Source organism: Pseudomonas kurunegalensis (assembly GCF_030291635.1).
In the GTDB taxonomy this organism is placed as follows: domain Bacteria; phylum Pseudomonadota; class Gammaproteobacteria; order Pseudomonadales; family Pseudomonadaceae; genus Aquipseudomonas; species Aquipseudomonas monteilii.
In genome coordinates, this window is sequence record NZ_CP127871.1 from 112,128 (window position 1) to 169,798 (window position 57,671).

15 protein-coding genes, 2 tRNA genes and 6 rRNA genes (2 of these 23 cut by a window edge) are annotated in these 57,671 nt (G+C 59.2%); 13 read left to right on the plus strand and 10 right to left on the minus strand.

Annotated features, from left to right (window positions below; genetic code table 11):
- The 4 genes from QQ992_RS00545 to QQ992_RS00560 all read right to left on the minus strand — a co-directional run.
- A protein-coding gene (locus QQ992_RS00545; protein ID WP_105947046.1) for an NAD(P)(+) transhydrogenase (Re/Si-specific) subunit beta crosses the window boundary here: on the minus strand, positions 1-743 show its 5' portion. It extends 694 nt beyond the left edge of the window; only the first 743 of its 1,437 coding nucleotides appear in the window; the start codon lies at positions 741-743; its stop codon lies beyond the left edge, outside the window.
- 2 nt (positions 744-745) lie between these two features.
- Complete coding sequence (locus QQ992_RS00550) at positions 746-1,060, minus strand: NAD(P) transhydrogenase subunit alpha part 2 (protein WP_016484308.1); 315 nt, start codon at positions 1,058-1,060, stop codon at positions 746-748.
- A gap of 11 nt (positions 1,061-1,071) precedes the next feature.
- A complete protein-coding gene (locus tag QQ992_RS00555; protein ID WP_119368418.1) occupies positions 1,072-2,193 on the minus strand; it encodes a Re/Si-specific NAD(P)(+) transhydrogenase subunit alpha in 1,122 nt (373 codons plus the stop codon).
- Between the two features lie 434 nt (positions 2,194-2,627).
- Positions 2,628-3,527 (minus strand): LysR family transcriptional regulator, encoded by a 900-nt coding sequence (locus QQ992_RS00560; RefSeq protein WP_026020486.1) that lies wholly within the window; start codon positions 3,525-3,527, stop codon positions 2,628-2,630.
- Between the two features lie 161 nt (positions 3,528-3,688).
- Here QQ992_RS00560 and QQ992_RS00565 point away from each other — a divergent pair, with 161 nt between their 5' ends.
- The 10 genes from QQ992_RS00565 (at position 3,689) to rrf (QQ992_RS00610) (ending at position 17,260) form a co-directional block, all read left to right on the plus strand.
- A complete protein-coding gene (locus QQ992_RS00565; protein ID WP_027917221.1) occupies positions 3,689-4,870 on the plus strand; it encodes an acyl-CoA dehydrogenase in 1,182 nt (393 codons plus the stop codon).
- A gap of 14 nt (positions 4,871-4,884) precedes the next feature.
- Positions 4,885-6,105, plus strand: a complete 1,221-nt coding sequence (locus QQ992_RS00570; protein ID WP_286111926.1) for a CaiB/BaiF CoA transferase family protein — start codon at positions 4,885-4,887, stop codon at positions 6,103-6,105.
- Between the two features lie 568 nt (positions 6,106-6,673).
- A 16S ribosomal RNA gene (locus QQ992_RS00575) occupies positions 6,674-8,210 on the plus strand.
- Between the two features lie 279 nt (positions 8,211-8,489).
- Positions 8,490-11,381 (plus strand): 23S ribosomal RNA (locus tag QQ992_RS00580).
- Between the two features lie 133 nt (positions 11,382-11,514).
- Positions 11,515-11,630, plus strand: a 5S ribosomal RNA gene (gene rrf, locus QQ992_RS00585).
- Between the two features lie 446 nt (positions 11,631-12,076).
- Positions 12,077-13,613: ribosomal RNA gene (locus QQ992_RS00590) — 16S ribosomal RNA — on the plus strand.
- A gap of 85 nt (positions 13,614-13,698) precedes the next feature.
- Positions 13,699-13,775: transfer RNA gene (locus QQ992_RS00595), tRNA-Ile, on the plus strand.
- 24 nt (positions 13,776-13,799) lie between these two features.
- A tRNA-Ala gene (locus tag QQ992_RS00600) sits at positions 13,800-13,875 on the plus strand.
- A gap of 243 nt (positions 13,876-14,118) precedes the next feature.
- Positions 14,119-17,010: ribosomal RNA gene (locus QQ992_RS00605) — 23S ribosomal RNA — on the plus strand.
- 134 nt (positions 17,011-17,144) lie between these two features.
- Positions 17,145-17,260, plus strand: a 5S ribosomal RNA gene (rrf, locus tag QQ992_RS00610).
- Together the 16S, 23S and 5S rRNA genes with 2 tRNA genes alongside form the textbook arrangement of a ribosomal RNA operon.
- A gap of 66 nt (positions 17,261-17,326) precedes the next feature.
- Here the strand turns inward: rrf (QQ992_RS00610) and QQ992_RS00615 are convergent.
- The 4 genes from QQ992_RS00615 to QQ992_RS00630 form a co-directional block, all read right to left on the minus strand.
- Complete coding sequence (locus QQ992_RS00615; RefSeq protein ID WP_286113880.1) at positions 17,327-19,792, minus strand: TonB-dependent siderophore receptor; 2,466 nt, start codon at positions 19,790-19,792, stop codon at positions 17,327-17,329.
- A gap of 114 nt (positions 19,793-19,906) precedes the next feature.
- Complete coding sequence (locus tag QQ992_RS00620) at positions 19,907-20,863, minus strand: FecR domain-containing protein (RefSeq protein WP_286111927.1); 957 nt, start codon at positions 20,861-20,863, stop codon at positions 19,907-19,909.
- Positions 20,864-20,867: 4 nt separating this feature from the next.
- The gene (locus QQ992_RS00625; protein ID WP_286111928.1) at positions 20,868-21,371 is read right to left on the minus strand and encodes a sigma-70 family RNA polymerase sigma factor; all 504 of its coding nucleotides are present in this window, start codon (positions 21,369-21,371) and stop codon (positions 20,868-20,870) included.
- 111 nt (positions 21,372-21,482) lie between these two features.
- A complete protein-coding gene (locus QQ992_RS00630; RefSeq protein ID WP_105948833.1) occupies positions 21,483-22,172 on the minus strand; it encodes a GntR family transcriptional regulator in 690 nt (229 codons plus the stop codon).
- Between the two features lie 280 nt (positions 22,173-22,452).
- Here QQ992_RS00630 and lapG point away from each other — a divergent pair, with 280 nt between their 5' ends.
- Together lapG and lapD are read left to right on the plus strand one after the other, a co-directional pair.
- Positions 22,453-23,139, plus strand: a complete 687-nt coding sequence (gene lapG, locus QQ992_RS00635) for a cysteine protease LapG (protein ID WP_401350707.1) — start codon at positions 22,453-22,455, stop codon at positions 23,137-23,139.
- A 10-nt stretch (positions 23,140-23,149) separates the two neighbouring features.
- Entirely contained in the window at positions 23,150-25,096 is a 1,947-nt protein-coding gene (gene lapD / locus QQ992_RS00640; protein WP_286111929.1) for a cyclic di-GMP receptor LapD, read from the plus strand.
- A gap of 163 nt (positions 25,097-25,259) precedes the next feature.
- Here lapD and QQ992_RS00645 read toward each other — a convergent pair whose 3' ends face one another.
- Positions 25,260-26,618: an HlyD family type I secretion periplasmic adaptor subunit gene (locus tag QQ992_RS00645; protein WP_156868235.1), complete on the minus strand. Its 1,359-nt coding sequence runs from the start codon at positions 26,616-26,618 to the stop codon at positions 25,260-25,262.
- A gap of 7 nt (positions 26,619-26,625) precedes the next feature.
- Complete coding sequence (locus QQ992_RS00650) at positions 26,626-28,782, minus strand: type I secretion system permease/ATPase (RefSeq protein ID WP_119368427.1); 2,157 nt, start codon at positions 28,780-28,782, stop codon at positions 26,626-26,628.
- A gap of 963 nt (positions 28,783-29,745) precedes the next feature.
- Here QQ992_RS00650 and QQ992_RS00655 point away from each other — a divergent pair.
- On the plus strand, positions 29,746-57,671 hold the 5' portion of the coding sequence (locus QQ992_RS00655; protein WP_286111931.1) for an immunoglobulin-like domain-containing protein. Its footprint extends 2,953 nt past the window's final position; only the first 27,926 of its 30,879 coding nucleotides appear in the window; its start codon is at positions 29,746-29,748; its stop codon lies off the right edge, out of view.

Sequence of the window (57,671 nt, forward strand, 5' to 3'; positions counted from 1 at the left end):
GAGAAGCCGATACCGGCCGCAGCCCAGCCCGAGTAACTGTTGAGCATCGACACCACCACCGGCATGTCGGCGCCACCGATCGGAATAATGATCAGCACACCCATGATGAAGGCCAAAACCAGCATCAGGGTGAAGGCACTGTAGTGGCCGGTGAAGGTGAACAGCAGGCCCAGGGCAATGGTGGTCAGGCCGAGGATCAGGTTCAGCTTATGCTGGCCGGCGAACTGTACCGGTGCGCCCTGGAACAGGCGGAACTTGTACTTGCCCGACAGCTTGCCAAAGGCGATTACCGAACCGGAGAAGGTAATGGCACCGATTGCAGCACCCAGGAACAGCTCCAGGCGGTTGCCGGTAGGGATCGGGTCGCTGATGGCGGCAACGATGCCCATCGACTGTGGCTCCAACACGGCGGCGATGGCAATGAACACCGCAGCCAGGCCGATCATGCTGTGCATGAAGGCGACCAGCTCCGGCATCTTGGTCATTTCGACGCGCTTGGCCATGATCGAACCGGCGGTACCACCAACCAGCAGGCCGACGATCACGTAGCCGATGCCGGCAGTAGCAAGCTCTGCCCCCAGCTTATAGATAAGGCCGACGGTCGTGAGGATGGCGATCCCCATGCCGATCATGCCGAACAGGTTGCCGCGCCGCGAAGTGGTCGGGTGCGACAGGCCCTTGAGCGCCTGGATGAAGCAGATCGACGCAACCAGGTACAGAAGTGTTACCAGATTCATGCTCATGCTTACTTCTGCCCCTCGTTCTTGGCTTTCTTCTTGAACATCTCAAGCATGCGGCGGGTGACCAGGAAGCCACCGAACACGTTGACCGCGGCCAGGGCCACGGCCAGGGTGCCCATCAGCTTGCCTGCCGGGGTAACGGTCAGGGCCGCGGCCAGCATGGCGCCGACGATAACGATTGCCGAGATGGCATTGGTGACTGCCATCAATGGGGTGTGCAGTGCCGGGGTGACGTTCCAGACCACGTGGTAGCCCACATAGATGGCCAGCACGAAGATGATCAGGTTGTAGATGCCATGGGAAATCAGCATATCTTCCATTGTCGTGCTCCTTAGCCGTTCTTGCGGACGACCTGGCCATCGCGGCACATGAGGCAGGCCGCGACGATGTCGTCTTCGAGGTTGATGACCAGTGCGCCGTCCTTGTCGAACAGCAGCTTCATGAAGTCCAGCAGGTTGCGTGCATACAGCGCCGAGGCATCGGCACCCACCTGGGCAGGCAGATTGGTCGGGCCGACAATGGTCACGCCGTTTTCCTGCACCACCTGGTCAGCAACCGTCAGCGGGCAGTTGCCGCCTTGCGCTGCAGCGAGGTCGATGACCACCGAGCCAGGCTTCATTTGCGCGACGGTTTCGGCGCTGAGCAAGGTCGGCGCCTTGCGGCCGGGGATCAGTGCGGTGGTGATGACGATATCCGCCTGCTTCGCGCGCTCATGCACGGCCTGGGCCTGGCGTTGCATCCAGCTGGCCGGCATCGGGCGGGCGTAACCACCCACCCCTTCGGCGCATTCGCGCTCCTCATCGGTCTCGTAGGGCACGTCGATGAACTTGGCGCCCAGCGACTCGATCTGCTCTTTCACGGCCGGGCGTACGTCGGACGCTTCGATCACCGCGCCCAGACGCTTGGCCGTGGCAATGGCCTGCAGGCCGGCAACGCCCGCACCCAGAATCAACACGCGTGCGGCCTTAACGGTACCGGCAGCGGTCATCAGCATGGGCATGAAGCGCGGGTAGTGATGGGCCGCCAGCAACACAGCCTTGTAACCGGCGATGTTGGCTTGCGACGACAGCACGTCCAGGCTTTGCGCCCGCGATGTACGCGGTGCGGCTTCCAGGGCGAAGGCGGTAATGCCGCGTTCGGCCATTTTGCCGATCAGCTCGCTGTTGAAGGGGTTGAGCATACCCACCAGAAGGCTGCCACTGTTGATCAGGGCCAGTTCCTGGTCGTTGGGGGCGACCACTTTGAGTACCAATTGGGCGCCGTAGGCGTCGGCGGCATTCCCGAGGGAAGCACCCACGGCCTCATAGGCACTGTCCGGAATGGCGGCGTTAAGCCCTGCCCCCCGTTGGACGGTGACCTGATGGCCCTGGCCAATCAGTTTCTTGATGGTTTCCGGGGTCGCAGCGACCCTTGTCTCACCGGTCTGCGTCTCGAGAGGAACACCAATGTGCACGACTTTTCTCCTGCGGTGACCTTTTGTCTTTGTAAAAGCCAGCACACTTCGGATGGTGCGCTGGGGCGGCTGTGGAGCGCCGACCCGCCAGTTCCCGGGCGGGCGAAGCATTTTGCAGACGAACCAAGGGGCCTTCAACCGGTTCTGGAGCGAAACGAAGTCAAAACTACAAGTCACCCTGTGACCGCTTGTCGCAGCAGTAAGGCTGTAGCCCGTCAAGCATGGGCTATTGGCAGATTAGGAGAAAAAAACAAAAATATTTCGGTGATTTCGCTTACGGCACGCTGAGTGTCGCAAAATAACCCGCAAGGCCGCGTGCTTAGCAGGGTTAAAGGGTATTTTCTGGCTTGCATAACAGTTTACGGATATGCGACAAATTCATATATCTGTAGGTGTTTAAAATAATTGACTACAGAGTCAATTTGTCGCGCTGCTCATTTTCTTGCGGTGTAGGCGTGGGCCTGGCTTACCAGCCAGTCCCGGAAGGCGCGTAGTGATGCCGATTCCACCTTGCGCTCCGGAATCATCAGATAGTAGGCCTTGTCGCTATCGAGGGCATGCCTGTTAGCGACCACCAGCCTACCCTCCTCCAGTTCGCGCTGGATCAGGAACGGCGGGATCAGCGCGATCCCCATTTCATGTATGGCTGCCTGGGCGAGCATCGAGAATAGTTCATAACGCGGGCCTGTCATGTCGCGCTCCACATTCATCCCCAGGCTGCCGAACCATTGCCGCCAGGCGTAGGGGCGCGTGCTTTGCTGCAACAGGGGTAGTTGGGCGATGCGCTGTGCTTCAAGCATGCCCTGCCCGGCCAGCAATGCCGGGCTGCAGACGGGGACCGGGTTTTCCCCCATCAGCCGGTGAGACTGGGTGCCGGACCAGTCGGCATCACCGAAATAGATCGCGGCATCGAACGAAGTGTCGGCGAACAGGAATGGCCGGGTTCGGTTGGTGAGGTTGACCGTGACCTCCGGGTGGCGTTGCTGGAAGTCTTTGAGGCGCGGAAGCAGCCATTGAGTGCCGAAGGTAGGCACCACTGCCAGTTCGATCACGCTGGCCCCCTGCTGGCCCATCACCGACAAGGTATCGCGCTCCACGGCGTCCAGTTGGGCGGCAACCTGACGGCTATAGGAAAGGCCGGCTTCGGTCAGCTTCACGCCGCGGCGCGAGCGGCGGAACAGTTCCACATTGAGAAAGGCCTCCAGGCCGCCAATCTGGCGACAAACGGCGCCCTGGGTCAGGGCCAGTTCCTGGGCGGCCTTGGTAAAGCTCTCGTTGCGTGCTGCCGCCTCGAAGCAAACCAGGGCAGCAGTACTGGGGATCTTGCGGCGCATGTACGTCAACCTCACTTGTAAGGCTGTCAATATGGCGTTTTGCCGATTTACGAAGTGACAAATTATCACTAATTGGTGCGCAATCCTCGTTTGTCCCGGCGGCCGATCAGGCCTAGGCTCAAAGGCACAAGAAACTGCCCCCTATTTCGAGGATTTCGCTCATGGCCGGTAAAGCAAGCTTCAACTGGATCGACCCGCTGCTGCTGGATCAGCAGCTCACTGAAGAAGAGCGCATGGTGCGTGACAGCGCTTATCAGTTCGCCCAGGACAAGCTGGCCCCTCGTGTACTTGAAGCGTTCCGCCACGAGCAGACTGACCCGGCGATCTTCCGCGAGATGGGTGAAGTCGGCCTGCTGGGGGCAACCATCCCTGAGCAGTACGGTGGCAGCGGCCTGAACTACGTGTGCTATGGCCTGATTGCGCGTGAAGTGGAGCGTATCGACTCGGGCTATCGCTCGATGATGAGTGTGCAGTCGTCGCTGGTCATGGTCCCGATCAATGAGTTCGGTACCGAAGCACAAAAGCAGAAATACCTGCCCAAGCTGGCCAGTGGTGAATGGATCGGTTGTTTCGGCCTGACTGAGCCTAACCACGGCTCTGACCCAGGCTCGATGATTACCCGCGCAAGGAAGGTAGATGGCGGCTACCGGCTGAGCGGCAGCAAGATGTGGATTACCAACAGCCCGATCGCTGATGTATTCGTGGTCTGGGCCAAGGACGATGCCGGTGATATCCGCGGCTTTGTGCTGGAGAAGGGCTGGGAAGGCCTGAGTGCGCCGGCTATCCATGGCAAGGTTGGCCTGCGCGCCTCCATCACCGGTGAAATCGTCATGGACAATGTGTTCGTGCCAGAAGAGAACATCTTCCCGGATGTGCGCGGCCTCAAAGGTCCGTTCACCTGCCTGAACTCAGCCCGTTATGGCATTTCCTGGGGGGCGCTGGGTGCCGCCGAAGCCTGTTGGCACACCGCACGTCAGTACACCCTTGATCGTCAGCAGTTCGGTCGCCCGCTGGCAGCTAATCAGCTGATCCAGAAGAAGCTGGCCGACATGCAGACCGAAATCACCCTGGCACTGCAGGGCTGCCTGCGCTTGGGGCGCATGAAGGACGAAGGGACGGCTGCGGTGGAGATCACTTCGATCATGAAGCGCAACTCCTGCGGCAAGGCGCTGGATATTGCCCGCATGGCGCGTGACATGCTGGGTGGTAATGGCATCTCCGACGAGTTCGGCGTTGCCCGTCACTTGGTCAACCTGGAGGTGGTCAACACCTACGAAGGCACGCACGACGTGCATGCATTGATCCTGGGGCGTGCGCAAACCGGTATCCAGGCCTTCTATTAATAAGGAGCCAGCCCATGGGCGCGTTATCACATCTGCGGGTGCTGGACCTTTCGCGCGTGTTGGCCGGCCCATGGTCTGGCCAGATTCTCGCTGACCTGGGCGCTGATGTGATCAAGGTCGAGCGCCCGGGCAGTGGTGACGATACCCGGGCGTGGGGGCCGCCCTTCCTCAAGGATGCGGCAGGAGAGAACACCAGTGAGGCGGCTTACTATCTGTCGGCCAACCGTAACAAGCGCTCGGTAACCATCGACTTCACCCAACCTGAAGGGCAGCGCCTGGTGCGTGAGCTGGCGGCGAAGTCCGATATCGTCATCGAGAACTTCAAGGTGGGTGGGCTGGCTGCTTATGGGTTGGACTACCAGAGCCTGAAGGCGGTCAATCCACAGCTTATCTATTGCTCCATCACGGGGTTTGGCCAGACCGGACCCTATGCCAAGCGTGCGGGTTACGATTTCATGATCCAGGGGCTGGGCGGGCTGATGAGCCTGACCGGCCGCCCGGAGGGCGAGGAAGGCGCAGGGCCGGTCAAGGTAGGTGTGGCGCTTACCGACATCCTTACCGGGCTTTATTCCACGGTGGCGATGCTCGCTGCCCTCGCCCACCGGGATCAGGCCGGGGTGGGGCAACATGTCGATATGGCACTGCTCGATGTGCAGGTGGCTTGCCTGGCGAACCAGGCAATGAATTACCTGACTACGGGTGCCCCGCCTCGCCGGCTAGGTAATGCGCATCCTAATATAGTGCCCTACCAGGATTTCCCGACGGCGGACGGTGACTTCATTCTTACCGTGGGCAACGACAGTCAGTTCCGCAAGTTCGCCGAAGTGGCCGGGCAGCCACAGTGGGCGGATGATCCGCGTTTCGCCACTAATAAGCTGCGGGTAGCCAACCGGGCGGAGCTGATTCCTTTGATCCGCCAGGCCACGGTGTTCAAGACCACGGCCGAGTGGGTAAGCCAGTTGGAAGCTGCGGGCGTGCCATGTGGGCCGATCAATGACCTGGCGCAGATGTTTCAGGACCCTCAGGTGCTGGCGCGGGGTTTGGCAGTGAGCATTCCCCATCCGCTGGCGGGTAGCGTTCCGCAGGTGGCAAGCCCGATACGGTTGTCGGAGACGCCAGTGGAGTATCGCCGGGCGCCGCCACTGTTGGGTGAGCACACTGAGCGGGTGCTGGGGGAAGTGTTGGGGCTGCAAGCGGGAGAGGTGCAGCGCTTGCGTGATGCGGGCGTGCTGTAGAGCTGTCCGGTGTTGCTGAAAAGCGGGGAGGCCGTCAGGCCTCCCCGCTTTGCTTTTCAGCGATGTTAAGGTTTCTTGAAATTAAGGGTTGACGCGCTTTCGAATCCCCTTATAATGCGCCCCACTTCCAGCGACATCGGAACGAAAAACTCCTTGAGATTCAACGAGTTAACTAGTTAAGGTGGAGTTGAAAGGGCTACGATCGAATGATCGCAAGCGGTTGAAATGGTGGTTGACAGCGGTTTTAAACGCTGTATGATTCGCCTCCCGCTACGAGAGATCGCAGCGAGCCAAGTGTTTGAAGCTAAACGAGTTTCTCGCAAAAAACTTCAAAATAAACGCTTGACAGGCTCTGAGGAAAGCGTAGAATGCGCGCCTCGGTTGAGACGAAAAGCTCTTAACCAAACGCTCTTTAACAAATCGAATCAAGCAATTCGTGTGGGTGCTTGTGAGTACGGACTGGTAGTCAAAAAGATTATCAGCATCACAAGTGACCATGCGAGAAATCACATAGTCATTTGAGATTGCTGAGCCAAGTTTAGGGTTTCTTAAAAACCCAAGCAGTATTGAACTGAAGAGTTTGATCATGGCTCAGATTGAACGCTGGCGGCAGGCCTAACACATGCAAGTCGAGCGGATGACGGGAGCTTGCTCCTTGATTCAGCGGCGGACGGGTGAGTAATGCCTAGGAATCTGCCTGGTAGTGGGGGACAACGTTTCGAAAGGAACGCTAATACCGCATACGTCCTACGGGAGAAAGCAGGGGACCTTCGGGCCTTGCGCTATCAGATGAGCCTAGGTCGGATTAGCTAGTTGGTGGGGTAATGGCTCACCAAGGCGACGATCCGTAACTGGTCTGAGAGGATGATCAGTCACACTGGAACTGAGACACGGTCCAGACTCCTACGGGAGGCAGCAGTGGGGAATATTGGACAATGGGCGAAAGCCTGATCCAGCCATGCCGCGTGTGTGAAGAAGGTCTTCGGATTGTAAAGCACTTTAAGTTGGGAGGAAGGGCAGTAAGCTAATACCTTGCTGTTTTGACGTTACCGACAGAATAAGCACCGGCTAACTCTGTGCCAGCAGCCGCGGTAATACAGAGGGTGCAAGCGTTAATCGGAATTACTGGGCGTAAAGCGCGCGTAGGTGGTTTGTTAAGTTGGATGTGAAAGCCCCGGGCTCAACCTGGGAACTGCATCCAAAACTGGCAAGCTAGAGTACGGTAGAGGGTGGTGGAATTTCCTGTGTAGCGGTGAAATGCGTAGATATAGGAAGGAACACCAGTGGCGAAGGCGACCACCTGGACTGATACTGACACTGAGGTGCGAAAGCGTGGGGAGCAAACAGGATTAGATACCCTGGTAGTCCACGCCGTAAACGATGTCAACTAGCCGTTGGAATCCTTGAGATTTTAGTGGCGCAGCTAACGCATTAAGTTGACCGCCTGGGGAGTACGGCCGCAAGGTTAAAACTCAAATGAATTGACGGGGGCCCGCACAAGCGGTGGAGCATGTGGTTTAATTCGAAGCAACGCGAAGAACCTTACCAGGCCTTGACATGCAGAGAACTTTCCAGAGATGGATTGGTGCCTTCGGGAACTCTGACACAGGTGCTGCATGGCTGTCGTCAGCTCGTGTCGTGAGATGTTGGGTTAAGTCCCGTAACGAGCGCAACCCTTGTCCTTAGTTACCAGCACGTTATGGTGGGCACTCTAAGGAGACTGCCGGTGACAAACCGGAGGAAGGTGGGGATGACGTCAAGTCATCATGGCCCTTACGGCCTGGGCTACACACGTGCTACAATGGTCGGTACAGAGGGTTGCCAAGCCGCGAGGTGGAGCTAATCTCACAAAACCGATCGTAGTCCGGATCGCAGTCTGCAACTCGACTGCGTGAAGTCGGAATCGCTAGTAATCGCGAATCAGAATGTCGCGGTGAATACGTTCCCGGGCCTTGTACACACCGCCCGTCACACCATGGGAGTGGGTTGCACCAGAAGTAGCTAGTCTAACCTTCGGGAGGACGGTTACCACGGTGTGATTCATGACTGGGGTGAAGTCGTAACAAGGTAGCCGTAGGGGAACCTGCGGCTGGATCACCTCCTTAATCGACGACATCAGCCTGCTGATGAGCTCCCACACGAATTGCTTGATTCATTTGCTGATGAGAATTCAGAAATGAGCATTCCCTGCGAATGTTGATTTCTGACTTTTGTCAGGCCGTTCTTTAAAAATTCGGATATGTGATAGATATAGACTGATGACCAGTTTCACTGCTGGAAATCAGGCTAAGGTAAAATTTGTGAGTTCTGCTCAGTAATGAGCGAAATGCGAATTTTCGGCGAATGTCGTCTTCACAGTATAACCAGATTGCTTGGGGTTATATGGTCAAGTGAAGAAGCGCATACGGTGGATGCCTTGGCAGTCAGAGGCGATGAAAGACGTGGTAGCCTGCGATAAGCTTTGGGGAGTCGGCAAACAGACTGTGATCCAGAGATCTCTGAATGGGGGAACCCACTCAGCATAAGCTGAGTATCTTGTACTGAATACATAGGTGCAAGAGGCGAACCAGGGGAACTGAAACATCTAAGTACCCTGAGGAAAAGAAATCAACCGAGATTCCCTTAGTAGTGGCGAGCGAACGGGGACCAGCCCTTAAGTTGATTTGAGATTAGTGGAACGCTCTGGAAAGTGCGGCCATAGTGGGTGATAGCCCCGTACACGAAAATCTCTTGTCAATGAAATCGAGTAGGACGGAGCACGAGAAACTTTGTCTGAATATGGGGGGACCATCCTCCAAGGCTAAATACTACTGACTGACCGATAGTGAACCAGTACCGTGAGGGAAAGGCGAAAAGAACCCCGGAGAGGGGAGTGAAATAGAACCTGAAACCGTATGCGTACAAGCAGTGGGAGCCTACTTGTTAGGTGACTGCGTACCTTTTGTATAATGGGTCAGCGACTTATATTCAGTGGCGAGCTTAACCGAATAGGGGAGGCGTAGCGAAAGCGAGTCTTAATAGGGCGTTTAGTCGCTGGGTATAGACCCGAAACCGGGCGATCTATCCATGGGCAGGTTGAAGGTTAGGTAACACTGACTGGAGGACCGAACCGACTACCGTTGAAAAGTTAGCGGATGACCTGTGGATCGGAGTGAAAGGCTAATCAAGCTCGGAGATAGCTGGTTCTCCTCGAAAGCTATTTAGGTAGCGCCTCATGTATCACTGTAGGGGGTAGAGCACTGTTTCGGCTAGGGGGTCATCCCGACTTACCAAACCGATGCAAACTCCGAATACCTACAAGTGCCGAGCATGGGAGACACACGGCGGGTGCTAACGTCCGTCGTGAAAAGGGAAACAACCCAGACCGTCAGCTAAGGTCCCAAAGTCATGGTTAAGTGGGAAACGATGTGGGAAGGCTTAGACAGCTAGGAGGTTGGCTTAGAAGCAGCCACCCTTTAAAGAAAGCGTAATAGCTCACTAGTCGAGTCGGCCTGCGCGGAAGATGTAACGGGGCTCAAACCATGCACCGAAGCTACGGGTATCATCTTATGATGATGCGGTAGAGGAGCGTTCTGTAAGCCTGTGAAGGTGAGTTGAGAAGCTTGCTGGAGGTATCAGAAGTGCGAATGCTGACATGAGTAACGACAATGCGAGTGAAAAACTCGCACGCCGAAAGACCAAGGTTTCCTGCGCAACGTTAATCGACGCAGGGTTAGTCGGTCCCTAAGGCGAGGCTGAAAAGCGTAGTCGATGGAAAACAGGTTAATATTCCTGTACTTCCAGTTATTGCGATGGAGGGACGGAGAAGGTTAGGCCAGCCTGGCGTTGGTTGTCCAGGTTTAAGGTGGTAGGCTGAAATCTTAGGCAAATCCGGGATTTCAAGGCCGAGAGCTGATGACGAGTTGCCTTTAGGCGACGAAGTGGTTGATACCATGCTTCCAAGAAAAGCTCCTAAGCTTCAGATAACTGGGAACCGTACCCCAAACCGACACAGGTGGTTAGGTAGAGAATACCAAGGCGCTTGAGAGAACTCGGGTGAAGGAACTAGGCAAAATGGCACCGTAACTTCGGGAGAAGGTGCGCCGGCGAGGGTGAAGGACTTGCTCCGTAAGCCCATGCCGGTCGAAGATACCAGGCCGCTGCGACTGTTTATTAAAAACACAGCACTCTGCAAACACGAAAGTGGACGTATAGGGTGTGACGCCTGCCCGGTGCCGGAAGGTTAATTGATGGGGTTAGCGCAAGCGAAGCTCTTGATCGAAGCCCCGGTAAACGGCGGCCGTAACTATAACGGTCCTAAGGTAGCGAAATTCCTTGTCGGGTAAGTTCCGACCTGCACGAATGGCGTAACGATGGCGGCGCTGTCTCCACCCGAGACTCAGTGAAATTGAAATCGCTGTGAAGATGCAGTGTATCCGCGGCTAGACGGAAAGACCCCGTGAACCTTTACTATAGCTTTGCACTGGACTTTGAATTTGCTTGTGTAGGATAGGTGGGAGGCTTTGAAGTGGGGACGCCAGTTCTCATGGAGCCATCCTTGAAATACCACCCTGGCAACTTTGAGGTTCTAACTCAGGTCCGTTATCCGGATCGAGGACAGTGTATGGTGGGTAGTTTGACTGGGGCGGTCTCCTCCCAAAGAGTAACGGAGGAGTACGAAGGTGCGCTCAGACCGGTCGGAAATCGGTCGTAGAGTATAAAGGCAAAAGCGCGCTTGACTGCGAGACAAACACGTCGAGCAGGTACGAAAGTAGGTCTTAGTGATCCGGTGGTTCTGTATGGAAGGGCCATCGCTCAACGGATAAAAGGTACTCCGGGGATAACAGGCTGATACCGCCCAAGAGTTCATATCGACGGCGGTGTTTGGCACCTCGATGTCGGCTCATCACATCCTGGGGCTGAAGCCGGTCCCAAGGGTATGGCTGTTCGCCATTTAAAGTGGTACGCGAGCTGGGTTTAGAACGTCGTGAGACAGTTCGGTCCCTATCTGCCGTGGACGTTTGAGATTTGAGAGGGGCTGCTCCTAGTACGAGAGGACCGGAGTGGACGAACCTCTGGTGTTCCGGTTGTCACGCCAGTGGCATTGCCGGGTAGCTATGTTCGGAAGAGATAACCGCTGAAAGCATCTAAGCGGGAAACTTGCCTCAAGATGAGATCTCACTGGGATCTTGAATCCCCTAAAGGGCCGTCGAAGACTACGACGTTGATAGGTTGGGTGTGTAAGCGCTGTGAGGCGTTGAGCTAACCAATACTAATTGCCCGTGAGGCTTGACCATATAACACCCAAGCAATTTGCGCGTCAGAGCCAAATTGTGGTGGTGAAGACGAAAGAACCGAAAGTTCGCAACCACAAATTCACATATCCGAATTCGCTAGAGCATCCATCTGGATCTTCTGGCAACAGAATTTCTTGACGACCATAGAGCATTGGAACCACCTGATCCCATCCCGAACTCAGCAGTGAAACGATGCATCGCCGATGGTAGTGTGGGGTTTCCCCATGTGAGAGTAGGTCATCGTCAAGATTCATTTCGCAAAACCCCTATCTGCACATGCAGGTAGGGGTTTTGTCTTTAAGTAGAAGCTATCGCTTCTCCTGGTAGGCTGAAAGCCAACCGGTGGTGGTAAAAAGGTGGTTGACAGCGTTTTTGAATGCTGTATTATTCACCTCCCGCGACGAGAGATCGAAGCGAGTTAAGTGTCTGAAGTTAAACGAGTTTCTCGAAAAAACTTCAAAATAAACGCTTGACAGGCTCTGAGGAAAGCGTAGAATGCGCGCCTCGGTTGAGACGAAAAGCTCTTAACCAAACGCTCTTTAACAAATCGAATCAAGCAATTCGTGTGGGTGCTTGTGAGTACGGACTGGTAGTCAAAAAGATTATCAGCATCACAAGTGGCCATGCGAGAAATCACATAGTCATTTGAGATTGCTGAGCCAAGTTTAGGGTTTCTTAAAAACCCAAGCAGTATTGAACTGAAGAGTTTGATCATGGCTCAGATTGAACGCTGGCGGCAGGCCTAACACATGCAAGTCGAGCGGATGACGGGAGCTTGCTCCTTGATTCAGCGGCGGACGGGTGAGTAATGCCTAGGAATCTGCCTGGTAGTGGGGGACAACGTTTCGAAAGGAACGCTAATACCGCATACGTCCTACGGGAGAAAGCAGGGGACCTTCGGGCCTTGCGCTATCAGATGAGCCTAGGTCGGATTAGCTAGTTGGTGGGGTAATGGCTCACCAAGGCGACGATCCGTAACTGGTCTGAGAGGATGATCAGTCACACTGGAACTGAGACACGGTCCAGACTCCTACGGGAGGCAGCAGTGGGGAATATTGGACAATGGGCGAAAGCCTGATCCAGCCATGCCGCGTGTGTGAAGAAGGTCTTCGGATTGTAAAGCACTTTAAGTTGGGAGGAAGGGCAGTAAGCTAATACCTTGCTGTTTTGACGTTACCGACAGAATAAGCACCGGCTAACTCTGTGCCAGCAGCCGCGGTAATACAGAGGGTGCAAGCGTTAATCGGAATTACTGGGCGTAAAGCGCGCGTAGGTGGTTTGTTAAGTTGGATGTGAAAGCCCCGGGCTCAACCTGGGAACTGCATCCAAAACTGGCAAGCTAGAGTACGGTAGAGGGTGGTGGAATTTCCTGTGTAGCGGTGAAATGCGTAGATATAGGAAGGAACACCAGTGGCGAAGGCGACCACCTGGACTGATACTGACACTGAGGTGCGAAAGCGTGGGGAGCAAACAGGATTAGATACCCTGGTAGTCCACGCCGTAAACGATGTCAACTAGCCGTTGGAATCCTTGAGATTTTAGTGGCGCAGCTAACGCATTAAGTTGACCGCCTGGGGAGTACGGCCGCAAGGTTAAAACTCAAATGAATTGACGGGGGCCCGCACAAGCGGTGGAGCATGTGGTTTAATTCGAAGCAACGCGAAGAACCTTACCAGGCCTTGACATGCAGAGAACTTTCCAGAGATGGATTGGTGCCTTCGGGAACTCTGACACAGGTGCTGCATGGCTGTCGTCAGCTCGTGTCGTGAGATGTTGGGTTAAGTCCCGTAACGAGCGCAACCCTTGTCCTTAGTTACCAGCACGTTATGGTGGGCACTCTAAGGAGACTGCCGGTGACAAACCGGAGGAAGGTGGGGATGACGTCAAGTCATCATGGCCCTTACGGCCTGGGCTACACACGTGCTACAATGGTCGGTACAGAGGGTTGCCAAGCCGCGAGGTGGAGCTAATCTCACAAAACCGATCGTAGTCCGGATCGCAGTCTGCAACTCGACTGCGTGAAGTCGGAATCGCTAGTAATCGCGAATCAGAATGTCGCGGTGAATACGTTCCCGGGCCTTGTACACACCGCCCGTCACACCATGGGAGTGGGTTGCACCAGAAGTAGCTAGTCTAACCTTCGGGAGGACGGTTACCACGGTGTGATTCATGACTGGGGTGAAGTCGTAACAAGGTAGCCGTAGGGGAACCTGCGGCTGGATCACCTCCTTAATCGACGACATCAGCCTGCTGATGAGCTCCCACACGAATTGCTTGATTCATTGTAAAAGACGATGCTGTAACGCAACCCTGTTATAGGTCTGTAGCTCAGTTGGTTAGAGCGCACCCCTGATAAGGGTGAGGTCGGCAGTTCAAATCTGCCCAGACCTACCATTACATGGTAAAGCCGTAGAATACGGGGCCATAGCTCAGCTGGGAGAGCGCCTGCCTTGCACGCAGGAGGTCAGCGGTTCGATCCCGCTTGGCTCCACCACTTACGCAGTAACAGTAGCTTGTCAGAACTTAGAAATGAGCATTCAGTTTGAATGTTGATTTCTGACTTTTGTCAGATCGTTCTTTAAAAATTCGGATATGTGATAGATATAGACTGATGACCAGTTTCACTGCTGGAAATCAGGCTAAGGTAAAATTTGTGAGTTCTGCTCAGTAATGAGCGAAATGCGAATTTTCGGCGAATGTCGTCTTCACAGTATAACCAGATTGCTTGGGGTTATATGGTCAAGTGAAGAAGCGCATACGGTGGATGCCTTGGCAGTCAGAGGCGATGAAAGACGTGGTAGCCTGCGATAAGCTTTGGGGAGTCGGCAAACAGACTGTGATCCAGAGATCTCTGAATGGGGGAACCCACTCAGCATAAGCTGAGTATCTTGTACTGAATACATAGGTGCAAGAGGCGAACCAGGGGAACTGAAACATCTAAGTACCCTGAGGAAAAGAAATCAACCGAGATTCCCTTAGTAGTGGCGAGCGAACGGGGACCAGCCCTTAAGTTGATTTGAGATTAGTGGAACGCTCTGGAAAGTGCGGCCATAGTGGGTGATAGCCCCGTACACGAAAATCTCTTGTCAATGAAATCGAGTAGGACGGAGCACGAGAAACTTTGTCTGAATATGGGGGGACCATCCTCCAAGGCTAAATACTACTGACTGACCGATAGTGAACCAGTACCGTGAGGGAAAGGCGAAAAGAACCCCGGAGAGGGGAGTGAAATAGAACCTGAAACCGTATGCGTACAAGCAGTGGGAGCCTACTTGTTAGGTGACTGCGTACCTTTTGTATAATGGGTCAGCGACTTATATTCAGTGGCGAGCTTAACCGAATAGGGGAGGCGTAGCGAAAGCGAGTCTTAATAGGGCGTTTAGTCGCTGGGTATAGACCCGAAACCGGGCGATCTATCCATGGGCAGGTTGAAGGTTAGGTAACACTGACTGGAGGACCGAACCGACTACCGTTGAAAAGTTAGCGGATGACCTGTGGATCGGAGTGAAAGGCTAATCAAGCTCGGAGATAGCTGGTTCTCCTCGAAAGCTATTTAGGTAGCGCCTCATGTATCACTGTAGGGGGTAGAGCACTGTTTCGGCTAGGGGGTCATCCCGACTTACCAAACCGATGCAAACTCCGAATACCTACAAGTGCCGAGCATGGGAGACACACGGCGGGTGCTAACGTCCGTCGTGAAAAGGGAAACAACCCAGACCGTCAGCTAAGGTCCCAAAGTCATGGTTAAGTGGGAAACGATGTGGGAAGGCTTAGACAGCTAGGAGGTTGGCTTAGAAGCAGCCACCCTTTAAAGAAAGCGTAATAGCTCACTAGTCGAGTCGGCCTGCGCGGAAGATGTAACGGGGCTCAAACCATGCACCGAAGCTACGGGTATCATCTTATGATGATGCGGTAGAGGAGCGTTCTGTAAGCCTGTGAAGGTGAGTTGAGAAGCTTGCTGGAGGTATCAGAAGTGCGAATGCTGACATGAGTAACGACAATGCGAGTGAAAAACTCGCACGCCGAAAGACCAAGGTTTCCTGCGCAACGTTAATCGACGCAGGGTTAGTCGGTCCCTAAGGCGAGGCTGAAAAGCGTAGTCGATGGAAAACAGGTTAATATTCCTGTACTTCCAGTTATTGCGATGGAGGGACGGAGAAGGTTAGGCCAGCCTGGCGTTGGTTGTCCAGGTTTAAGGTGGTAGGCTGAAATCTTAGGCAAATCCGGGATTTCAAGGCCGAGAGCTGATGACGAGTTGCCTTTAGGCGACGAAGTGGTTGATACCATGCTTCCAAGAAAAGCTCCTAAGCTTCAGATAACTGGGAACCGTACCCCAAACCGACACAGGTGGTTAGGTAGAGAATACCAAGGCGCTTGAGAGAACTCGGGTGAAGGAACTAGGCAAAATGGCACCGTAACTTCGGGAGAAGGTGCGCCGGCGAGGGTGAAGGACTTGCTCCGTAAGCCCATGCCGGTCGAAGATACCAGGCCGCTGCGACTGTTTATTAAAAACACAGCACTCTGCAAACACGAAAGTGGACGTATAGGGTGTGACGCCTGCCCGGTGCCGGAAGGTTAATTGATGGGGTTAGCGCAAGCGAAGCTCTTGATCGAAGCCCCGGTAAACGGCGGCCGTAACTATAACGGTCCTAAGGTAGCGAAATTCCTTGTCGGGTAAGTTCCGACCTGCACGAATGGCGTAACGATGGCGGCGCTGTCTCCACCCGAGACTCAGTGAAATTGAAATCGCTGTGAAGATGCAGTGTATCCGCGGCTAGACGGAAAGACCCCGTGAACCTTTACTATAGCTTTGCACTGGACTTTGAATTTGCTTGTGTAGGATAGGTGGGAGGCTTTGAAGTGGGGACGCCAGTTCTCATGGAGCCATCCTTGAAATACCACCCTGGCAACTTTGAGGTTCTAACTCAGGTCCGTTATCCGGATCGAGGACAGTGTATGGTGGGTAGTTTGACTGGGGCGGTCTCCTCCCAAAGAGTAACGGAGGAGTACGAAGGTGCGCTCAGACCGGTCGGAAATCGGTCGTAGAGTATAAAGGCAAAAGCGCGCTTGACTGCGAGACAAACACGTCGAGCAGGTACGAAAGTAGGTCTTAGTGATCCGGTGGTTCTGTATGGAAGGGCCATCGCTCAACGGATAAAAGGTACTCCGGGGATAACAGGCTGATACCGCCCAAGAGTTCATATCGACGGCGGTGTTTGGCACCTCGATGTCGGCTCATCACATCCTGGGGCTGAAGCCGGTCCCAAGGGTATGGCTGTTCGCCATTTAAAGTGGTACGCGAGCTGGGTTTAGAACGTCGTGAGACAGTTCGGTCCCTATCTGCCGTGGACGTTTGAGATTTGAGAGGGGCTGCTCCTAGTACGAGAGGACCGGAGTGGACGAACCTCTGGTGTTCCGGTTGTCACGCCAGTGGCATTGCCGGGTAGCTATGTTCGGAAGAGATAACCGCTGAAAGCATCTAAGCGGGAAACTTGCCTCAAGATGAGATCTCACTGGGATCTTGAATCCCCTAAAGGGCCGTCGAAGACTACGACGTTGATAGGTTGGGTGTGTAAGCGCTGTGAGGCGTTGAGCTAACCAATACTAATTGCCCGTGAGGCTTGACCATATAACACCCAAGCAATTTGCGCGTCAGAGCCAAATTGTGGTGGTGAAGATGATACGAACCGAAAGTTCGCAACCACAAATTCACATATCCGAATTCGCTAGAGCATCCATCTGGATCTTCTGGCAACAGAATTTCTTGACGACCATAGAGCATTGGAACCACCTGATCCCATCCCGAACTCAGCAGTGAAACGATGCATCGCCGATGGTAGTGTGGGGTTTCCCCATGTGAGAGTAGGTCATCGTCAAGATTCAAACCCAAAGCCCCTGTCTGCGCTGCAGACAGGGGCTTTGTCTTTTCCGGGTACCAATAACCGTTAGAACTGATAGCTGACCGTGGCGCTGACGTTGCGCTCTTCACCCATGTAGCAGTAGTTCAGGCTGGCACAGGAAGTGATATAGCTTTCGTTGGTAAGGTTGTTGGCGTTAAGGCGCACATCTACACCCTTGAGCCCCACCTTGCCCAGGTCATAGCCGATCGAGGCGTCGAACAAGGTGTAGGAAGGCACCTTCATGCTGTTTTCCGCATCCACCCAGCTGTACCCCACATACCGCACGCCACCGCCCAACCGCAGGCCATCCAGGGGCCCCTGGTGGATGTTGTAGTCAGCCCACAGCGAGAACATCTGCTTCGGCGCCTGGGTTGGCGAATTGCCTTTGTTGTCCAGGTTACCCGACACCAGGCTCGGCATCGCCTTGGCGTACTCGATGTCGGTAAAGGTATAGCCACCCAACAGCTTCAAGCTGTCGGTCAGTTGCACATGCGCCTCCAGCTCCAGCCCCTGGGAACGTACTTTACCTACAGGGCGATAGAAGTCTTCGTCAGGCTGCTTGGATGCCAGGTTCTCTTGCTCGATACGGAATACCGATGCGGTAAACAAGTTGTCGCTGCCAGGTGGCTGGTACTTGATGCCAGCCTCCCATTGCGTGCCCTCCGTCGGTGCCAGCGGACGGCCCTCCTGGTCGGACACGGTGTTGGGGTTGAACGACTCCGAGTAGCTGACATAGGGTGCAATGCCGTTTTCGAATAGGTAGAGCACCCCGGCCCGGGCAGTCATTTTGGAGCGCTGGTCGTTGACCTTGGTATCGCTGTCGCGATTCTCTTCAGACACCTTCACCCAGTCCTGGCGCAGCCCCAAAGAAAAGCGCCACTGGTCCAGCTCTACCAAGTCCTGCAGGTACACGCCAGTTTGCTGCAAACGCCGCAAGTAGCGGTTCTCGCCCAGTACCTGAAGGTTGCCATTGCCATACTGCGGGTTCCCGGCATCCAACGGGTCGACCGTGCCATAACGCCAAGTGACGTCAGCCTTGCGCCGCTGGTAGTCGGTGCCCAGCAGCAGGGTGTGTTTGGCAGCACCCGTGAAGAATTCCGCCTGCAGCATGTTGTCGATGATGTACGAATGCAGGCGCTCGTCGCCGCCGGTATAGGCACGGTTGAGAATGTTGCTGTCGGCGTCCGCCCAACCGGCCGAATACACCTGGTCCATGGATACGTCGGAATCCTGGTAGCGGAAGTTCTGCCGTGCGGTGAACACATCGTTGAAACGGTGCTCGAACTGGTAGCTGAAGGACTGCTGTGTGCGCTCGTAGTTGTCGATGCCCGGCTCACCCTCGAAGAAGTGATCCGACAGGCGCAAGCCGTTGCGCTTGTGCAGCATGCCGTCTGCAGGGTTGCCGCCGTGGTAACCGCCGTTAGGGTCATGCTGCAGATACGCTTGCAGCGTGAGCGACGTGTCTTCGGTGAAGTCGATGCTGATCGCCGGTGCAATGGCGTAGCGTTCTTCCTTGCTGTGGTCGAACTGTGTGTCGGAAGCATCCGCCAGGCCGGTCAGTCGATAAGCGATACGCTTGTCATCGTCCACAGGGCCGCTGAAATCAAAACCCGTCCCCCGCTGGCCCTGGGTACCAACCGTGGCCTGAACCTGATGGTAGGGGGTAAACAGCGGCTTCTTGGTGGTCAGGGCTACCAGGCCACCCGGTGAGCTTCGCCCGTACAGTACCGAAGATGGCCCCTTGAGAATGTCGATGCGCTCAAGGAAGTACGGGTCCACCTGCATGGTGCTGTAGGTGCCGTTGTCGCCCATGGACTTGAGCCCGTCGACATAGATGTTATCCACAGAGCCATCGTTGAAGCCGCGCATGGCCACATAGTCGTAACGGTGGGTCGCACCGTAAGGGTTAGTCAGTACCCCTGGTGTGTAGCGCATGGCCTGGGCAACGGTCTGCGAGCCCTGATCGTCCATCTGCTGGCGGGTAACCACCGACACCGATTGGGAGGTCTCGACCAACGGCATGCTGGTCTTGGTCGCCACCTGGCTGTGGGTGGCGTTGTAGCCCTCCATGCTGCCCAGTGCATTGCCGAGGGTGAAGCTACGGATATCAGTGTCGGGCAATGACAGTGCGGCGTCCTGGCGCTGTGCCTGCAGCACATAGCTACGTCCGTCCTGGCTGACGGCCTCCAGACCGCTGCCATTGAGCAGTTGGCGCAGCGCCTGATCGTTAGCGTACTGCCCCTGTAGGCCGTTGGACTGCAGGCCATCGGTAAGCTGAGGCGTACCCGACAGGGTAATGCCAGCCTGGCGAGCGAACTGATTGAGCACCTCGGCAAGCTGGCCGGCCGGGATTGCGTAGTGATGACTCACCTGGGCCGTTTCAGCTGCTACGGAAAGCTGCGAAGCGGTTGCCAGGCCCAAGGCGGTCCCAAACAGGGCAGCCCGGATGGCTTGGCGTAAGCGTACCGATTGCAGGGCAGGTCGAAGATCGTTTGGTTGGAACGTGTGCATTAACACCGGGTTGATAGACATGAAGGGTCCGTTGAAGGGTTGAGGGCAGAAGGGGTCGCTTACTGTCCTAGCCGGACCGGGATTCAAAACCCGCCAGAAATCGATAAGGCCTTATCAGGCCAGGCGCTCTACGCGTATCCACCAGCGTGTACGTTGACGAAGCTTTACGGGCAGCGTCTGCGGCAGCAACTGCAGCAGTTGCTCCGGGTCTTCGAGACGGAACACCCCCGACAAGCGCAGATCTGCAACCTCGTCGCTGCAGCCCAGATAACCATGACGATAACGGCTGACCTGCGCGAGGAAGTCGGCCAAGCGCATGTCCTGGGTCACGATCAGCCCTTCGGCCCATGCCATCGCATCCATGTCCATGTGTGCGAGCCGGTGCGCGCCTTGAGCATCCAGGCGCCAGTTCTGGCCGCTTTCGATCCACAGCAGCTGGCCATTCCCAGGTCGATGAATCGCGACTTTGCCGTGGCTGACGCTGACGCGCGTACAGTCGCTGTCCTGGTAGGCCACAAAGCGCCCTTCGAAGCCTTCCAGCAGCGCGTCACGTGTTTGTACCAGCAAGGAATACCGAGGGCCGCAGGTGATCATCAGCTCCCCGTGCTTCAGGCGGACCAGACGCTGTTGGTCACTGAAGGCCAGGTCCACTGCACTGTGGGTATTGAGTTGCATCAGTGAGCCATCGGGCAGCGTGAACGCGCGTCGCTCGCCCGTGCCGGTGGCATAGTCCGAGGCCCATGCACTGACGGCATCGATGTCCTTGGCCAGCCATGTTGCCGACCCCGCCATGACAACGCCGCCAAGCAGCTTCAGCGCCTGCCGCCGATGCAGGCGTTGCTGGCTGGTTTCCAGGGTTTGCAACGCCAGCCCGGCACCGGGTATGGCACGCAAGTCGAGGTCTTGATGCAGGTGTGTCAGCCGTTGCCAGGCTTGCTCGTGTTCGAGCCGAGCATTGCGCCATTGTGCGCACTCTGATTGTAGAGCCGGGTCATGCCCGCTTTCACGAAGCCGCAGCATCCACTGGATGGCCTGCTTGACCACTTTTGCATCTGGGCGTGCGGCGGTCATCGTTTCAACACTCGTCTTCGTAGCGCAGCACGTAGCAGTGGTAGAGCGCATCGGCAATGTTGCGTTCTACCGTGCGTACGGAGATTCCCATCTGTTCGGCGATGGCCTGGTGCTTCAGCCCCTCGCATTGGGCCAGCAGGAAGGCGCGTCGTACCTTGGGTTTGAGGCCGTCGAGCATGCGTGCGATGCGCTCGAGCAACTCCAGCAACAGCTCGCGGGTTTCTGCAGAGGGGGCCTGGGCTTCCGGTACATGAGCCAGCGCCTCCAGGTAGGCCCTGTGCAGCTCCTCGCGGCGCCAGTGATCGATTACCAGCCCACGCGCTACCGTGCGCAAGAAGGCTCTGGGAGCATTCAGCTGCAACTGCTCACGGCGCTGCAGCAGGCGTACGAAGGTGTCCTGGGCCAGGTCTGCGGCATCGGCGGCGTTGCCGAGCTTGCCGCGCAACCAGGTGTGCAACCAGCTGTGGTGGTCACTGTAGAGCGTTTGCACGCAGTCGTTGCTGGGCATGGAGGAGGGCGCCGGCATCAATGGACATGAATGATAATTAGTCTCATTGTTGGCGGGGCAGAATCAATTTGCAACCCATCAGCTCGCGTCGCCCCTAAAGCCGGCGACGGATTAACGCCCTAACTGCGTATCCAGGTAATTACGGATTACCCGTGCGCCATTATTGAGGTGCTGTTCCAGCACTGCTACCGCCTCATCCACCAGCTTGTCACTGGCCGCATCCACCAGTGCGTTGTGATCATCCTGGGTGAGCTTGCCCAAGCCCATGGACGAAAGATGAAAACGCAGGAAGCGTTCTTCTTCGTTCAGTTCGTTCTCGATCAGGCGCAGCAGTTTTTTATTTGGTGCCTTGCTGTACAGCGACATGTGGAACAGGCGGTTCAGGCGGCCGATTTCGGCATGGCGGGTTTCGTTTTCCAGCAGCTGGATATACCCACGGGCGCTGGCGATGTCGCTGGCATCCAGCAGCGGGATGGACTGGCGCAGCGCCTCGCTCTCAAGCAGTACACGAAGGGCATAGGTGTCCACCGCATCCTCGCCGATCAACGGCGCAACCACCGCACCTTTGTGCATTTCCACTTTCAGCAGCGATTGTGCTTCCAGCTGGCGCAGGGCCTCGCGCACGGGCATGCGGCTGACGCCGAACAAGGTGGCGAGTTCTTGCTGGCGCACGGCAGTACCTGGCGGCAAGCGGCCATCGAGAATGGCGCTACGCAGGCGTTCTTCGATCACGCCACGGGCCTGGTGCGGCAACAGCTGCTCGCTGGCCAGCACATTGCTCAATTTGATTTTCTCGGCCACGCGACGTCTGCCTCAACGATGACTAAAGTTGGATCCAATGACACTAGTTACAGCCCATGGGAATTGTCAAACCTGCACCTGTAATGGAACGGGCGCCCCAAAAGCGCGGCTATGGTGGATGAAGTCGCCTGCCAAAGGAAGCGGCCTATAGAAGGTTATAAACAGAAAGTGTAGGCGGGCTGACAAGCGGGTGCATGATTGCAGCGTGCCATTGTCTTTTGCTGTGGCAAGCCCCACCATCGCTGCTTTCGACTGATCTGAACAGGGCTTCGCAGTGGCGATATCCTGGGTGCTCAAAACCGTTGTGCGACGTGTCGGCTTTGCCGCGCTGCTGGGCAGTCTGCTGCTGGGCGGCTTGCACGCGGATTGGGATTTTTCCCAGATCAGCCGCAAGTCGCAGGCCCTGTATGGCCCTTTGGGGGCCGGGAAGGGGCGTATCGATGCCTGGCAGAACCTGATGGCTACCCAGAAGCAGGGTAGCGAGCTTGAGCGGTTGCAAGTGGTCAACCGCTTCTTCAACCAGCAATTGCGCTATGTCGAAGACATCGATCTCTGGCATGAGGTCGATTACTGGGCCACACCGGTGCAGGCCTTGATCAAGGGCGCCGGGGACTGCGAAGACTACGCCATCGCCAAATACTTCAGCCTGCGGCGCATGGGCATCCCCAGCGAAAAACTGCGCATCACCTACGTAAAGGCGTTGCGGCAGAACCGGGCGCATATGGTACTGACCTATTATTCAAGCCCACAGGCCCAGCCTTTGGTGCTCGATAGCCTGATGGATGCCATCAAGCCGGCCAGCCAGCGTACCGACCTGTTGCCGGTATACGCCTTCAATGGTGAGGGGTTGTGGCTGACGGGGGCCGCGGGCAACAAGAAGGTCGGCGATACCAAGCGGCTGTCACGCTGGCAGGATTTGCTGAAAAAAATGCAGGCCGAAGGGTTCCCGGCCGAGCCTGTTTACTGAAGGAGCACAGATGTCACTGTTCAAACAATTGCTGTTGGCCATTTGCCTGTTCCTGGTGGTCGCCTTCAGTGGCAGTTTCATGGTCAGCCTTGAAAGCTCGCGCAGCCAGTACGTCAACCAGCTGCGCTCGCATGCCCAGGATGCCGCGACCGCACTGGCGCTGTCACTGACGCCTAATATCGACGACCCGGCGATGGTCGAGCTGATGGTCAGTTCGATCTTCGACAGTGGTTACTACTCCAGCATCAAGGTCGTCGACCTGGGTTCCAATGCCGTGCTGGTGGAGCGCCACGCCGAGCCGGACCCTGGCGGTGTACCCCGCTGGTTCGTGCACCTTATCGGCCTGGAGGCTGCCGGCGGGGACGCCATCGTCAGCCGTGGCTGGCAGCAGGCCGCGCGCGTTGAAGTGATCAGCCACCCGATGTTCGCCATTGCCAAGCTCTGGCAAAGCGCCCTGGGCAGCCTGGGCTGGCTGCTGCTGTGCGGTGCCGCCAGTGCCGTGCTTGGCGCCTTGCTGCTGCGCCGCCAGTTGCGGCCGCTGGACTACATGGTCGAGCAATCCCACGCCATTGCCCGTCGCGAATTCCTCAGCCTGCCCGAGTTGCCGCGTACGCCGGAGTTGCGCCGCGTGGTGCAGGCAATGAACCAGATGGTCGAGAAGCTCAAGGCCTTGTTCACCGAGCAGGCCGAGCGCAGCGAGCGGCTGCGTGCCGAGTCGTACCAGGACAGTTTGACTGGCTTGTCCAACCGCCGCTATTTCGAGATGCAGCTGAACACCCGGGTGAGCAACCTGGAAGAAGCGCGCGCGGGCTACCTGCTGTTGCTGCGCGTTCAAGGCCTGGCGGGTTTGAATGCTCGCCTGGGTGGTCAGCGCACAGACCAGTTGCTGCAAGCGGTGGGTGAGCAGTTGCGCCGTACCTGTGCCAGTTTCCCGGAAACCAACGACCTGATTTCCCGCAGCCGTGGCGGCGAGTTTGCCGTGCTGGCGCCGGGCATGGTGCATGAGGAAGCGGTACACCTAGCCCAGGCACTGGAGGCGACGCTGCAGAGCCTGCACGAGACCGGCGCCAGTGATATCGACCCGGTTGCCTGCATCGGCCTTGCGCCGTTCAGCCCCGGTGATGCACCACAGGCGTTGCTCAAGCTTGCCGACGAAGCCCTGGCCCGTGCCGAAAACCAGCCGACGCCAGGCTGGGTGTGCCTTGAACAAGGCGTGGCTGCCGTTGCGGCGGACAGCCAGCACGACTGGCATGAGCGGCTTGACCAAGCCTTTATCAACGGGCATTTCGAACTGTTCTTCCAGCCCGTGGTGGACGCCGGCACGGCACAACGGGTGCTGCACCACAAAGTAATTTCACGCTTGAAGGATGGCCAGGGCGAGGCGTTGCCCGCGGGCCGCTTCCTGCCGTGGCTGGAACGCTTTGGCTGGATGCCACGGCTGGATGTGCTGGTGCTGGAGAAAGTGCTGGCGCACTTGCGTGGGCATGACCAGGTGCTGGCGCTGAACCTGTCGGCCGCCACGCTGGCCGACCCCAAGGCCCTGCAGCGCGTCTTCGAGCTGCTGGCCCAGAACACGGCCATGGGGCCTCGGCTGGTGTTTGAAATTGGTGAGGAGCAGTTGCCTGAGCAGGCTGCCCTGGAACACCTGACCCGGCGCCTGCACGCGCTTGGCTTTGGTCTGGCGCTACAGCGCTTCGGCGGCCGCTTCAGCATGATCGGCAACCTGGCGCATCTGGGCCTGGCGTACCTGAAAATTGATGGCAGCTATATCCGCAACATCGACCAAGAGCAGCACAAACGTCTGTTCATCGAAGCGATCCAGCGCGCGGCACACAGCATCGACCTGCCGTTGATTGCCGAGCGGGTCGAGACGGAGGGGGAGCGGCTGGTGTTGAAGGAGATGGGTGTAGGCGGGATTCAGGGGCAGTTGGTCGGCGGACCTGCGCCTTGGCGCTGACTGGCCTTGCGCGATCTGTTGTAGGAGCGGCCTTGTGTCGCGAAAGGGCCGCAGAGCGGCCCCAGGATTTCAGCAGTGATGCATAAAATGCCGGGGCTGCTGCGCAGCCCCTTCGCGACACAAGGCCGCTCCTACAGCGACCGCGAAGCCACAGGGATGGCTATCACCGCTCGCGCAGCGCTTCCGAACGCGCCTTCATGATCGGCTTGAGCAGGTAGCTCATGATGGTTTTCTTGCCGGTCATGATATCCACCGTGGCCACCATCCCCGGAATGATCAGCAGCGGTTTCTCGTCAGTCCCCAGGTGGCTGCGATCGGTGCGCAGCTTGATCAGGTAATACGTGGTCTTCTTGTCTTCATCGGTGATGGTGTCCGCACCGATCTGTTCCAGCTTGGCCTTGAGCCCACCGTAGATGGTGTAGTCATAGGCTGTGAACTTCACCGTCGCTTCCTGGCCTGGGTGCAGGAAGGCGATGTCCTTGGGCAGGATTTTCGCTTCGATGACCAGCGTGTCGTCCAGTGGCACGATCTCGATGATATCGCTGCCTGGCTGGATGACCCCGCCAATGGTGTTCACCAGCAGCTGCTTGACGATACCGCGCACCGGTGAAGTGACCATGGTGCGGTGCACCCGGTCGTCCAGTGCCTTGCTGGTGGCGGTCGCCTTGTTCAGCTCGGTGCGTGCCTCGTTCAGCTGGGTCAATGCTTCGCTGCGGAACTTGCCACGGGTTTCTTCGATCTTGCTCTGTACCTCGCGGATGGCGGCCTCGGCACGCGGGATGGCCAGTGCGGTGGAGTCAAGCTGGCCACGGTTTTCAACTTCGGCACGGCGCAGGCGCAGCACTTCTACCTGGGAAATCGCACCGGTCGCCACCAGCGGTTCGGACATGCCGATTTCCTTGCGCAGCAGCTCAAGGCTGTTGGCGTACTGGGCGCGTTTGGAGCTGTATTCACGCAGTTCCTGCTGGCGCTGGACCAGTTGCTGCTGCAGGCCGCCAATTTCGTCCTGCAGTTGCTGGCGCCGGCTCTGGTACAGCGACTCTTCACTGGCTGCCTGGCTGGGTGCGGCTTTGCGCAGTGCTTCGTCGATCTTGAGCGGGCTGTCCTGAACTTCCGCACTCAGCCGTTCGACCCGCAGGGCCATGGCCAGGCGATCTGCCTCGGTTTCACCGACGTTGGACGCGAAACGGGTTTCGTCCAGGCGCAGCAGCGGCTGGCCCACTTCGACAATCTGCCCTTCCTTGGCGAAGATCTCGGCGACGATGCCGCCTTCCAGGTTCTGGATCTTCTGCACCTTGGAAGACGGGATAGCCTTGCCTTCGCCCCGCGTAACCTCATCGATGGGCGCAACGCTGGCCCATACGATCATGAACACGAAGAACAGGATCACGCCCCAGATGGTCAGCCGTACCACCCTTGGCGCATCCTCGATCAGGGCTTTGTTCACCTCTGGCAGCGGCTGGCCGCCCAGTGAGTCGGAGCCCTTGAAATAGCGCCTCAGGCCATCCTTGAATTGCCCCATATCCAGCTTATGCAACACTGATCTGCCCCTTCTTCAGCGCATCCATGACCGCGGCTTTCGGGCCGTCGGCGACTATCTGTCCGCGATCGATCACGATCAGTCGGTCCACCAGCGACAGCAGCGAGGCGCGGTGCGTGACCAACAGCACCGTCTTGCCCTCCACCACGGCTTGCAGGCGCTGTTTGAGGCGTTCTTCGCCGGTGTTGTCCATGGCGCTGGTCGGCTCGTCCAGCAGCAGGATCTGCGGGTTCAGCAGCAGTGCACGGCCCAGGGCAACGTTCTGCCGCTGGCCACCAGACAGGTTTTGCCCGCGTTCCCCTACTTGCAGCTCGTAGCCGTCCGGGTGCAGGCGGGCGAATTCGTGCACGCCCGCCAGTTCGGCGGCCTGCAGGATCAGTTCGTCCTCGATGTAGCGGGCACCGCTGACCAGGTTGTCGCGCAGGGTGCCAGCCAGCAGCTGGATGTCCTGCGGTACATAGCCGATGTTGTGGCGCAGTTCGCTGACGTCGATCTGGCGAATGTCCACGCCATCGACCAGCAGCGAGCCACCATCGGCCTCGTACAGGCCAACGATGAGCTTGGCCAGCGAGCTCTTGCCCGAGCCGCTGCGGCCGATGATGCCTACCTTCTCGCCGGGGCGGATGGTCAGGTTGATGTTCTTCAGGGCCAGGTTCTGCTGGTTGGGATAGGTGAAATCGACCCCGCGGAACTCGACGCTACCCTGCAGTACCTTGCGGCTCAGCGGGCGCTCTTCGAAGTTGCGCTCTTGCGGCAGCTCCATCATGTGGTCGGTGGAAACCATGGTCACCTTGGCTTGCTGGTAGCGGGCAAGCAAGCCGTTGAGCGAGGCCAGTGGACCGAGCGCCCGGCCGCTAAGCATGTAGCACGCCACCAGGCCGCCCATGCTGAGGTTGCCGTCGATGATCAGGTACACGCCGACGCAGATCATCGCCACGCCAGCCAGCTGCTGGATGAGCATGGTGATGTTCATTGCCAGGCTCGACAGCACCTTCACACGCAGTTCCAGACGGCTGAGGGTGCCGAGGGTCTGTTCCCACATGTACTGGCGTTCGCTTTCGGCATTGTTGACCTTTACCGCATCCAGGCCGGCCAGGGTCTCGATCAGGCTGGACTGGCGCTCCGAGGCCAAGGCCATGGTCCGCTCCATGGTCGCCATCAGCGGCCGTTGCAGGGCATAGCCGATGCCCAGGGCCAGCGGGAAGGCGATGATCGGGATCCACACAAGATGCCCGCCAATGATGGCGATGACGATCAGGATCAGGATGGTGAAAGGCAGGTCGATCAGGCTGGTAAGCGTCAGCGAGGCGAGGAAGTCGCGCAGCCCCTGGAACTCGTGAATGTTCTGGGCAAAGCTGCCCACCCGTGCCGGCCGGTACTTCATCGACATGCCGACGATGCGTTCGAACAGCGTTGCTGAAATGATCAGGTCGGTTTTCTTGCCGGCAAGGTCCAGGCACAGGCCGCGCAGGCCTTTGAGGATCAGGTCGAAGATGTAGGCGCCGGCGATGCCGACGGCCAGCACCCAAAGTGTCGACGTAGCCTGGTTAGGTACCACGCGGTCATACACGTTCATCACGAACAACGGCGCGGCCAGGGCAATCAGGTTGATCACCAGGCTGGCGGCGATGGCATCGATATACAGCCACTTGCTGCGCAGCAGCGTGTCGCGGAACCACGACTTCGCCCGTGGGATCAGGTTGCCGTGGTTGACGTCGAACTTGTGTTGCGGCTGGGCAAAGAACACCCGGCCGCTGTAGTCGCTTTGCAGGGCTTCGCGGCTGACATGCACCTCACCGCCGTCGCTCTCGCTGAGCAGCAGGCGTGCGGTATCTTCATTTTCCCAGCCCAGCAGGACGGCGCTGCGGCCTTCCTTGAGCAGCAACATGGCCGGCATGGCGATGCTCGGGATCTGCTCCAGCTTGCGTTGCAGCAGGCGCCCTTGCAAGCCCGCCCGGGCGGCGGCGCGGGGCAGCAGCTCGGGGCTCAGGCGCTGGGCGGGCAGCGGCAGGCCCGTGGTCAGCATGACCCGGCTGGCGGGTTTCTGGTGCAGGACACACAGGCTCAGCAGACTATCCAGCAAGGGATCGTCATGCTGACTGCGTGGATCGTGGCTGAGTTGGACTCGACTGACTTCAGATTCCACGCGGCGCTCTCTTCATCCTTGTGGTGGGTGGGGTGGGTGTGCCGCCGTTCAGGTCTGTCGGCTCACCCTGACGTTCAATGGTGCTGCAAGGCAGCTGGCCAATGGTCGCCTTGAATCGATACTGAGTAAACAATTCTACGTCGTTATTGCTACTGCATAGACGCTGCCATGCGGTGACTGTTTCATTTCTGATCCTGTTGGGGATCCGTTTCATGTGCAGCATAGCCTGCCATCCAGACAACGCCGTGTGGGTGAATGATCGGCTCGCGGGCTTGTCAGTAAACAGGCGCTGATTTGTTGACGTTTTAAAGCGGGCAGATCATTAAAATTCATCGCACGAAGTGCGTTTGCACGTTGAACCGTGGTTCTGTAATCACCGATGGTTTGCCATCATTCCCATGCCAGTATTCGCGTGCGGGTTCGCTATCTGTTTGATCTGCGGTAAATCGTTTTTGGTGGCCGCGGTCAGTAGCAGGTTTTGGTTGGCAAGGGCATGAGTGCGGCCCTGATTCTGCCTGGGTTTCAAACCCTTTTCGGGGCGACTTCAGGCAAGGTTTGTGCTTGTAGACGCGCACGTGCCTGGAGCAACGGAAGTGACCAGAATGTTGACGCCAACGACCTTGACGGTAGCCGATGGACGGTGCTTCTAAAGTGTGTAATGGCATCTGCCTTTATGTGGAAAAGGCTGCTGAACTTAACGGCCAGCGCATTTTCGATGATGTACGACATTTGTCCTCGGCAAACGGTTGGCTAAGGTACAAATATCAATGTGACATTACATTGCCGATTGTTTAGGATGGCCTGTATAAGGTCAATACTTTGGCAGTATTGCGGTTTCAAAAAGTTATAGACGGAATGTTGACGCAAGAAAGCGTCAAGAGATCATCGACATAAGTTCCGCCTGAAGTGGCTTGCAGTGCCGCTCTGGCAGGGAAGTACCCATCGGGTCACACGGAGAGTCCAATGAGCAGCGTTGTAGCCATCGTCAAAAGCATTGTCGGCCAGGTTATTGCGGTATCCCCAGAGGGCATTCGCCGTGTGCTCATCGAGGGGGACCGCCTGTTGGCAGGTGAGGAAGTGCTCACTGGCCCGGGCGGTGCAGTGACTCTGGAACTGGCCGATGGCCGTCTGCTTGACCTGGGCCGTGACAGCCAGTGGAGCGCCGATACGCCTGACAGCAGCACCGACCTGAGCCAGGCGACCGCACAGGCCGCGCCGTCGGTGGAAGAGCTGCAGCAGGCGATCGCTGCGGGTGTCGACCCGACTACCGAGCTTGAAGCTACCGCAGCCGGTCCATCGGCCGCAGGCGGTGGTGGCGCGCTGGGTGGTGGTCACAGCTTCGTGATGCTCGAAGAAACGGCGGGCCGGGTTGACCCCACAGTTGGATTCCCCACTGAAGGGCTGGGCTTTGCAGCCACGCTGGACAGTGAAGAAGTCGGCCTGCTGGGTGACGCCAACAACAACCTGGTGACCACGCCGACGACGGACACCAACGTTGCTACCGACCTTATCCTTGGCGCCACTCCTTCCATCAGCGAAGCGGGTGGCGTAATCGTTTATACCGCCACGGTTGGACAGGCACCGACTACCAACCTGGTCATTACCCTGTCCAATGGCGCCGTGATCGTCATTCCGGCCGGGCAGACCAGCGGTAGTGTCAATGTCGTGGTCCCGGCGAACGATACACCGTATATCGACGGTGGGCAGATCTCGGCGACTGTCACCGGTGCCACCGGTGGCGGCGGTTTGACGGTGACATTGCCGCAAACGCCGGCGGTTACCCAAGTGACCGATACCATCGATACGACCACTGCGACACTGACTGCTTCGCCAAGCGTTACTGAAGGCGGCGTCATCACCTACACCGTGACCCTGAGCAACCCTGCCCAGACGCCGGTAACCGTGACCCTGTCCAATGGGCAGGTCATTACCATCGAGGCCGGCAAGACCCAGGGCAGCGTTGACTTCCAGACCCCGGCGAACGACGTCTACAACAACGGCTCGACTGTCAGCACCACGATTACGGGTGCCACCGGTGGCAACTTCGAGCAACTGACGCCTAATCCTGCACCGGCTGAGACGGTAATCAGTGACTCGGTGGATACCACGACTGCCACTCTGACCGCATCGCCAAGCGTGACTGAAGGGGGTGTGATCACCTACACCGTGACTTTGAGCAATCCTGCTCAAACACCGGTGACCATTACCCTGTCCAACGGCCAGACCATTACCGTTGAAGCGGGCAAGACCCAGGGCAGCGTTGATTTCCAGACTCCTGCGAACGACGTTTACAACAACGGCTCGACCGTCAGCGTCACCATTGAAGGCGCTACTGGTGGCAACTTCGAGCAGTTGACCCCGAACCCGACCCCGGCTCAAACCACGATCAACGATTCGGTCGATAACACCACCGCGACCCTGACGGCTTCGCCAAACGTCACCGAAGGCGGCGTGATCACCTACACCGTGACCCTGAGCAACCCTGCCCAGACTCCGGTGACTGTGACCCTGTCCAACGGCCAGACCATTACCGTTGAGGCCGGCAAAACCCAGGGCAGCGTTGATTTCCAGACCCCGGCGAACGACGTCTACAACAACGGCTCGACCGTCAGCGTCACCATCGAGGGCGCCACTGGTGGCAACTTCGAGCAGTTGACCCCGAATCCGACCCCGGCTCAGACCACGATCAACGATTCGGTCGACACCACCACCGCGACCCTGACGGCTTCGCCAAGCGTCACTGAAGGCGGTGTCATCACCTACACCGTGACCCTGAGCAACCCGGCCCAGACCCCGGTGACTGTGACCCTGTCCAACGGCCAGACCATTACCGTTGAAGCCGGCAAAACCCAGGGCAGCGTTGATTTCCAGACGCCGGCGAACGATGTCTACAACAACGGCTCGACCGTCAGCGTCACCATCGAAAACGCCACCGGCGGTAACTTCGAGCAACTGACCCCGAACCCGACCCCGGCTCAAACCACGATCAACGATTCGGTCGACACCACCACCGCGACCCTGACGGCGAGCCCGTCGGTGACCGAAGGCGGCGTGATCACCTATACCGTGACTTTGAGCAATCCTGCCCAGACCCCGGTGACCGTGACCCTGTCCAACGGCCAGACCATCACCGTTGAGGCCGGCAAGACCCAGGGCAGTGTCGACTTCCAGACCCCGGCGAACGATGTCTACAACAACGGCTCGACCGTCAGCGTCACCATCGAGAACGCCACTGGCGGCAATTTCGAACAACTGACGCCGAACCCGACGCCTGCTCAGACTACGATCAACGATTCGGTCGATAACACCACCGCGACCCTGACTGCTTCGCCAAGCGTCACCGAAGGCGGCGTGATCACCTACACCGTGACCCTGAGCAACCCGGCTCAGACCCCGGTGACCGTGACCCTGTCCAACGGCCAGACCATTACCGTTGAGGCCGGCAAAACCCAGGGCAGCGTCGACTTCCAGACCCCGGCGAACGATGTCTACAACAACGGTTCGACTGTCAGCGTCACCATCGAGAACGCCACTGGCGGCAACTTCGAACAACTGACCCCGAACCCGACCCCGGCTCAGACCGCGATCAACGATTCGGTCGATAACACCACCGCGACCCTGACGGCGAGCCCGTCGGTGACCGAAGGTGGCGTGATCACCTACACCGTGACCCTGAGCAACCCTGCCCAGACTCCGGTGACCGTGACCCTGTCCAACGGCCAGACCATTACCGTTGAAGCGGGCAAGACCCAGGGCAGCGTTGACTTCCAGACGCCAGCCAACGACGTTTACAACAACGGTTCGACTGTCAGCGTCACCATCGAAAACGCCACTGGCGGCAACTTCGAGCAGTTGACCCCGAATCCGACGCCGGCTCAGACCGCGATCAACGATTCGGTCGATAACACCACCGCGACCCTGACTGCTTCGCCAAGCGTCACCGAAGGCGGCGTGATCACCTACACCGTGACCCTGAGCAACCCCGCTCAGACGCCGGTGACTGTGACCCTGTCCAACGGCCAGACCATTACCGTTGAAGCGGGCAAGACCCAGGGCAGCGTTGACTTCCAGACCCCGGCGAACGACGTCTACAACAACGGCTCGACCGTTAGCGTGACCATCGAGAACGCCACTGGCGGTAACTTCGAGCAACTGACGCCGAACCCGACCCCGGCTCAGACCGCGATCAACGATTCGGTCGATAACACCACCGCGACCCTGACTGCTTCGCCAAGCGTCACCGAAGGCGGCGTGATCACCTACACCGTGACCCTGAGCAACCCTGCCCAGACCCCGGTGACCGTGACCCTGTCCAACGGCCAGACCATTACCGTTGAAGCCGGCAAAACCCAGGGCAGCGTCGACTTCCAGACCCCGGCGAACGATGTCTACAACAACGGTTCGACCGTTAGTGTGACTATCGAGAACGCCACTGGTGGCAACTTCGAGCAGCTGACCCCGAACCCGACGCCGGCTCAGACCGCGATCAATGATTCGGTCGACACCACCACCGCGACCCTGACGGCTTCGCCAAGCGTTACCGAGGGCGGCGTCATCACCTACACCGTGACCCTGAGCAATCCTGCCCAGACCCCGGTGACCGTGACCCTGTCCAACGGCCAGACCATCACCGTTGAGGCCGGCAAGACCCAGGGCAGTGTCGACTTCCAGACCCCGGCGAACGACGTCTACAACAACGGCTCGACCGTTAGCGTGACCATCGAGAACGCCACTGGCGGTAACTTCGAGCAACTGACGCCGAACCCGACCCCGGCTCAGACCGCGATCAACGATTCGGTCGACACCACCACCGCGACCCTGACGGCTTCGCCAAGTGTCACCGAAGGCGGCGTGATTACCTACACCGTGACCCTGAGCAGCCCTGCCCAGACCCCGGTAACCGTGACCCTGTCCAACGGCCAGACCATCACCGTTGAGGCCGGCAAGACCCAGGGCAGCGTCGACTTCCAGACCCCGGCGAACGATGTCTACAACAACGGTTCGACCGTTAGTGTGACTATCGAGAACGCCACTGGTGGCAACTTCGAGCAGTTGACCCCGAATCCGACTCCAGCTTCGACTGTCATCAATGACAGCATCGATACCGTCACCGTTAGCATCGTCAGCAATGGCAATGTGACCGAAGATCAGCAGCCTTCCTTCACTGTAAAAGTAAGCCAGGCGCTGGACCGTCCGTTGACCGTAACACTGTCGAACGGCGACACCGTGACCATCGAAGCGGGTAAAACCGAAGTCGAGTACAAGACCCCGATCCAGGGTGATGACGTCTACAACGACGCAGGTTCCATTACCCTCGGCGTCACCGGCGCAACAGTTGCGGGTGCCACTTTCGAGAATCTGGCTTTGGGTGGCCCGGCTACTGTTGAAATTTCGGACACCGTCAGTGAGGTGGTTGCCAAATTGACTGCGACCCCTTCGGTCACCGAAGGCGGCGAGATCACCTACACCATCACGCTGACCAACAAAGACGGTCTGCCGATCAACAACCACGGCGCCCTGACCTTCACGCTGAGCGACGGTAAAACCGTCATCACCGTACCGGCCAATGGCACAACCGGTTCGATCACCGTGACCGCTCCGGACAACGTCTACACCGGCAGCAATCCGCCTGTGGTGCAGTCGATCGCAACCGTTGCTGGCGCTGATGTCGGCAAGTTCGAGCAACTGACCCTGGATAAAACCCCGGTCAGCACCACCGTCACTGACGAGCCAGGCACGCCGGGCAACGAAGGCGACCTGGTCAAAGTCACCATCACTGCCGACCAGACCTCGGTGGCTGAGAACGTCAAACCGACGTTCACCGTGCACATCAACCAGCCGTTGGACCACGACCTGGTCGTGACCCTGAGCAACAACGCTCAGGTCACCATCAAAGCCGGCGAAACCAGCGCGCCGTACACCCACGATGCGCAGGGCGATGACGTCTACAACGACGCTGGCCAGATCAGTGTGGGCATCAAGTCCGCCGTGGACGTCACCGGTGCGACCTTCGAGAACCTGCAGCTGGGCGGTGCGGCTACCGTTCAAGTCACTGACACCACCGATGAAGTGGTTGCCAAACTGACTGCGACCCCGTCGGTCACCGAAGGCGGCGAGATCACCTACACCATCACGCTGACCAACAAAGACGGTCTGCCGATCAACAACCACGGCGCCCTGACCTTCACGCTGAGCGACGGTAAAACCGTCATCACCGTGCCGGCCAATGGCACTACCGGTTCGATCACTGTCACTGCTCCGGACAACGTCTACACCGGTGCCAACGATCCAGTGATCAAGTCGATCGCTTCGGTGGACGGCGCTGATGTCGGCAAGTTCGAGCAACTGACCCTGGACAAGACCCCGGTCAGCACCACCGTCACTGACGAGCCAGGCACTCCAGGCAACGAAGGTGACCTGGTCAAGGTCACCATCACCGCCGACCAGACCTCGGTCGCCGAGAACGTCAAGCCGACCTTCACCGTGCACATCAATCAGCCGCTGGACCACGACCTGGTCGTGACCCTGAGCAACAACGCTCAGGTCACCATCAAGGCTGGCGAAACCAGCGCACCGTACACCCACGATGCGCAGGGCGATGACGTCTACAACGACGCCGGCCAGATCAGCCTGGGCATCAACTCGGCGGTGGACGTCACCGGTGCGACCTTCGAGAACCTGCAGCTGGGCGGTGCGGCTACCGTTCAAGTCACTGACACCACCGATGAAGTGGTTGCCAAGCTGACTGCGACCCCTTCGGTCACCGAAGGCGGCGAGATCACCTACACCATCACGCTGACCAACAAAGACGGTCTGCCGATCAACAACCACGGTGCCCTGACCTTCACGCTGAGCGACGGTAAAACCGTCATCACCGTACCGGCCAACGGCACTACCGGTTCGATCACCGTCACCGCTCCGGACAACGTCTACACCGGTAGCAATCCGCCTGTGGTGCAGTCGATCGCAACCGTTGCTGGCGCTGATGTCGGCAAGTTCGAGCAACTGACCCTGGATAAAACGCCGGTCAGCACCACCGTTACCGACGAGCCAGGTACTCCAGGCAACGAAGGCGACCTGGTCAAGGTCACCATCACTGCCGACCAGACCTCGGTGGCCGAGAACGTCAAACCGACGTTCACCGTGCACATCAATCAGCCGCTGGACCACGACCTGGTCGTGACCCTGAGCAACAACGCTCAGGTCACCATCAAGGCTGGCGAAACCAGCGCACCGTACACCCACGATGCGCAGGGCGATGACGTCTACAACGACGCCGGCCAGATCAGCCTGGGCATCAACTCGGCGGTGGACGTCACCGGTGCGACCTTCGAGAACCTGCAGCTGGGCGGTGCGGCTACCGTTCAAGTCACTGACACCACCGATGAAGTGGTGGCCAAACTGACTGCGACCCCGTCGGTCACCGAAGGCGGCGAGATTACCTACACCATCACGCTGACCAACAAAGACGGTCTGCCGATCAACAACCACAGCGCCCTGACCTTCACGTTGAGCGACGGCAAGACCGTCATCACCGTGCCGGCCAACGGCACTACCGGTTCGATCACTGTCACTGCTCCGGACAACGTCTACACCGGTGCCAACGATCCAGTAATCAAGTCGATCGCTTCGGTGGACGGCGCTGATGTCGGCAAGTTCGAGCAACTGACCCTGGATAAAACGCCGGTCAGCACCACCGTTACCGACGAGCCAGGTACTCCAGGCAACGAAGGCGACCTGGTCAAAGTCACCATCACTGCCGACCAGACCTCGGTCGCTGAGAACGTCAAACCGACGTTCACTGTGCACATCAACCAGCCGCTGGACCACGACCTGGTCGTGACCCTGAGCAACAACGCGCAGGTCACCATCAAGGCCGGCGAGACCAGCGCGCCGTACACCCACGATGCGCAGGGCGATGACGTCTACAACGACGCCGGCCAGATCAGCCTGGGCATCAACTCGGCGGTGGACGTCACCGGTGCGACCTTCGAGAACCTGCAGCTGGGCGGTGCGGCTACCGTCCAAGTCACTGACACCACCGATGAAGTGGTTGCCAAACTGACTGCGACCCCGTCGGTCACCGAAGGCGGCGAGATCACCTACACCATCACGCTGACCAACAAAGACGGCCTGCCGATCAACAACCACGGCGCCCTGACCTTCACGCTGAGCGACGGTAAAACCGTCATCACCGTGCCGGCCAACGGCACGACCGGTTCGATCACCGTCACTGCCCCGGACAACGTCTACACCGGTGCCAACGATCCAGTAATCAAGTCGATCGCTTCGGTGGACGGCGCTGATGTCGGCAAGTTCGAGCAACTGACCCTGGATAAAACGCCGGTCAGCACCACCGTTACCGACGAGCCAGGTACTCCAGGCAACGAAGGCGACCTGGTCAAAGTCACCATCACCGCCGATCAGACGTCGGTGGCCGAGAACGTCAAACCGACGTTCACCGTGCACATCAACCAGCCGCTGGACCACGACCTGGTCGTGACCCTGAGCAACAACGCGCAGGTCACCATCAAGGCCGGCGAAACCAGCGCACCGTACACCCACGATGCGCAGGGCGATGACGTCTACAACGACGCCGGCCAGATCAGCCTGGGTATCAACTCGGCGGTGGACGTCACCGGTGCGACCTTCGAGAACCTGCAGCTGGGCGGTGCGGCTACCGTCCAAGTGACCGATACCACTGACGAAGTGGTGGCCAAGCTGACCGCCACCCCGTCGGTCACCGAAGGCGGCGAGATCACCTACACCATCACGCTGACCAACAAAGACGGTCTGCCGATCAACAACCACGGCGCCCTGACCTTCACGCTGAGCGACGGTAAAACCGTCATCACCGTACCGGCCAATGGCACTACCGGTTCGATCACCGTCACTGCCCCGGACAACGTCTACACCGGTGCCAACGATCCAGTAATCAAGTCGATCGCTTCGGTGGACGGCGCTGATGTCGGCAAGTTCGAGCAACTGACCCTGGATAAAACGCCGGTCAGCACCACCGTTACCGACGAGCCAGGTACTCCAGGCAACGAAGGCGACCTGGTCAAAGTCACCATCACCGCCGATCAGACGTCGGTGGCCGAGAACGTCAAACCGACGTTCACCGTGCACATCAACCAGCCGCTGGACCACGACCTGGTCGTGACCCTGAGCAACAACGCGCAGGTCACCATCAAGGCCGGCGAAACCAGCGCACCGTACACCCACGATGCGCAGGGCGATGACGTCTACAACGACGCCGGCCAGATCAGCCTGGGTATCAACTCGGCGGTGGACGTCACCGGTGCGACCTTCGAGAACCTGCAGCTGGGCGGTGCGGCTACCGTCCAAGTGACCGATACCACTGACGAAGTGGTGGCCAAGCTGACCGCCACCCCGTCGGTCACCGAAGGCGGCGAGATCACCTACACCATCACGCTGACCAACAAAGACGGTCTGCCGATCAACAACCACGGCGCCCTGACCTTCACGCTGAGCGACGGTAAAACCGTCATCACCGTACCGGCCAATGGCACTACCGGTTCGATCACCGTCACTGCCCCGGACAACGTCTACACCGGTGCCAACGATCCAGTAATCAAGTCGATCGCTTCGGTGGACGGCGCTGATGTCGGCAAGTTCGAGCAACTGACCCTGGACAAGGCGCCGGTCACCACCACCGTCACCGACGAACCGGGCTCGGGTACCCCGGGCACTGGCAACGAAGGCGACCTGGTACTGGTCACCATTACCGCCGACCAGACTTCGGTCGCCGAGAACGTCAAACCGACCTTCACCGTGCACATCAACCAGCCGCTGGATCACGACCTGGTCGTGACCCTGAGCAACGATGCGACCGTGACCATCAAGGCCGGTGACACCAGTGCGCCATACGAGCACGCAGCGCAGGGCGATGACGTTTACAACGACGCTGGCCAGATCAGCGTGGGCATCAAGTCCGCCGTGGATGTGGATGGTCGCACCTTCGAGAACCTGCAACTGGGCGGCAATGCCTCCGTTCAGGTAACCGACACCACCGACGAAGTCATCGCGAAGCTGACCGCTACGCCTTCGGTTACCGAAGGTGGCGTGATCACCTACACCGTGACGCTGACCAACAAGGACGGCCTGCCGATCAACAACCACTCGGCGCTGACCTTCACGCTGAGCGACGGCAAGACCGTCATCACCGTGCCGGCCAACGGCACTGTGGGCACTACCACCGTCACCGCACCGGACAACGTTTACACCGGCACCAACGACCCAGTGATCAAGTCGATCGCTTCGGTCAGCGGCGACGACGTCGGCAAGTTCGAGCAACTGACCCTGGACAAGGCCCCGGTGACCACCACCGTGACCGACGAACCGGGCTCGGGCACCCCGGGCACCGGCAACCAGGGCGACCTGGTGCTGGTCACCATCACCGCCGACCAGACGTCGGTCGCCGAGAATGTGAAGCCGACCTTCACCGTGCACATCAACCAGCCGCTGGATCACGACCTGGTCGTGACCCTGAGCAACGATGCTCAGGTCACCATCAAGGCCGGCGACACCAGTGCACCGTACGAGCACGCGGCGCAGGGCGATGACGTCTACAACGACGCTGGCCAGATCAGTGTGGGCATCAAGTCCGCTGTGGACGTCGATGGTCGTACCTTCGAAAACCTGCAACTGGGCGGCAACGCTTCGGTACAGGTCACCGACACTACCGACGAAGTCATCGCGAAACTGACTGCGACCCCGTCGGTCACCGAAGGCGGCGTAATCACCTACACCGTGACGCTGACCAACAAAGACGGCCTGCCAATCAACAACCACTCGGCGCTGACCTTCACGCTGAGCGACGGCAAGACCGTCATCACCGTGCCGGCCAACGGCACTGTGGGCACTACCACCGTAATTGCCCCGGACAACGTTTACACCGGCACCAACGACCCAGTGATCAAGTCGATCGCTTCGGTCAGCGGCGACGACGTCGGCAAGTTCGAGCAACTGACCCTGGACAAGGCCCCGGTGACCACCACCGTGACCGACGAACCGGGCTCGGGCACCCCGGGCACCGGCAACCAGGGCGACCTGGTGCTGGTCACCATCACCGCCGACCAGACGTCGGTCGCCGAGAATGTGAAGCCGACCTTCACCGTTCACATCAACCAGCCGCTGGATCACGACCTGGTCGTGACCCTGAGCAACGATGCTCAGGTCACCATCAAGGCCGGCGACACCAGTGCACCGTACGAGCACGCGGCGCAGGGCGATGACGTCTACAACGACGCTGGCCAGATCAGTGTGGGCATCAAGTCCGCTGTGGACGTCGATGGTCGTACCTTCGAAAACCTGCAACTGGGCGGCAACGCTTCGGTACAGGTCACCGACACTACCGACGAAGTCATCGCGAAACTGACTGCGACCCCGTCGGTCACCGAAGGCGGCGTAATCACCTACACCGTGACGCTGACCAACAAAGACGGCCTGCCAATCAACAGCCACTCGGCGCTGACCTTCACGCTGAGCGACGGCAAGACTGTCATCACCGTGCCAGCCAATGGCACCGTGGGTACTACCACCGTTACCGCACCGGACAACGTCTACACCGGTACCAACGACTCGATCGTGAAATCGATCGCTTCGGTCAGCGGCGACGACGTCGGCAAGTTCGAACAACTGACCCTGGACAAGGCGCCGGTCACCACCACCGTCACCGACGAACCGGGCTCGGGTACCCCAGGCACTGGCAACGAAGGTGATCTGGTACTGGTGACCATCACCGCCGACCAGACCTCGGTCGCCGAGAATGTGAAGCCGACCTTCACCGTGCACATCAACCAGCCGCTGGATCACGACCTGGTCGTGACCCTGAGCAACGATGCTCAGGTCACCATCAAGGCCGGCGACACCAGTGCACCGTACGAGCACGCGGCGCAGGGCGATGACGTCTACAACGACGCTGGCCAGATCAGTGTGGGCATCAAGTCCGCTGTGGACGTCGATGGTCGTACCTTCGAAAACCTGCAACTGGGCGGCAACGCTTCGGTACAGGTCACCGACACTACCGACGAAGTCATCGCGAAACTGACTGCGACCCCGTCGGTCACCGAAGGCGGCGTAATCACCTACACCGTGACGCTGACCAACAAAGACGGCCTGCCAATCAACAACCACTCGGCGCTGACCTTCACGCTGAGCGACGGCAAGACCGTCATCACCGTGCCGGCCAACGGCACTGTGGGCACTACCACCGTAATTGCCCCGGACAACGTTTACACCGGCACCAACGACCCAGTGATCAAGTCGATCGCTTCGGTCAGCGGCGACGACGTCGGCAAGTTCGAGCAACTGACCCTGGACAAGGCCCCGGTGACCACCACCGTGACCGACGAACCGGGCTCGGGCACCCCGGGCACCGGCAACCAGGGCGACCTGGTGCTGGTCACCATCACCGCCGACCAGACGTCGGTCGCCGAGAATGTGAAGCCGACCTTCACCGTTCACATCAACCAGCCGCTGGATCACGACCTGGTCGTGACCCTGAGCAACGATGCTCAGGTCACCATCAAGGCCGGCGACACCAGTGCACCGTACGAGCACGCGGCGCAGGGCGATGACGTCTACAACGACGCTGGCCAGATCAGTGTGGGCATCAAGTCCGCTGTGGACGTCGATGGTCGTACCTTCGAAAACCTGCAACTGGGCGGCAACGCTTCGGTACAGGTCACCGACACTACCGACGAAGTCATCGCGAAACTGACTGCGACCCCGTCGGTCACCGAAGGCGGCGTAATCACCTACACCGTGACGCTGACCAACAAAGACGGCCTGCCAATCAACAACCACTCGGCGCTGACCTTCACGCTGAGCGACGGCAAGACTGTCATCACCGTGCCAGCCAATGGCACCGTGGGTACTACCACCGTTACCGCACCGGACAACGTCTACACCGGTACCAACGACTCGATCGTGAAATCGATCGCTTCGGTCAGCGGCGACGACGTCGGCAAGTTCGAACAGCTGACCCTGGACAAGGCGCCGGTCACCACCACCGTCACCGACGAACCGGGCTCGGGTACCCCGGGCACTGGCAACGAAGGCGACCTGGTACTGGTCACCATTACCGCCGACCAGACTTCGGTCGCCGAGAACGTCAAACCGACCTTCACCGTGCACATCAACCAGCCGCTGGATCACGACCTGGTCGTGACCCTGAGCAACGATGCGACCGTGACCATCAAGGCCGGTGACACCAGTGCGCCATACGAGCACGCAGCGCAGGGCGATGACGTTTACAACGACGCTGGCCAGATCAGCGTGGGCATCAAGTCCGCCGTGGATGTGGATGGTCGCACCTTCGAGAACCTGCAACTGGGCGGCAATGCCTCCGTTCAGGTAACCGACACCACCGACGAAGTCATCGCGAAGCTGACCGCTACGCCTTCGGTTACCGAAGGTGGCGTGATCACCTACACCGTGACGCTGACCAACAAGGACGGCCTGCCGATCAACAACCACTCGGCGCTGACCTTCACGCTGAGCGACGGCAAGACCGTCATCACCGTACCGGCCAATGGCACCGTGGGCACCACCACCGTTACCGCGCCGGACAACGTCTACACCGGCACCAACGACTCGATCGTGAAATCGATCGCTTCGGTCAGCGGCGACGACGTGGGCAAGTTCGAGCAACTGACCCTGGACAAGGCGCCGGTCACCACCACCGTCACCGACGAGCCAGGCTCGGGTACCCCAGGCACTGGCAACGAAGGTGATCTGGTACTGGTCACCATCACCGCCGACCAGACTTCGGTGGCCGAGAACGTCAAACCGACCTTCACCGTGCACATCAACCAGCCGCTGGATCACGACCTGGTCGTGACCCTGAGCAACGATGCTCAGGTCACCATCAAGGCCGGAGACACCAGCGCGCCGTACGAGCACGCTGCACAGGGCGATGACGTCTACAACGACGCTGGCCAGATCAGCGTGGGCATCAAGTCCGCTGTGGACGTGGATGGTCGTACCTTCGAGAACCTGCAACTGGGCGGCAATGCCTCCGTTCAGGTAACCGACACCACCGACGAAGTCATCGCGAAGCTGACCGCTACGCCTTCGGTTACCGAAGGTGGCGTGATCACCTACACCGTGACGCTGACCAACAAGGACGGCCTGCCGATCAACAACCACTCGGCGCTGACCTTCACGCTGAGCGACGGCAAGACTGTCATCACCGTGCCGGCCAACGGCACTGTGGGCACTACCACCGTAATTGCCCCGGACAACGTTTACACCGGCACCAACGACCCAGTGATCAAGTCGATCGCTTCGGTCAGCGGCGACGACGTCGGCAAGTTCGAGCAACTGACCCTGGACAAGGCCCCGGTGACCACCACCGTGACCGACGAACCGGGCTCGGGCACCCCGGGCACCGGCAACCAGGGCGACCTGGTGCTGGTCACCATCACCGCCGACCAGACTTCGGTCGCCGAGAACGTCAAGCCGACCTTCACCGTGCACATCAACCAGCCGCTGGATCACGACCTGGTCGTGACCCTGAGCAACGATGCTCAGGTCACCATCAAGGCTGGTGACACCAGTGCGCCGTATGAGCACGCTGCACAGGGCGATGACGTCTATAACGACGCTGGCCAGATCAGTGTGGGCATCAAGTCCGCCGTGGACGTCGACGGTCGTACCTTCGAAAACCTGCAACTGGGCGGCAACGCCTCCGTTCAGGTCACCGATACCACCGACGAAGTCATCGCGAAGCTGACCGCTACGCCTTCGGTTACCGAAGGTGGCGTGATCACCTACACCGTGACGCTGACCAACAAGGACGGCCTGCCGATCAACAACCACTCGGCGCTGACCTTCACGCTGAGCGACGGCAAGACCGTCATCACCGTACCGGCCAATGGCACCGTGGGCACCACCACCGTTACCGCGCCGGACAACGTCTACACCGGCACCAACGACTCGATCGTGAAATCGATCGCTTCGGTCAGCGGCGACGACGTGGGCAAGTTCGAGCAACTGACCCTGGACAAGGCGCCGGTCACCACCACCGTCACCGACGAGCCAGGCTCGGGTACCCCAGGCACTGGCAACGAAGGTGATCTGGTACTGGTCACCATCACCGCCGACCAGACTTCGGTGGCCGAGAACGTCAAACCGACCTTCACCGTGCACATCAACCAGCCGCTGGATCACGACCTGGTCGTGACCCTGAGCAACGATGCTCAGGTCACCATCAAGGCCGGAGACACCAGCGCGCCGTACGAGCACGCTGCACAGGGCGATGACGTCTACAACGACGCTGGCCAGATCAGCGTGGGCATCAAGTCCGCTGTGGACGTGGATGGTCGTACCTTCGAGAACCTGCAACTGGGCGGCAATGCCTCCGTTCAGGTAACCGACACCACCGACGAAGTCATCGCGAAGCTGACCGCTACGCCTTCGGTTACCGAAGGTGGCGTGATCACCTACACCGTGACGCTGACCAACAAGGACGGCCTGCCGATCAACAACCACTCGGCGCTGACCTTCACGCTGAGCGACGGCAAGACTGTCATCACCGTGCCGGCCAACGGCACTGTGGGCACTACCACCGTAATTGCCCCGGACAACGTTTACACCGGCACCAACGACCCAGTGATCAAGTCGATCGCTTCGGTCAGCGGCGACGACGTCGGCAAGTTCGAGCAACTGACCCTGGACAAGGCCCCGGTGACCACCACCGTGACCGACGAACCGGGCTCGGGCACCCCGGGCACCGGCAACCAGGGCGACCTGGTGCTGGTCACCATCACCGCCGACCAGACTTCGGTCGCCGAGAACGTCAAGCCGACCTTCACCGTGCACATCAACCAGCCGCTGGATCACGACCTGGTCGTGACCCTGAGCAACGATGCTCAGGTCACCATCAAGGCTGGTGACACCAGTGCGCCGTATGAGCACGCTGCACAGGGCGATGACGTCTATAACGACGCTGGCCAGATCAGTGTGGGCATCAAGTCCGCCGTGGACGTCGACGGTCGTACCTTCGAAAACCTGCAACTGGGCGGCAACGCCTCCGTTCAGGTCACCGATACCACCGACGAAGTCATCGCGAAGCTGACCGCTACGCCTTCGGTTACCGAAGGTGGCGTGATCACCTACACCGTGACGCTGACCAACAAGGACGGCCTGCCGATCAACAACCACTCGGCGCTGACCTTCACGCTGAGCGACGGCAAGACCGTCATCACCGTACCGGCCAATGGCACCGTGGGCACCACCACCGTTACCGCGCCGGACAACGTCTACACCGGCACCAACGACTCGATCGTGAAATCGATCGCTTCGGTCAGCGGCGACGACGTGGGCAAGTTCGAGCAACTGACCCTGGACAAGGCGCCGGTCACCACCACCGTCACCGACGAGCCAGGCTCGGGTACCCCAGGCACTGGCAACGAAGGTGATCTGGTACTGGTCACCATCACCGCCGACCAGACTTCGGTGGCCGAGAACGTCAAACCGACCTTCACCGTGCACATCAACCAGCCGCTGGATCACGACCTGGTCGTGACCCTGAGCAACGATGCTCAGGTCACCATCAAGGCCGGAGACACCAGCGCGCCGTACGAGCACGCTGCACAGGGCGATGACGTCTACAACGACGCTGGCCAGATCAGCGTGGGCATCAAGTCCGCTGTGGACGTGGATGGTCGTACCTTCGAGAACCTGCAACTGGGCGGCAATGCCTCCGTTCAGGTAACCGACACCACCGACGAAGTCATCGCGAAGCTGACCGCTACGCCTTCGGTTACCGAAGGTGGCGTGATCACCTACACCGTGACGCTGACCAACAAGGACGGCCTGCCGATCAACAACCACTCGGCGCTGACCTTCACGCTGAGCGACGGCAAGACTGTCATCACCGTGCCGGCCAACGGCACTGTGGGCACTACCACCGTAATTGCCCCGGACAACGTTTACACCGGCACCAACGACCCAGTGATCAAGTCGATCGCTTCGGTCAGCGGCGACGACGTCGGCAAGTTCGAGCAACTGACCCTGGACAAGGCCCCGGTGACCACCACCGTGACCGACGAACCGGGCTCGGGCACCCCGGGCACCGGCAACCAGGGCGACCTGGTGCTGGTCACCATCACCGCCGACCAGACTTCGGTCGCCGAGAACGTCAAGCCGACCTTCACCGTGCACATCAACCAGCCGCTGGATCACGACCTGGTCGTGACCCTGAGCAACGATGCTCAGGTCACCATCAAGGCTGGTGACACCAGTGCGCCGTATGAGCACGCTGCACAGGGCGATGACGTCTATAACGACGCTGGCCAGATCAGTGTGGGCATCAAGTCCGCCGTGGACGTCGACGGTCGTACCTTCGAAAACCTGCAACTGGGCGGCAACGCCTCCGTTCAGGTCACCGATACCACCGACGAAGTCATCGCGAAGCTGACCGCTACGCCTTCGGTTACCGAAGGTGGCGTGATCACCTACACCGTGACGCTGACCAACAAGGACGGCCTGCCGATCAACAACCACTCGGCGCTGACCTTCACGCTGAGCGACGGCAAGACCGTCATCACCGTACCGGCCAATGGCACCGTGGGCACCACCACCGTTACCGCGCCGGACAACGTCTACACCGGCACCAACGACTCGATCGTGAAATCGATCGCTTCGGTCAGCGGCGACGACGTGGGCAAGTTCGAGCAACTGACCCTGGACAAGGCGCCGGTCACCACCACCGTCACCGACGAGCCAGGCTCGGGTACCCCAGGCACTGGCAACGAAGGTGATCTGGTACTGGTCACCATCACCGCCGACCAGACTTCGGTGGCCGAGAACGTCAAACCGACCTTCACCGTGCACATCAACCAGCCGCTGGATCACGACCTGGTCGTGACCCTCAGCAATGATGCGACCGTGACCATCAAGGCCGGCGACACCAGCGCGCCGTACGAGCACGCGGCGCAGGGCGATGACGTCTACAACGACGCTGGCCAGATCAGCGTGGGCATCAAGTCCGCTGTGGACGTGGATGGTCGTACCTTCGAGAACCTGCAACTGGGCGGCAATGCCTCCGTTCAGGTAACCGACACCACCGACGAAGTCATCGCGAAGCTGACCGCTACGCCTTCGGTTACCGAAGGTGGCGTGATCACCTACACCGTGACGCTGACCAACAAGGACGGCCTGCCGATCAACAACCACTCGGCGCTGACCTTCACGCTGAGCGACGGCAAGACTGTCATCACCGTGCCGGCCAACGGCACTGTGGGCACTACCACCGTAATTGCCCCGGACAACGTTTACACCGGCACCAACGACCCAGTGATCAAGTCGATCGCTTCGGTCAGCGGCGACGACGTCGGCAAGTTCGAGCAACTGACCCTGGACAAGGCCCCGGTGACCACCACCGTGACCGACGAACCGGGCTCGGGCACCCCGGGCACCGGCAACCAGGGCGACCTGGTACTGGTCACCATCACCGCCGACCAGACTTCGGTGGCCGAGAACGTCAAACCGACCTTCACCGTGCACATCAACCAGCCGCTGGATCACGACCTGGTCGTGACCCTCAGCAATGATGCGACCGTGACCATCAAGGCCGGCGACACCAGCGCACCGTACGAGCACGCGGCGCAGGGCGATGACGTCTACAACGACGCTGGCCAGATCAGCGTGGGCATCAAGTCCGCCGTGGACGTCGATGGTCGTACCTTCGAAAACCTGCAACTGGGCGGCAACGCTTCGGTTCAGGTCACCGACACCACCGACGAAGTCATCGCAAAACTGACTGCGACCCCGTCGGTCACCGAAGGCGGTGTAATCACCTACACCATCACGCTGACCAATAAAGACGGTCTGCCGATCAATAACCACTCGGCCCTGACCTTCACGCTGAGCGACGGTAAAACCGTCATCACCGTGCCAGCCAATGGCACCGTGGGCACCACCACCGTTACCGCGCCGGACAACGTCTACACCGGCACCAACGACTCGATCGTGAAATCGATCGCTTCGGTCAGCGGCGACGACGTGGGCAAGTTCGAGCAACTGACCCTGGACAAGGCGCCGGTCACCACCACCGTCACCGACGAGCCAGGCTCGGGTACCCCAGGCACTGGCAACGAAGGTGATCTGGTACTGGTCACCATCACCGCCGACCAGACTTCGGTGGCCGAGAACGTCAAACCGACCTTCACCGTGCACATCAACCAGCCGCTGGATCACGACCTGGTCGTGACCCTCAGCAATGATGCGACCGTGACCATCAAGGCCGGCGACACCAGCGCGCCGTACGAGCACGCGGCGCAGGGCGATGACGTCTACAACGACGCTGGCCAGATCAGCGTGGGCATCAAGTCCGCCGTGGACGTCGATGGTCGTACCTTCGAAAACCTGCAACTGGGCGGCAACGCTTCGGTTCAGGTCACCGACACCACCGACGAAGTCATCGCAAAACTGACTGCGACCCCGTCGGTCACCGAAGGCGGTGTAATCACCTACACCATCACGCTGACCAATAAAGACGGTCTGCCGATCAATAACCACTCGGCCCTGACCTTCACGCTGAGCGACGGTAAAACCGTCATCACCGTGCCAGCCAATGGCACCGTGGGCACCACCACCGTCACCGCGCCGGATAACGTCTACACCGGCACCAACGACTCGATCGTGAAATCGATTGCTTCGGTCAGCGGCGATGACGTCGGCAAGTTCGAGCAACTGACCCTAGACAAGGCGCCGGTGACCACCACCGTGACCGACGAACCGGGCTCGGGTACCCCAGGCACTGGCAACGAAGGTGATCTGGTACTGGTCACCATCACCGCCGACCAGACCTCGGTCGCGGAAAACGTCAAACCGACGTTCACCGTGCACATCAACCAGCCGCTGGATCACGACCTGGTCGTGACCCTGAGCAACGATGCTCAGGTCACCATCAAGGCTGGTGACACCAGTGCGCCGTATGAGCACGCTGCACAGGGCGATGACGTCTATAACGACGCTGGCCAGATCAGTGTGGGCATCAAGTCCGCCGTGGACGTCGACGGTCGTACCTTCGAAAACCTGCAACTGGGCGGCAACGCTTCGGTTCAGGTCACCGACACCACCGACGAAGTCATCGCAAAACTGACTGCGACCCCTTCGGTCACCGAAGGCGGTGTAATCACCTACACCATCACGCTGACCAATAAAGACGGTCTGCCGATCAATAACCACTCGGCCCTGACCTTCACGCTGAGCGACGGTAAAACCGTCATCACCGTGCCAGCCAATGGCACCGTGGGCACCACCACCGTTACCGCGCCGGACAACGTCTACACCGGCACCAACGACTCGATCGTGAAATCGATCGCTTCGGTCAGCGGCGACGACGTGGGCAAGTTCGAGCAACTGACCCTGGACAAGGCGCCGGTCACCACCACCGTCACCGACGAGCCAGGCTCGGGTACCCCAGGCACTGGCAACGAAGGTGATCTGGTACTGGTCACCATCACCGCCGACCAGACTTCGGTGGCCGAGAACGTCAAACCGACCTTCACCGTGCACATCAACCAGCCGCTGGATCACGACCTGGTCGTGACCCTCAGCAATGATGCGACCGTGACCATCAAGGCCGGCGACACCAGCGCGCCGTACGAGCACGCGGCGCAGGGCGATGACGTCTACAACGACGCTGGCCAGATCAGCGTGGGCATCAAGTCCGCCGTGGACGTCGATGGTCGTACCTTCGAAAACCTGCAACTGGGCGGCAACGCTTCGGTTCAGGTCACCGACACCACCGACGAAGTCATCGCAAAACTGACTGCGACCCCGTCGGTCACCGAAGGCGGTGTAATCACCTACACCATCACGCTGACCAATAAAGACGGTCTGCCGATCAATAACCACTCGGCCCTGACCTTCACGCTGAGCGACGGTAAAACCGTCATCACCGTGCCAGCCAATGGCACCGTGGGCACCACCACCGTCACCGCGCCGGATAACGTCTACACCGGCACCAACGACTCGATCGTGAAATCGATTGCTTCGGTCAGCGGCGATGACGTCGGCAAGTTCGAGCAACTGACCCTAGACAAGGCGCCGGTGACCACCACCGTGACCGACGAACCGGGCTCGGGTACCCCAGGCACTGGCAACGAAGGTGATCTGGTACTGGTCACCATCACCGCCGACCAGACCTCGGTCGCGGAAAACGTCAAACCGACGTTCACCGTGCACATCAACCAGCCGCTGGACCACGACCTGGTCGTGACCCTCAGCAACGATGCGACCGTGACCATCAAGGCCGGCGACACCAGCGCGCCATACGAGCACGCTGCACAAGGCGATGACGTCTATCTGGACAGCGGCGAAATCACCCTGGGCATCAAGTCGGCGGTGGACGTCGACGGCCGTGCCTTCGAGAACCTGCAACTGGGCGGCGACGCTTCGGTTCAGGTTACCGACACAGTCAGCGAAGTTGTGGCCACATTGACCGCAACCGAGTCCGTTACTGAAGGTGGCGTGATCACTTACACCGTGACGCTGACCAACAAGGACGGCCTGCCGATCAACAACCACTCGGCACTGACCTTCACGCTGAGTGACGGCAAGACCACCATCACTGTGCCTGCGAACGGCACCACCGGCTCTGCCACCATTATTGCTCCAGACAACGTTTATACCGGCACGAACGCACCGGTCGAGCAGAGCCTGAAGTACGTCAGCGGCGCTGATGCCTGGAAGTTCGAACAGCTGACGCTGGACGAAACCAAGGTCAGCACCGAAGTTACCGACGAGCCAGGTTCGGGTACTCCAGGTACCGGCAACCAGGGCGACGTGGTCAAGGTCACCATTACGGCCGATCAGGTCTCGGTCGCCGAGGACGTCAAGCCGAGCTTCACCGTGCACATCAACACCGCACTGGACCATGACCTGGTCGTGACCCTGAGCAACGATGCACAGGTCACCATCAAGGCCGGTCAGACTTCGAGCGAACCTTATGTCCACGCGGCACAGGGCGACGACGTCTATCAGGACAGTGGCGAAATCACCCTTGGCATCAAGTCGGCGGTGGATGTTGACGGACGTACTTTCGAAAACCTGCAACTGGGTGAACAGGCTTCGGTCAAAGTTACCGACACGATCAACGAAGTTGTAGCAAAACTGACTGCAACAGAGTCTGTGAGTGAAGGTGGTGTGATCACCTACACTGTGACACTGACCAACAAAGATGGCCTGCCGATCAACAACCACTCGGCCCTGACCTTCACCCTGAGTGATGGCAAGACCACCATTACCGTACCGGCAAACGGGACTACCGGCTCGATTACTGTTATTGCTCCGGACAACGTCTATACCGGTACGAATGCTGCGATCGAGCAGAGCCTCAAGTACGTCAGCGGCGCTGATGCCTGGAAGTTCGAGCAGCTGACGCTGGACGAAACCAAGGTCAGCACCGAAGTTACCGACGAGCCAGGTTCGGGCACTCCAGGTACCGGCAACCAGGGCGATCTGGTCAAAGTCACTATCGTGGCTGATCAGAAGTTGGTCTACGAAAACAAAGAGCCAACCTTCACCGTCAAGATCAACACCGTTCTGGATCATGACCTGGTCGTGACCCTGAGCAACAACGCCCAAGTCACCATCAAGGCCGGTGAAACCAGCGCACCGTACACCCATGCAGCGCAAGGTGAAGACGTCTACGAAGACGGCGGCAAAATCACTCTGGGTATCAAGTCCGCCGTGGATATCGACGGTCGTGGTTTCGAAAACCTGCAACTGGGCGGCGATGCTTCGGTCAAGGTCAAGGACACCATCAACGAAGTTGTGGCCAAGCTGACTGCAACCGAGTCTGTGACCGAAGGCGGCCAGATCACTTACACCATCACGCTGACCAACAAAGACGGCCTGCCGATCAATAACCACTCGGCTCTGACCTTCACGCTGAACGATGGCAAGACCACCATCACCGTGCCGGCCAACGGCACCGTGGGCACTACTACCGTTATCGCGCCGGACAACGTCTACACCGGTACCAACGACTCGATCGTGAAATCGATCGCTTCGGTCAGCGGCGACGACGTCGGCAAGTTCGAGCAACTGACCCTGGACAAGGCGCCGGTGACCACCACCGTGACCGACGAACCGGGCTCGGGTACCCCAGGCACTGGCAACGAAGGTGATCTGGTACTGGTCACCATCACCGCCGACCAGACTTCGGTCGCGGAAAACGTCAAACCGACCTTCACCGTGCACATCAACCAGCCGCTGGATCACGACCTGGTCGTGACCCTGAGCAACGATGCGACCGTGACCATCAAGGCCGGCGACACCAGCGCGCCGTACGAGCACGCTGCACAGGGCGATGACGTTTACAACGACGCTGGCCAGATCAGCGTGGGCATCAAGTCCGCCGTGGATGTGGATGGTCGCACCTTCGAGAACCTGCAACTGGGCGGCAATGCCTCCGTTCAGGTAACCGACACCACCGACGAAGTCATCGCGAAACTGACTGCGACCCCGTCGGTCACCGAAGGCGGCGTGATCACCTACACCGTGACGCTGACCAACAAAGACGGCCTGCCGATCAATAACCACTCGGCTCTGACCTTCACGCTGAACGATGGCAAGACCACCATCACCGTGCCGGCCAACGGCACCGTGGGCACTACTACCGTTATCGCGCCGGACAACGTCTACACCGGTACCAACGACTCGATCGTGAAATCGATCGCTTCGGTCAGCGGCGACGACGTCGGCAAGTTCGAACAACTGACCCTGGACAAGGCGCCAGTCACCACCACCGTGACCGACGAACCAGGTTCGGGCACCCCGGGCACCGGCAACCAGGGCGACCTGGTGCTGGTCACCATCACCGCCGATCAGACTTCGGTGGCCGAGAACGTCAAACCGACCTTCACCGTGCACATCAACCAGCCGCTGGATCACGACCTGGTCGTGACCCTCAGCAACGATGCTCAGGTCACCATCAAGGCCGGTGACACCAGCGCGCCATACGAGCACGCGGCGCAAGGCGATGACGTCTACAACGACGCCGGTCAGATCAGTGTGGGTATCAAGTCGGCGGTGGACGTCGACGGTCGTACCTTCGAAAACCTGCAGCTGGGTAATGCGGCGAAGGTTGATGTCACCGACACCACCGACGAAGTGATCGCGAAGCTGACGGCTACCCCGTCGGTCACTGAAGGCGGCGTGATCACCTACACCGTGACACTGACCAACAAAGACGGTCTGCCGATCAATAACCACTCGGCACTGACCTTCACGCTGAACGATGGCAAGACCACCATCACTGTGCCGGCCAACGGCACCGTGGGCACTACCACCGTCACCGCACCGGACAACGTCTACACCGGCACCAATGACCCAGTGATCAAGTCGATCGCTTCGGTCAGCGGCGACGACGTCGGCAAGTTCGAGCAACTGACCCTGGACAAGGCGCCGGTGACCACTACCGTCACCGACGAACCGGGTTCGGGTACCCCGGGCACCGGCAACCAGGGCGACCTGGTGCTGGTCACCATTACCGCCGACCAGACCTCGGTGGCCGAGAACGTCAAACCGACCTTCACCGTGCACATCAACCAGCCGCTGGACCACGACTTGGTCGTGACCCTGAGCAACGATGCGACCGTGACCATCAAGGCCGGCGACACCAGCGCGCCGTACGAGCACGCGGCACAGGGCGATGACGTTTATAACGACGCTGGCCAGATCAGTGTGGGTATCAAGTCCGCTGTGGACGTCGACGGTCGTACCTTCGAAAACCTGCAGCTGGGTAATGCGGCGAAGGTTGATGTCACCGACACCACCGACGAAGTGATCGCGAAGCTGACCGCTACACCTTCGGTTACCGAAGGCGGCGTGATCACTTACACCGTGACGCTGACCAACAAGGACGGCCTGCCGATCAACAACCACTCGGCGCTGACCTTCACGCTGAGCGACGGCAAGACCGTCATCACCGTGCCGGCCAACGGCACTGTGGGCACTACCACCGTAATTGCCCCGGACAACGTTTACACCGGCACCAACGACCCAGTGATCAAGTCGATCGCTTCGGTCAGCGGCGACGACGTCGGCAAGTTCGAGCAACTGACCCTGGACAAGGCCCCGGTGACCACCACCGTGACCGACGAACCAGGCTCGGGTACCCCGGGCACCGGCAACCAGGGCGACCTGGTGCTGGTCACCATCACCGCCGATCAGACTTCGGTGGCCGAGAACGTCAAACCGACGTTCACCGTGCACATCAACCAGCCGCTGGATCACGACCTGGTCGTGACCCTGAGCAACGATGCTAAGGTCACCATCAAGGCCGGCGACACCAGTGCGCCATACGAGCACGCGGCACAGGGCGATGACGTCTATAACGACGCTGGCCAGATCAGCGTGGGCATCAAGTCCGCCGTGGACGTCGATGGTCGTACCTTCGAAAACCTGCAGCTGGGCGGCAACGCTTCGGTTCAGGTGACCGACACCACCGACGAAGTCATCGCGAAGCTGACTGCGACCCCGTCGGTCACCGAAGGCGGTGTAATCACCTACACCGTCACGCTGACCAACAAAGACGGCTTGCCGATCAATAACCACTCGGCTCTGACCTTCACGCTGAGCGACGGCAAGACTGTCATCACCGTGCCAGCCAATGGCACCGTGGGCACCACCACCGTCACCGCGCCGGATAACGTCTACACCGGCACTAACGACTCGATCGTGAAATCGATCGCATCGGTCAGCGGCGACGACGTCGGCAAGTTCGAACAACTGACCCTGGACAAGGCGCCGGTCACCACCACCGTCACCGACGAACCGGGCTCGGGTACCCCAGGCACTGGCAACGAAGGTGATCTGGTACTGGTGACCATCACCGCCGACCAGACCTCGGTGGCCGAGAACGTCAAACCGACCTTCACCGTGCACATCAACCAGCCGCTGGATCACGACCTGGTCGTGACCCTCAGCAACGATGCGACCGTGACCATCAAGGCTGGCGACACCAGTGCACCGTACGAGCACGCGGCGCAGGGCGATGACGTCTACAACGACGCTGGCCAGATCAGCGTGGGCATCAAGTCGGCAACCGATATCGACGGTCGTACCTTCGAGAACCTGCAACTGGGCGGCAACGCTTCGGTACAGGTCACCGATACCACCGACGAAGTCATCGCGAAGCTGACTGCGACCCCGTCGGTCACTGAAGGCGGTGTAATCACCTACACCATCACGCTGACCAACAAAGATGGTCTGCCGATCAACAACCACAGCGCCCTGACCTTCACGCTGAGCGACGGCAAGACCGTCATCACCGTGCCGGCCAATGGCACCGTGGGCACCACCACCGTCACCGCTCCGGACAACGTCTACACCGGCACCAACGACTCGATCGTGAAATCGATCGCTTCGGTCAGCGGCGACGACGTCGGCAAGTTCGAACAGCTGACTCTGGACAAGGCCCCGGTCACCACCACCGTCACCGACGAGCCAGGTTCGGGTACTCCGGGCACCGGTAACCAGGGCGACCTGGTGCTGGTGACCATCACCGCCGACCAGACCTCGGTGGCCGAGAACGTCAAACCGACCTTCACCGTGCACATCAACCAGCCGCTGGATCACGACCTGGTCGTGACCCTGAGCAACGATGCTAAGGTCACCATCAAGGCTGGTGACACCAGCGCGCCGTATGAGCACGCGGCGCAGGGCGATGACGTCTACAACGACGCTGGCCAGATCAGCGTGGGCATCAAGTCCGCCGTGGATGTGGATGGTCGCACCTTCGAGAACCTGCAACTGGGCGGCAACGCTTCGGTACAGGTCACCGATACTACCGACGAAGTCATCGCGAAACTGACTGCGACCCCGTCGGTCACCGAAGGCGGCGTAATCACCTACACCGTGACCCTGACCAACAAAGACGGCCTGCCGATCAACAACCACTCGGCTCTGACCTTCACGCTGAACGATGGCAAGACCACCATCACCGTGCCGGCCAACGGCACTGTGGGTACTACCACCGTCACCGCGCCGGACAACGTCTACGTCGGTACCAACGACTCGATCGTGAAATCGATCGCCTCGGTCAGCGGCACCGATGTCGGCAAGTTCGAGCAACTGACCCTGGACAAGGCCCCGGTGACCACTACCGTGACCGACGAACCAGGCTCGGGTACTCCGGGCACTGGCAACCAGGGCGACCTGGTGCTGGTCACCATCACCGCCGACCAGACTTCGGTCGCGGAAAACGTCAAACCGACCTTCACCGTGCACATCAACCAGCCGCTGGATCACGACCTGGTCGTGACCCTGAGCAACGATGCTAAGGTCACCATCAAGGCCGGCGACACCAGTGCACCGTACGAGCACGCGGCGCAGGGCGATGACGTCTATAACGACGCCGGGCAGATCAGCCTGGGCATCAAGTCCGCTGTGGACGTCGATGGTCGTACCTTCGAAAACCTGCAACTGGGCGGCAACGCTTCGGTACAGGTAACCGACACTACCGACGAAGTCATCGCGAAACTGACTGCGACCCCGTCGGTCACCGAAGGCGGCGTAATCACCTACACCGTGACCCTGACCAACAAAGACGGCCTGCCGATCAACAACCACTCGGCTCTGACCTTCACGCTGAACGATGGCAAGACCACCATCACCGTGCCGGCCAACGGTACTGTGGGTACTACCACCGTGACTGCGCCGGACAACGTCTACGTCGGTACCAACGACTCGATCGTGAAATCGATCGCCTCGGTCAGCGGCACCGACGTCGGCAAGTTCGAGCAGCTGACCCTGGACAAGGCCCCGGTCACCACCACCGTCACCGACGAGCCAGGTTCGGGTACCCCGGGCACCGGCAACCAGGGCGACCTGGTGCTGGTCACCATCACCGCCGACCAGACGTCGGTCGCCGAGAATGTGAAGCCGACCTTCACCGTGCACATCAACACGGCACTGGCCAACGACCTGGTCGTGACCCTGAGCAACAACGCCCAGGTCACCATCAAGGCCGGCCAGACCAGCGCGCCATACGAGCACGCTGCACAGGGCGATGACGTCTATAACGACGCCGGTCAGATCAGCCTGGGTATCAAGTCGGCCGCCGACATCGGTAACCGTCCGTTCGAGAACCTGCAGCTGGGCGATGCGGCGAAGGTCAACGTCACCGACACCACCGACGAAGTCATCGCCAAATTGACTGCTACCCCGTCGGTGACTGAAGGTGGCGTGATCACCTACACCGTAACGCTGACCAACAAAGACGGCCTGCCGATCAACAACCACTCGGCGCTGACCTTCACGCTGAACGATGGCAAGACCACCATCACCGTGCCGGCCAACGGTACTGTGGGTACTACCACCGTGACTGCGCCGGACAACCCGTACGTGGGCGTCAACGACCCGGTCGTGAAGTCGATCGCGTCGGTCAGCGGCACCGACGTTGGCAAGTTCGAACAGCTGACCCTGGACAAGGCCCCGGTGACCACCACCGTGACCGACGAACCAGGTTCGGGCACACCGGGTACGGGCAACCAGGGCGACGTCACCACGGTCGGCATCACCGGTACCACTTCGCTGACTGAAGGTGAAACTGGCCAGTACACGCTGACCCTGAGCAATGCGTCCAAGTCCGAAGTCACCATCACGCTCAGCTACAGTGGCACCGCCAAGAACGGTGAGGACTTCTCTGGTGTCACCACCGTGAAGATCCCGGCCAACAGCGCAGGCACGACGTTCAACATCGCTACCATCGACGACAAGCTGGTCGAAGGTACCGAGAACTTCACAGTGAAGATCGAGACCGCCACCGGTGGTACCTTCGAGAACCTGCAAGTTGACAGCACCAAGTCGAGCGTGACCACTGCCATCCTCGACAACGACCA

What these genes read in the sequence shown, in the direction of transcription:
- QQ992_RS00645 (WP_156868235.1), bottom strand. Translation starts at nt 26,618, where the DNA reads ATGGGGCAATTCAAGGATGGCCTGAGGCGCTATTTCAAGGGCTCCGAC.
- QQ992_RS00620 (WP_286111927.1), bottom strand. Translation starts at nt 20,863, where the DNA reads ATGACCGCCGCACGCCCAGATGCAAAAGTGGTCAAGCAGGCCATCCAG.
- QQ992_RS00550 (WP_016484308.1), bottom strand. Translation starts at nt 1,060, where the DNA reads ATGGAAGATATGCTGATTTCCCATGGCATCTACAACCTGATCATCTTC.
- QQ992_RS00570 (WP_286111926.1), top strand. Translation starts at nt 4,885, where the DNA reads ATGGGCGCGTTATCACATCTGCGGGTGCTGGACCTTTCGCGCGTGTTG.
- QQ992_RS00615 (WP_286113880.1), bottom strand. Translation starts at nt 19,792, where the DNA reads ATGCACACGTTCCAACCAAACGATCTTCGACCTGCCCTGCAATCGGTA.
- QQ992_RS00565 (WP_027917221.1), top strand. Translation starts at nt 3,689, where the DNA reads ATGGCCGGTAAAGCAAGCTTCAACTGGATCGACCCGCTGCTGCTGGAT.
- QQ992_RS00560 (WP_026020486.1), bottom strand. Translation starts at nt 3,527, where the DNA reads ATGCGCCGCAAGATCCCCAGTACTGCTGCCCTGGTTTGCTTCGAGGCG.
- lapD (WP_286111929.1), top strand. Translation starts at nt 23,150, where the DNA reads ATGTCACTGTTCAAACAATTGCTGTTGGCCATTTGCCTGTTCCTGGTG.
- QQ992_RS00625 (WP_286111928.1), bottom strand. Translation starts at nt 21,371, where the DNA reads ATGCCCAGCAACGACTGCGTGCAAACGCTCTACAGTGACCACCACAGC.